Genomic DNA, 54,233 nt, shown 5'->3' on the forward strand with positions numbered 1-54,233 from the left:
CACAGCGCCCGGACTTCTTCGACGTGGTGGTGGCGAGCAACCTGTTCGGCGACATCCTGTCGGACCTGGGCCCTGCATGCACCGGCACCATCGGCATCGCGCCCAGCGCCAACCTGAACCCGGAGCGCACCACGCCGTCGCTGTTCGAACCAGTGCACGGCTCCGCGCCCGACATCGCCGGCAAGGGCATTGCCAATCCGATCGGGCAGATCTGGAGTGGCGCCATGATGCTGGAGTTCCTGGGACACAAGCAGGCCCACGACGCGATCCTGCAGGCGATCGAGGCGGTGCTGGAGCCGGGCTCCGGGGCGCCGCGGACCCGTGACATCGGGGGCCGCTCGAGCACGACCGAGGTGGGGCGTGCGATCGCCGACGCCATCGGCACATCCGCGCAAGTCGAAATGCCCGATTGAGCCGAGCGCAGCGGCACGCCACAACAAATGATGATGACGCCATCGAAACGTTTCGATTTTCGTGGCCAGGACCGACGCCTACAGTGCCTCCATGCAACCCTCCCCTGCCCTCTTCCTGGACGCCTCGCTGTCCACGGGCCATGCGCAGCTCGACGACGACCATGACGCGTTGATGGCGGCGTCGCTGGATCTGCGAGACGCTTCGAACGAGAACTTCGAGGCGGGCTTCGCGGCCCTGCACGCCAGTTTCTCCGAGCATTTCGCGGCCGAGGACGCGCTGATGGTGCCGCTCGATTTCGCGTCGCGGCAATGCCACCTGGACGAGCATGCGGCGGTTCTGCGCTCCTTTGAAGAGGCACGTCAGCTGCTGCGCGCCGGCCTGGTGGAGCCGGCACATCGACGTGCATCTGCCCAATGGCGCCGGAGCAGGTTCACCGCGAGTACTTCCAGGCCAGGGACGTGCCGGCGGCCGCCGGTGGCGTGGAAGTCGAGCTCTCCCGCTCGAAGAAGGTCCTCGTGGTGGCCGAGGGCAAGACAGTCCTGGATGCCGTGCTGGACGCAGGCATCGAAGTGCCCTATTCCGTGCTGGCAGGCGAGCCGGAGCACCGCGACAGCGTGCTCTCCGATCAGCAGAAGCGCTCGAACAAGACCATGATGCTCTGCTGTTCAGGTGCCCGGTCGGCGCGGCTCGTCCTCGACCTCTGACCAACCCTCCCCGATCCACATCAACCTTCATATCAAGGGAATTGGCATGCTGAGCAAGGAACAAAACGAAGTACTGACCCGCGTGGGCAAGGGCACCCCCATGGGTGACACCATGCGCCGCTACTGGCATCCGATCGCCACGTCCGACGAGCTCCCCCAGCCCGACTGCGACCCGCTTCGGGCCAGGCTGCTGGGCGAGACCTTCGTGCTGTTTCGCGACACCGAAGGCAAGGTCGGCATGATGGAAGAACTCTGCCTGCACCGCGGCGCGTCGATGGCGCTGGGACGCGTGGAGGAAGGCGGCATCCGCTGCCTGTATCACGGCTGGAAGTTCGATGTCACCGGCAAGCTGCTGGACACGCCCAACCATGCGGACCCGCGCGTCAAGGAGCGTCTGCGTGCCAAGGTCTATCCGGTGCGCGAGCAATCCGGGCTGATCTGGACCTATATCGGCCCGAAGGAGCATGAGCCGCCGTTCCGGCTCTTTGCCTACGACAAGGTCCCCGAGGCGAACCGCGTCCTGTTCAAGCTGGTGGTCAAGGCCAACTACCTCCAGATGTGGGAAGGCGGCACCGACAGCTCCCACGTCGGCATCCTGCACAGCAACGTGACGCGACCCGGATGGCTGGCCGATTCAGGCAGCAAGCCCGAGATCAGCGACATGGTCAACCCCGCCTGGGACGACACATCGCCGCAACTCGAGATCGAGGACACGGGCTTCGGTTTCCATTACGTGGGCATGCGCAAGGCCGCCGACCCCGACAAGCGCAATATCCGTCTGGTGCCGCTGTTCATGCCGACCGGACGGATCATCGAGTTCCCCGATTTCTACACGACGGTGTTCGACACGCCGCTGGACGACGAAACCACGGCCAGCTACCTGATCGACGCGAGCGACGTGCGTGCGCTCGACCTCAATGATCGGCTCAAGCGCTCTGGGCTGGTCGAGGAACGCTTCTACAAGGACAGCGCGTTCGTCGCGAACTGGGACACGCGTTTCAACCAGGACCGCGCGGCGATGCGCGAGAAGCGCAGCTGGAGCGGCTTCCACGGCATCACCCAGGAAGACGCCGTGATCTCCACGTCGATGGGGCCGATCTACGACCGCAGCACCGAGCACCTGGTTGCCGCCGACGCAGCCATCGTCCGTCTGCGCCAGCGGCTGCTGGACTCCGTGCACCTCGTGCAGGAGGGCAGATCCCCGATCGGCGTGGATCTGCACGACATGACCCACATGCGGGGCTTCGACCGCGACATCGGGATGCAAGACTCCTGGCGACCGCATGCCGCGCACCACGTCGAGCACTATCCCGCGAAGGACTGAGCTTGTGGCCGACCGTTCCTTCGGCAGCGTGACGGAGCATTTCGGCAACCGCTTCGATCCGCAGGTCCTGGCCGCCACGGTGCAACATTGGGCGGCGCGCGTCGATGCGCAGGCGAAGGCCGCGACGACCTGCATCTCGGACGTCGCCTACGGCGACCACGCACGTCAATGCCTCGACCTGTTTCCTGCAAAGGGACACGGCGCCCCCGTCGTTCTGTTCATCCATGGGGGCGGCTTCACAGGCGGCGACAAACAGGTCGCCCCGCCCTTCTACGCCAACGTCGGACGCTTCTTCGCGGCGCATGGCATGCTGGGCGCATGCATGAACTACCGGCGCGCGCCGGTCGGCGGCTGGCCGGCCGCAGCGCAGGATCTGGACGCTGCCGTCCAGTGGCTGCTGCAGCGCGCGGACCTGTACGGTGGCGATGCGCAGCGACTGATCGTCATCGGGCAGTCGGCCGGGGCCTGCCATGCGGCCACGTGGTTGTTCGACCCGGCGTTCGCAGGCGGGGCCCGCGATCGCGTGCGGGCGGCGGTTCTGATGAGCGGCTTCTACCAGGCCGCCGCGCCGCTCGCCGACGGCCAGCGTGCCTATTTCGGCGACGACCCGAGCCTGTATGCACAGCGCTCGCCGCTTACGCATGCGCGCATGCCGATGCATCCGTTGCTGGTTACCTTGGCCGAGCACGACCCTCCCGGGCTGCGTCGCCAGTCGCAGGATCTCGTCGAAGCCTTGACGCGCGCGCAAGCAGGGCCCGAGGTCGCTGATCTCGCCGGCCACAATCACGTGTCCCCGTTGATGAGCCTGGGCAGCGACGACCACGAGGTCGGCCTGCTGCTGCGCCGCTTCATCGCGCGCGCGATGGCCTCGCCGCTCGTCGATTGAGGTGGCGCGTGGCGCTCAGATCTGCTGTTCCAGATGACCGCGCAGCATCTGGAGGAAGGTCTCCGCCGGCGCCGAAAGGACGTGGCCCTGGCGCGTGTGAACCAGGAGGCTGCGCTCGATCACCGGATCGTGCAGCTTCTTGGCCACCAGCGAGGTCGTGTGCGGATTGCCCCTGACCAGGTAGCCTGGAATGACGACGAGGCCGAACCCCTGGGCGGCGAGCGCGAGCGCGGTGTGGATGAAGGAGATTTCATAGGCAGGCCGGTAGGCCCGGCCGGCGTTGGCCATCGCCTCCGTCACAAGCTGCTGGACCTGCAGCCCCTTGCTGAGGTTGATGATGGGGAGCTCCATCAGGTCATGCCAGGTCACGCGCTCCTTGGACGCCAGCGGAGAGTCCTTTTCACAGACGGCGCACAGGTGATCCATGACCAGGGGCTCGCGCGATACGGCTTCGGGCTCGTGCTCGAAGAAGCCGATGCTGAACTCGACGTCCTCCGTCAGGACGCGCTGGATCAGGCTGGCGTCTCCAGCGTCGTACATGACGATCTTGACGTCGGGGTTCTGCTGCTTGAACGCTGCCAGCACGGTCGGAATCACGGCGGAAGAAAGCGCCGGCGCGCAGCTGAAGCTGAGGACGCTCTCCACCTGTTCGGCGCGGTCGCGCATGTCCTCTCCGAGGGCGGTGATGCGCTCGAGAATGGCCTCGACCTGGCGGTAGGCGTCGTCCGCCGCGAGGTTCGGACGCAGCACGCGCGGCGTGCGCTCGAAGAGGCGCACGCCCAGTTCCTCCTCGAACTGGCGGATCAACGCGCTCATCGCCGACTGCGTCACATGCAAGGCATCCGCGGCGTGGGTCAGGTTGCGCAGGCGATAGGCTTCAACGAAAGCGCGCATCTGACGCAGCGTGATATTCAAGCGAGCGGGCATGCTCGATTGTCCCATCGCGCTCTGCGGCGCGACCTCAGGTCAACCCCTGTTCTCATTCCCGGCGCCCCGGGCCAGAGTGAGTCATTGCGCGAACACCGCGCGTGGCGACTTGCGGCTTCCAAGAACCAAGGAGACAAATCGTGCACAGACGTACCATCCTCGCTTCAGCCGCCTCGGCGGGGGCCCTCGCGCTCGTCGGCCTCGACGCGTGGGCCGAAGCCTATCCCTCCAAGCCGATCAAGCTGCTGAACTCGAGCCCGCCTGGAAGCTCCTTCGACACGATCGCGCGCGCCGCGTGCGCCGAGGCCGAGAAAAGACTCAGGCAGCCGGTCATCATGGACTACCGCTCGGGTGCGGGCGGCACGCCCACGTTCGTCGCCGCGAAGAGCGCGGCACCCCTGCCGGCATGAGTCCTCAGTTGGTTCGGCAACTCCAGGACGCATTCAGGTTCGCGACGGAGCAGACCTCGTTCCTGAATGTCCTGGAGCAAGGATCGCTTCGCCCCTGGTACATGTCGGCGCCACAGTTTCGCGAATTCGCCGAACGAGCCGAACGGGAACAGAAGGCGCTCATGTCCAAGTACGGATTTGCGAAGAAGGCTGCCTGAGCGTGGCCACGACCCGCGCGCTAGCATCTCGGCGGGGCATTCGATCCGGCGTCCCGTGCGCAAACCGATGCGACATTCATTTTGGAGCTGAAGATGAAGTTCATGATCCTGGTCAAGTCCACCCCTGATCTCGAGGCGCGCCTGGCGGCGATGAGCGACGCGCAGATGAAGGAACAGATGGCCGCGATGGGGGCCTTCAACGAGGAACTCAAGAAGGCCGGCGCGCTGAAGGATTGCGACGGCCTGCGCCCGAGCCGCGAGGGAAAGCGGGTGCGCTTTGACGGCGACTCGCGCACCGTCGTTGACGGCCCCTTCACGGGAGATCTCGTGGCCGGCTACTGGCTGTGGGAACTGCCGTCCGTCGAAGACGCGGTCGCGTGGGTCAAGCGCTGCCCGAACCCGATGCCCGCCGCGTCGGAGATCGAGATCAGGCCGATATGAAGGGCTGACCGCGTCGCACCGGCGCCCCGGTGTGGGCAGCCGCGAGGCGATGCCTGCCTTCGTTCAGGCGCCGGGCGCCGCGGCCACCACGAGCAATTGCGCGTCGGTCGGCTTGTTCCAGTTCGGCCCGTATGCGCCTGCGGCGTAGTAGCGGACCATCTCGTGGCGCACCATCGGGTGCGTCCAGCCTTTTCCGACCAGTCGCTGAATCACCGCCGGATGCGCATTTCGACGCAGCAGATCCTCTTGCAGTCCCTGCACCAGGTCTGCCTGACGCTGTGCAGGGAGCGCTGACAGCTCGGCCGCGAGCATCTCGATGCGTTCGGCCAGCCACTTCTTCTCCCATTGCGCCAATCGCTCGCTGGGCGGCACCTGCACCGCCTCGGGTTCCGCGGCCGGCGCGGCCTTCTCGATCGATTCCTCGTGGGCAGCGAGATGCCCGGGGAGCACGCTCTTGAGATAGCGCAATGGATCGCGCAAGGGTTCCGGGAACGCGTTGGCGGCACGTTTTGCCACGGCCTCGACCGCCGTGGCCACGGCCGCATCGCCAAACTCCTCGATCAGTCGCTCAATGCGGGTGTGATCGATGCCCAGGCGCTCGGCGCTGGCGAGGACGGCCACGTCCACCGGCTCGGCCGCCGATCGCTGCTGCAGCGCGAGGACCCGCTGCGGCTTCTTGCGAACCGTGAACTGGAGATCCGACACGAAGCGGCCCGACTTGAACTCCAGCATCTCGATCTCGATGTCCGCCAGGGCGTTGATCTCGGCCAGAGCCGGTCGAAGGGTGTCGCGCTTGAAGATCCGGTACTCCAGGCGTTGCAGCCGCTCGTCGTCCGGGCGGCCCAGAAGCACAGGGCGCCACCAGGTCCAGGCCTTTCGCGCGGTCTGCCCGACGCCCAGGTAGCGCGAGCAGATTTCGTAGAGCGCGACGGCAGGATGCGATCCCAGTTGCGAGATGACTTCGAGCGACAGCTTCGCAAAGATCTCCGGGTCGAGGAGTTCGTTGCGCATGTTCACCGCGTAGGACCATTCCACCCAGATCTGCCCGCGCTCCTTGACCAGGCGAGCGTGGGACAGCATCCCGCAGACATCCCAGGTTTGCCACTCCCCTGCCGTGGGCGACTGCCACTCGACCAGCGTCGTGATCATCGAGCGCAAATGCGTCTTGATGATCTTCATGTCGCCGCTGTTGTAGTCGAGGCCCTTGACGATGTCCGTCAGGGCCGCCCTGAAGGTTTCACGCTCCAGGCCCTGGTTCTGCGCAATATGCAGCAGCACGTTCCAGGTCCGGCGCCCCAGGGCCGTGATCTTGTTGTTCTGCGGAACCAGGGCCAGCGAGAACACGGGCTTGAGCAAGGGCGCCGTGCCGCGGGCGGGCGGGGACATGTCTCGGTTTGCGGCTGTGACCATGCCCCGGACTGTAGCGCAGGGCACGCTTCATGTGAAACGGCGACTCACCTGTCGCATGCGCGCATTCCACGGACCCTTCACTGAAAAAGCTCCATTCCGAGGGCCCGATCGGGAGCTTCCTGACCGCTGCAGCTCACTGAAAAAGCTCCGCTTAGGTGGTTCTGCAGTTGCGAATCTGCCTCAAAGGATGCCCAGATCGCAAGCTGGACGAGCCAATCGGCCCCCTACCGTATCCACTCCGCCCGTTACCTGTTGGGGCTCCGGCTGCCACCGTATCCACTCTGAGATCGACCGAGAGGTCTCCAGTTTCCACTGTAAAACCTCCAAAATATGGTCTAAGTTATTGATTTTATTGATAAAAATCCTTGCAAAGTATTAAAGGAGTTCAAGGAGTTGGACTCTGAAAAATACCCCAGGACGCTCTTGTGGAGCTTTTTCAGGAGAGAGCCTCCACATCTTGGACGAAACTGCGACCGTTTGCGCAAATCTCGTCCAACACGCACAATCCGGTCATCAGTCACTAACTCGTTCAATGATGGAAATCAGACCCCAGATCACCCTCGCCGGCGTTCACCAGCAGGCGGCGGATGCGGCCGCCATGTTGTCGAGCATCCGCTCGGCGATGCTCGCGCCGATGGTTCGCAAGGCCGCTCCCTCGTTCAGCGCCGACCAGGTGGCCACAATGTGCGAGGCCTCGTCGAGGGGATCGTTCGCGCACCGGGTCGCGAGCCGCAAGGATATGCCCTCCGGGACGCTGGTGTCCAATGGGCGCAAGCGAGTCTTCAGCCTGGGCGAGACGCGCCAGTGGGTACGGGACTACCGCAAGGACATGCTCAGGCCCGAGGGGGCCGAGGCCATCACGATCTCGATCGCGAACTTCAAGGGCGGCACGACGAAGACCACGACCGCGATGACCCTCGCACAGGGACTGACCTTGATGGGCCATCGGGTGCTGGTGATCGACACCGATCCCCAGGCCTCGCTGACCACCCTCTTCGGGATCCTGCCCGATGTCGAAATCAGTGCCCAGGACACCATCATGTCGCTCGCGGACGGTTCCTCGACGACGGTGCGGCCCATGATCCGGTCTACCTATTGGGACGGCCTGGACCTGGTGCCTGCGGCAAGTTCGCTGTTCGATGCGGAATTCATGCTGCCCTCGCGCCAGGGCAAGGAGGGTTTGTCGGGCTTCGAGTTCTACAAGGTCCTCGACCTGGGCATCGACGACGTGCGCGCCGATTACGACGTGATCATCATCGACAGTCCCCCGGCGCTCTCCTATCTGACGATCAACGCGTTGATGGCGGCCAACGGCATCATCATGCCGCTGCCGCCGGAGACGCTGGACTTTGCCTCCTCGACCCAGTTCTGGTCCCTGTTTTCGGACCTGACCGAAACGATGCTGGAAGGCCGCGGACAAACCAAGTCGTTCGATTTCATCAACATCCTGCTGTCACGCGTGCCGCCCAAGGCCGGACGCGGGGCGTCGACCACCGCCGATGCCGTGAGGGAATGGATCGGTGCCACCTACAAGGAGAAGGTGCTCCCGCTGGAGATTCCCCGGACCTCGATCGCGTCGCAGAAATCCTCGGGATTCGGCACCGTGTACGACAGCGAGGCGGGCGACGCCAAGGACAAGACGTACAAGCGTGCGCGGGATGCGTACGACCTTTTCGTGCAGCACATCGAGGTGTCGATTCGCAACGCCTGGGCGAGGCAACTGCCTCAACCTACGGGGGGGTTGTACGGTACCACCCCCCTTCGCGTCGAGGCCTGAGAGGTGCAGATCCGGCGAAACTTTTGGGTCGGACGGGAAGGGGTTGTACGGTACAACCCCCTGCCCTCGACTTCCTCTTCGCGCGATAAACAGCGCTCGGCTGCCAGCCGCCGCACAGCGACAACAGTGCAGCAGGCAGCGATTCTCAAAAGAACTAACTAGGAACAAGCAATGGCGAACAAGGACCTGGTGAAACGCGCGTTCAGCGTCACCTTGAATCTACCGAGCGCGCAGCGAAACGATGCCGCGGATGCCCCGCTGGCGGACTTGGCGGCACCCGCGGCGGCCACGCCCCCGCCGGCGCCTCAGCCGGTTGCCGCAGAGCCGGGGGCACCGTCGACCGTGCCCAAGACGGGGCCGGGCTCCATGCTCGCATTCATGACCGAGCAATCCGAGGTGCATCGGGAGGTGGTGCGCCTGCGCGAGCGGCTCACCGAATTCGACGGCGCCCAGGCGACACGCCAACTCGATCCGAAGCTCATCACGGCGTCCCGGTGGGCGAACCGCGACGCCTCGCATTTCCAGACCGAGGCGTTCTCGCGCCTGAAGGAGGAGATTGCGAGCGCCGGGGGCAATGTCCAGCCGATCAAGGTGCGCTCGATCGAGAGCGCCCGCCCCGGGTCGCCCGAGTACGAGGTGGTGTTCGGCCATCGCCGGCATCAGGCCTGCCTGGAACTGGGCATCCCCGTGCTGGCGCTCGTGGAACCGGGCATGAAGGACATCGATCTGTTCGTGGAGATGGAGCGCGAGAACCGCGAGCGCGAGGATCTTTCGGCCTGGGAGCAGGGCGTGATGTATCTGCGCGCACTGGAACAGGGGCTCTTTCCGTCAGCCAAGCAACTCGCGGGCGCCATTGATCGCGACCTCGGCAACATCGGCAAGGCCATGGCGCTGGCCAAGTTGCCGGGTGAGGTCGTGCGCGCGTTCGGGTCCCCATTGAATCTCCAGTTCAGATGGGCAACGGCGCTGAAGGACGCCCATCAGCGAGATCCGGAAGGACTGCTCGCCGCGGCGCGCGAGATTGCATTGAGGGAGCCGGCGGCCACGCCGGCCGAGGTCTTCGCCGCGCTCACGGGGCAGGGCAGGGCCAGCCGGCCGGGCGAGATCGCGTCGACAGAATGGAAGGACGAGGACGGCAAGCGCATCGCGCTGCTGACCTTCGATCGCAGGGGCAGGGCGACCGTGGCGTTCGACCAGCCCATGGACGAGGTGCAACGCAGGAAGCTCGCCAAAGCCATCGAGGCGTTCGTGGGGCGCAAGGCGTAGAGACCCAAAAGACGGGACCGCTGAACGACGCCAGAAATAAGTGAGTGATCGCACACTTTATATTTCGAGAGATGGCAACATTCCACCGGGGCGGCGTCCGGCGCATCGGCCCAATCTTCCTTGCCGTCAGAAAATTCCAATAAATTCAATCACTTATGAAAGTCTTCTCAAAAACTCCCTGTAGCGGCACTAAAAAAAGAGATTGATGATTATTGGAATGATGGTCCGGCGGGACCACCGGGAGGCCACCCGCTGGCTTGGCCGAGGACGAGGGGTGAGCTCCCATCCATCGTTTCGTATCCCGCTTCCTGCGTCGGCTCGTACGCCGATTCATGTGCACGCGCGTTCGAGGTAGAGCCGCCGCCAATCTGATCGAGCCTCCCTTGTCCATGACCACGCTGCCCACACCGTCCCAGATCGCCAGCCTCGACGACGAGCGCCTCGAACAGCTCGCCACCGGCTGGCGCGCACAGGCGCTGCGCGGCGACCGAGGCGCATTCGGCGTTGCGCACGCCTTCGAGGTCGAGCGGCGAAGGCGACTTCGCGAGAGTGAGCTGCAACAACTCGACGCCTTGGCGCCCGCCGCTCCGCTCAAGCCGTGGTGGAAGTTCTGGTGAGCCAGCCGGCCCGATCCGCGAAGGCCAGGGCGGGGCAGGGCAGGCCACCGGAATGGCCGCCCGCTCGCCGCGCCAGTTGCGCGCCGCCTTGCTGAAGTTGAGGGTCCGGTGACGAATGATGGCGACCTGACAGAACCTGGCTTCGCACCCGGACGCTCACTTCCTGCAGTCCCCGCCGACCGATATCGAACCGTCCTTGCATTCGGTCAGGATGTCGTCAACGCTGCGCCGGAGGGCGGAGGATGAGCCGGGCGAGGGGGAAGTGGCCTCCGCTTCGTAGACGATCTTCTTGCTGCCACGTTCGCAGGTGCCGACGACCTTACCGGTGCCCGCGGCATCGGCCGTCACGGAGGCGAGCGTGAAGCGCACCACGCCCGCACCGCGAATCTTTGCGTCGATCTCGGCCAAGATGTCGTCGCAATTGCTGGCGGCGCTGGCGGAGCCTGTGAAGGCCCATACGACGATAGAGAGCAGGGCTGGCTTCAGCATCGGATGCTTGCCTCGAAGGAGCGCGCTTGGCTAGGCATGCAGTGTAGCGGTCCCCCGTTCGCCACTGACACATGGGAGGCTGGCGCACCGGGCGGGAAAGGGCTACAAGCGCGCCCGGCGTGAAGTTCGACGTTGAGGGATCAGGTCGCGAGTTCCGGGCCGTGAAGACGACCCCGGCCGATCGCGCCGAAAAGCCGACCACTTGCAGGATGAGCCGCGCGGCCTGGCCCTGACCGCGCCTCAGCGCTCCAGCACGTATGTCCCCGGAGCCGCGCAGAGCGGGCGATGGGTGCGCGAGCCCGGCTTCTTGGGGGGCTCGACCTGGGCGCCTGATCGCTGCTGCATCCATGCGCGCCAATGCGGCCACCAGCTCCCCTCGTGCCGCACCGCGGCGCGCGCCCAGTCTTGAGGATCGGCCTCGCGGCTCGGAGCCGTCGAGAAGAAGGCCTTGGGCGCGCCGGGCGGGTTGATCAGGCTCTGCAGGTGACCGGCGTTCGCGAGCACGAAGGTCGAGTCCTCGCCGAACAGGCGTGCCGTGCCATAGCAACTCTTCCAGGGCGTGATGTGATCGGTGAGCCCGCCGATCACGTAGGCGCTGATGTCCACCTTCGACAGGTCGATCGGAACGCCCTTGATCCTCATGGCACCCGGATGGACATAGGGATTCTTTTCCATGATGTCCAGCAGATCGGAATGGAACTTCGCCGGCAGGCGCGTGGTGTCCGCATTCCAGGCGAGGATGTCGAAGGCCGGCGGCTTGTTGCCCAACAGGTAGTTGTTGACCCAGTAGTTCCAGATCAGGTCGTTGGGACGCAGCCAGGCGAACATGGCGGCCAGCTCGGAGCCCTCGATCACGCCCTTGCTGCGTGAGCGGGCCCGCGCGGCGCGCACCGCCGCGGGCGAGTTGAAGAGTCCCAGCGTGGTCTCGTTCATTGCGCCGGCGCCGTCGAGCACGCACACCGCCCACGACACGTTGGCCACCTTGGTGTCACCGACGCCGGCGAGGTATCCGAGGTAGCCCGCCAGCGTCATCCCGCCCGAGCAGGAGCCCCACATGTTCACGTCGGGGCTGCCGGTGATCTTGCGCGCCACATCGACCGCCTCGTCCACAGCCATCGCGTAGTGCTCGAGGCCCCAGTCGCGATGCTCCGCCGTGGGATTGCGCCAGCTCAGCATGAACATCTGGACGCCGCTGTCCACCGCCCATTTGACGAGGCTCTTCTCCGGGGCGAGGTCGACGGCGTAGAACTTGTTGACCTGGGGCGGCACCATGACCAGCGGGCGCTGGTACACCTTCGGCGTAGTCGGCGTGTACTGGATCAGCTCGAAGGTCTCGCAGCGATACACGACCTGGCCGGGCGAGATGGCCATGTTCTCGCCAATCTTGAACGGCGTGCTGTCCACCTGCATCGGCATCATGTGGTTGTGCCGCATGTCGTGCACGAGGTTCTTCAGGCCACTCACCACACTTGCGCCGCCGGTGTCGACGACCTTGCGCACCGCCGCGGGGTTGCCCACGAGCCAGTTGCTCGGTGCCAGGGCGTCGGTCACGAGGGCGGTGAGGAATTGCGCCTGGCCCTTTTCGCGCTCGCCCAGCTTGGACCCGGCGATCAGGTTATTGAACTCGTTGTGCGTCAGCAGGTAGTTCTGCATCAGCCGCTTGTAGGCGAAGTTGCCCTGCCAGGCGGGATCGGCAAAGCGCCGGTCCTTGGGGTCCGGCGCAAGTTCGGACTTGCCTTGCACGATCTGGCCCAGCGCCTTCGCGTACTTGGCAAGCGAGCCGACCGTGGCACCCGGGGACACCGTGGCCAGTTTGAGCAGCGACTGGGTGGCCTCCGCGAAATCGGCGGCGCGCAGCCCAAGGAGCGGGTTCGGCACCAGCGTGTTTTCGCTCGCACGTGCGACCAGGTCGCTGAGTTCGTTGACCACGGCCGTCGGATCGGACGACGCGCTTGCACGCCGCTTCGCAGTCTTCCCGGGCGGTGCGGTCTTCTTCTTCGCGGCTGCTTTCGCCGCGGTGGTGGAAGCTGTCGTCATTCGTGTCTCCTTCTGTTTTTTCGAGGGGTCAGCCCATCAGCATGGCCATGGAGAACGCCACCAGCGCGGGTTTGTCCTCGCCTTCGATCTCGATCGTGTTCTCGGTCGTGAGCAGATGGCGGCCGTTGCCCTTGTCCTCCATGGACACCACGCTGATGTGGTTGCGCACGCGCTTGCCGGCGCGCACGGGCGCGATGAACCGGATCTTGTCCAGTCCGTAGTTCACCGCCTGCTTGAGTTGCATGTGCGAGATCAGCACATCGAAGACCGTGGGCGCGAGCAGCGACAGGGTCAGGAAGCCATGCGCGATGGTGCCGCCGAAGGGGCTTTCCTTGGCGGCGCGTTCCACGTCGACGTGGATCCACTGCGTATCGTTGGTGCAGTGTGCGAACTCGTCGATGCGGGCCTGGTCGATGGTGATCCAGGACGACGACCCGATGCGCTGGCCGACGAGGCCGGCGAGGGATTCGAAGGTGAAGTCGGGAGTGCTCATGGCGATGGAGATGGGTGAGGTCGATGAAAGGCCAGGCATCCCGAAGACTTCAGGGCCTGTCCAGGAATTCCCGGATGGCCGCGACGGATTCATCGGCGCGGGTCATCAGGAACATGTGCCCGCAGTCGAAGACCTTGAGCTCCGACTTGTGGATCAGCCTGTGCATCAGCCGCGCATTGGCCAACGGCACCAGCGGGTCGTCGGCACCCGCCATCAGGAGCGTGGGCTGGCGAAGGCCCGGCAGCCAGTGGATGCTGGTCCAGCCCGAGGCGGCCAGCAATTGCAGGTAGTAGCCCAGCTTCGACTTGTACTTGACGTGTCGGAACAGTTCGGCCGCCAGCGCAGGGTTCTTGCGGAAGTCGCCGCCGTAGATGTCACCGCTGATGCTGCGCGAGTAATCGGCGTTCACATAGCGCTTGGGCGTCGCCATCTTCCACAGCACGCTCGGGCTGGCCGGCACCATCACCACGCCGGGGGCGGTCGCGCAGAGGATCAGTCGCCGGCAGCGTTTGCGGCAGGTGTAGGCAAACTCTTGTGCCGCGGCGCCACCCCACGAGACGCCCAGCACGTCGACTTCGCCGATGCCGAAGCGGTCGAGGATCCGGGCAGCCAGACGCGCAATGCCGCCGAGCCGGTAGGGCCAGCGCGGCAGCTCCGACTGGCCGACGCCCGGGATGTCGAAGATGACGATCTCGCGCTCGGGCATCTTCTCTGCCAGCGGCGCCAGCAACTCGATGTTGCCGCCGATGCCGTTGAACAGCAGCAGGGGCACGCCCTTGCCGTTGCCCGGCTTGCGGCCGACGCGCACGTGCATGGGGTTCGACGGCGTGCCGAGTTCCATCATTTCGATGGAAAACGGCCCTGGCGCCCGGGTGGTATTGATGCGGCGCGTTGCACCGCGCGCGGCCGCGAGACGTTGGAGTGTGACCATGGACATGACCCGGATTGTCGGAGCGTGCAGGCGATGTCGCGCAGCGCGCGACGCAGGATTTACCCTAGCGTGGAGTTGGTTCGCATCACGCTCAGCGGCCCGAGGCCGGTCAGGCAGTGGGTGTTGAACTCGAGCCGCGCGCGGTCGCCGATCGCCTGCTTGATTGCCGGCGCCCGCAGGCGCGCGACAAGCTGTTACATTGCCTTTCATTCCCGGACGTCCAACTGCTTTTTGAGCCCAGCCGTGACAGGAGATCCAGCCATGCAAGCCATCGAACAGCTTTTGGGCATTGTGGAGGCCATGGTCGCCGATGGCGATCTTCACGATCTGGAGATCGAGTTCCTCAAGGTCTGGCTGGCCGAGCACTCCGACGTGGCGCGCGTGTGGCCCGGCAATGCGGTCAGCGGCGCCATCGAGACGGTCCTGGCCGATGGCCATGTGAGCGAGGACGAGCGCGCCTACCTGCTCACTACGCTCAAGCAGTTGGCTTCGGGGGAATTCGTGCTCACCGACCCGGGCGGCGCGGCCGGATCGGCGATACCGTTGGACAACGCGACCGAGATCACGCTGCGCGACGCCCTGGTGTGTCTGGCCGGCGAATTCCTCCACGGAACCAAGGCAGCCTGCGAGCGACTCCTGGAGCGCGCCGGTGGGTGGCCGGCAGCCGTCGTCAGCCGGAATGTCCACTATCTCGTGATCGGGGCCAAGGTCTCTTCGAATTGGACGCAGACACCGCTTGGACAAACGATCAAGGAAGCGCTGGCACTGCAGCAGGAAGGCCACGCGATCGCAATCATCTCGGAGCGACGCTGGCTCGAAGGCCTCGCAGGAAGCGCGACGCCCTCATCCTGAGGCCTCTCACCCCGGTGCGATGCCTGATGCCACGATCTTGCGCATCGAAATGGCATGAAAGGGGCACTTCACGGCGCAGTCGCTACAGCCCGTGCACAGATCCGCATTGCCCAAGGTCGAGTACTTCTTCCAATCGACCACTTCGAGGCTGAGCAGGTGAAGGTCGCACGCGGCGACGCACCAGCCGCAGCCGGTGCAACGCGCGGCGTCGACATCAGGGCGCCAACCGGGTCGGGCCGGCCGGCCGGCCATCGCCGTCGCCGCCGTCGGGTTGCCGGCGTTCATGGCCTTCGATGACCACCAGCTCGCCCGACGCGGGCAATCCAATCGCCATTGGCCATGTCCTGCTCCTGGAGTGGGTTCGGGTGCGATCCTAACGGAGCCAGGCGCGTCGAGTTGTCCCCGCTCCCTGCGGCAGAATCCCCTACCCGCGGCAAAGCCGAGACTCAAGGAGCATCACACATGGGCGCGCAATGGAAAGCCAAGCACAAGGATCTGGCGGCCAACGCCAAGGGACGCCTGTTCGGCAAGCTCGCGAAGGAAATCATGATCGCCGCGCGCAGCGGAGCCGATCCGGCATCGAATGCGCGGCTGCGGCTGGTGGTCGAGCAGGCGCGCAAGGTCTCGATGCCCAAGGACACGCTGGAGCGGGCCATCAAGAAGGGCGCCGGCCTGACCGGCGAATCGGTGCATTTCGACCACGTGGTCTACGAGGGCTTCGCGCCGCACCGGGTGCCGGTGATGGTCGAATGCCTGACCGACAACGTGAACCGCACCGCACCGGAGATGCGGGTGCTGTTCCGCAAGGGGCAACTCGGTGCCTCAGGCTCGGTCGCCTGGGATTTCGACCACCTCGGCATGATCGAGGCCGAACCGCAGCAAGCGGGGGCCGACCCTGAACTGGCCGCGATCGAGGCCGGCGCGCAGGATTTCGAGCGCGGCGAGGAGGGCGTCACGGTCTTCCTGACGGACCCCGTCGATCTCGACCTGGTCAGCCGCGCGCTGCCGGCGCAGGGCTTTTCCGTGTTGACGGCGAAGCTCGGCTACAAGGCCAGGAACCCGATCGATCCTGGCAGCCTGAGCGCCGAGGCGTTGGAGGAGGTCGAGACCTTCCTGGCGGCCATCGATGCGAACGACGACGTGCAGAACGTGTTCGTGGGACTCGCGGGGTAGCTGCCGCAATCATTTTCGACCGCGAAAAGCCGGATCTGGCTGTGCAGATGCGAAGCGCTCGACGGGCATACTGCGAGGCCCGGCACAAGAACTCGTCGGTTCCCGGATCACTCACATCACCACTTCACAGGAGTCGTCATGGCGAAGGTACTGGTTCTCTATCACAGCATTTACGGTCATGTAGAGGCGATGGCGGAAGCCGTCGCAGCTGGGGCACGCGAGGTTGCCGGCGCCAAGGTCGAGCTGAAGCGCGTTCCCGAAACGATGTCCGACGAAGCGTTCAAGAAGGCGGGCGGCAAGACCAATCAAGCCGCCGCCATTGCCAAGCCGGAAGAGCTGGCCGACTACGACGCCATCATCTTCGGCACCGGCACCCGCTTTGGCAACATGACGGGCCAGATGCGCACGTTCCTGGACCAGACGGGGGCTCTGTGGATGAGCGGCGCCTTGGTCGGGAAAGTCGGGTCCGTATTCAGCAGCAGTGCCACTCAGCACGGCGGTCAGGAGAGCACGATTCTCACCTTCCACCCGACGCTGCTGCACCAGGGAATGATCATCGTCGGCATGCCCTATTCCGAATCGCGGCAAATGGGACTCGACGAAATCAAGGGCGGCAGCCCTTATGGCGCTTCGACCATCACCGGGGGTCAAGGCGAGCGAATGCCCAGCGCGCTGGAGCTCGGTATGGCGAACTTCCAGGGCAGGCACGTCACCACGATTGCCACGAAGCTCTTTGGGTGAGCGCGCTGGGCGGCTGAATCTCTCATTCGACCGTTGCGCCCGACCGCTTGACGACCTCAGCCCACTTGACGCGCTCTGACTGAATGTATTTTGTGAGTTCCTCCGGCGTCGAGCCGATAGGCTTGACGCCGTCGGACGCGAAACGCTCGCGCAATTCCTTCGACTGGAGCGCGGCCACCGAACCGTCATGCAGGCGCTTGACGATTTCCGGGGGCGTGCCGTGCGGCGCGAGCAGCGCATACCAGACACCGGATTCATAACCCGGCACACCTGCCTCGGCGATGGTCGGGACGTCCGGCAACGCCGGCGAGCGCTGGCTGGACGACACCGCGAGAACCCGGATCTTGCCCGCCTTGATCTGCGCGTTGCCGGTTCCATAGCTCACGAACATCGCCTGCACGTTGCCCGAGAGAAGGTCGGTCAGTGCTGCGCCGCCGCCCTTGTAGGGCACATGCACGAGGTCGATGCCGGCCATGGACTTGAGCAGTTCCATCGACAGGTGCAGCCCGCTGCCGTTCCCCGTCGATGCATAGGACATCGCTCCGGGCTTCGACTTTGCGAGCTGGATGAATTCGGCCAGGTTCTTCACCGGCAGCGACGCGTTGACCGCGAGGAAGTACGGCGCCGAGCCCAGCAGCGTGACCGGCACGAAATCGGCAAGCGCGTCATAGCGCAGCTTGGGGTACAGGGCCTGGTTGATGGCCAGTTGCGAGGTGAGGGCGAGCACCACCGAATAGCCATCGGCTGGCGACTGGGCCACGTACTCCATGCCGATATTGCCGCCCGCGCCGCCGCGGTTGTCGATGAAGAACGAGGCGCCCAGTTGCTTCCCCAGCTCTTGGGACAGCGGGCGGCCCACCACGTCGCCGCCGCCGCCCGGCGAGTAGGGCACGACGATGCGTACCGGCTTGTCCGGGTAGGGCGCGGCCATGGTCGAGAGGGAAACGGCCAGGACCGCCAGCAGCGAGAGAAGTCTTTTCATGAGGTTGTCTCCGGGTTCGAAGGAAGGGAAGGGGAGGAGGCTGTCGCGCCGTTCGCGATCGCCGCGACAGCGGCGTCCAGTCGCGCCGCAGCCGTCGACAAATGGGCCCGGCGGGATTGCGACCACGCGAGATCGTCGGCGACCGCTTCGCGTTGTCGCGCAAGCATTCGGTTCACCTCGGCGACCTGGGGTCCGCCAATGCCCTTGCGGCCGAAGACCATGTATTCGGGACTCGACACCTCGGCAAACGCTTTCGCGTCCAAAGGGAAGGCCTGCGATGCCATGGACTCGTAGATGCGAACGGCCTCGAAGTACGGAATCTCGCGCAGGCTGAGCCTGCGCGAGCGGCCGAAGTCCGTCAGCGCCGAGGCGAAGTGATGGCCGATGCGGAAGGGCACGTCCGCGCGCTGCAGCAGGGCATCGGCGATCTCGGTCGCCGTCGAATAGTCCGCATGGACTTCGGCCAGTGCGCGCGCCCTGTCGACCACAAGCCCGCCGAGGACCTTGCGCAGGAGCTCGAAGACGGCGACGGCGCGCGTGCTCGGCACCGGGTCATAGGCGCGGTAGTCGAACATGCCCGTGCGCACGTTGTGCGCAAGCAGGGACACGGCCTGCATTTCCCCGAGGAGCAAGCTGCTCTGCACGCGCAGCTGCTCCAGGGCGGCCGGATTGCGCTTCTGCGGCATGATGCTGCTGACCCCCACGAGTTCGCCCCGCTGCAAGGTCATCCACGGAGCCGGCGCCGCGTATTGCGCGTGAAGATCCTGGGCGAACTGCCCGATCTGCACCGCCGCGATGCCGAGGACCGCGGCGACCTCCAGGCTCGTGTCGACCGGTGCGAGATGGTTCGCGTCGTAGGCGTTCTCGACCAGGCCCTCGAAGCCCAGCAACGACGCCAGGCGGTGTCGGTCGAGTGCGAAACTCGATGTCGTCAGGGCGGCCGAACCAAGGGGTCCCTCGTTCACGTGCCGGTAGGCGGCCCGCAGGCGGGATCCACTGCGCGCGAGCGCGCCGTCCACGCCGAGAAGGTAGTGCGCCAGTGTCGTCGGCTGCGCCTGCACCCCGTGCGTGTAGGCCGGGATGATGGTTTCCTTGTGCGCTTCCGCCAGGCCGAGCAGCGCCTGGCGTGCCGCGACCAGTGCATCGCACGCGTCCAGAACCCCTGCGCGGAGGTTCATGCGCGCAATGGTCGCGGAGATGTCCTGCCGGCTGCGTCCGCAATGCAGCCGCGAGGCATCGGCGCCCACGGCGGCGAGCAGCTTCGGTTCGTAGTCGAGGTAGTCGGCGGACCACTGCCGGGGCCCGTCCCGCTCCAACTCGATCACCGCGAGGATGCCTGTTGCGATGCGTCTGGCCACATCCGTCGACACGATGCGCGCTTCGGCCAGTTCGATGATCGAGGCCTTGTTGATCTGGTCGAGGTATTCGAGCGCGCGTCCACCACCGCGGAAGCTCGCGTTGACGTCGTGGGAATCGGGTGCCGCTTGCATGTCGCTGTTGTCCGGATGGCTTGGAGGAGCCGATTCTTGACCTCACGGACCATTGTGTGAAATGAATATTCAGTCCGCTATCATTGCCAAAAAGGAATAGTGGAGAAAGCAGTGCCCATCACCTTCCAGCAACTCCAGTGCATGCGCCAGGTGGTCGAAAGTGCCTTCAGCGTTTCGCGCGCGGCCGAATCGCTGCATACAACCCAGCCCGGCGTGAGCAAGATGATCCGTGCGCTCGAAAACGAGATCGGCGTCGAACTGTTCGTGCGATCCGGCAACCGACTGACGGCACTGACCGCGCCCGGCAAGGAAGCGCTCTCGCTGTGCGCACGGGTTCTGCAGGACGCCCAGGCGCTCAAGCGCCTGAAGCAGGACCTGCCCGCCGACAGCGAAGGCACGCTGCGTGTCGGCACGACACACATCCACGCGCGCTATTCGCTGATCGAGGTGACCCGCCGGTTCCTTTCCATCTATCCGCAGGTCAAGCTCGAGTTCACCGTGGGCCCCCCATCCCAGATCCTCGCGGGCGTGACGGCGGGAACCATCGATATCGGCCTTTGCACTCTTCCGGATCCGATGCCCAAGGGCGTCGTTTCGGTGAAGGCCTATGACATCGACCGGTGCCTGATCGTGCCGCCGCGGCACCCGCTGTTGAAGATGGGGAAGTTGACGATGGAGCAGATCGCGCGGTGGCCGCTCATCACCTACGACAGCAGCTACACGTCCGGGTCCGTGGTCCAGGGCGAATTCCGAAGACATGGCATCACGCCCTGGATCGTGATGCGAGCGATGGACGCCAGCATCATCAAGGCCTACGTGGCCGCCGGCGTCGGCGTCGCCGTGCTCCAGAAGATGGCGTTCAACGCGGCGCAGGACAGGGACCTGCGCTCCCTGCCCGTCGACCACCTGTTCCCATCCTCCAGCGCGATGATCAGCCTGCGAAGGGACCATCTGTTGAAGAAGTTCGCCTTCGACTTCATCTCGATGGTCGCGCCCGCGTGGTCGCGCGAGGCGATCGAGGCGCAGTTGCAGTGACCTCGTCTCCGAGGCAACTTGCGCCACCGATGTCTTGGTCCGTTCGAATGGGATCTATGCCATCAGTTCGCGGCAGCCCAGGTCGTCGACAGCCATGCAGGCGCGCTCGAAGTTGTTCCACCATATGACCGGAGGAATGCCGTTCGCGTGCTGCCAGATCGGTGTCGCGATCAGCCAGAGTGCTGACAGCCTGTAGTCATCCCGCAATGCGCGCCGGTCGTAGCCCCGCACGCCCCGGGCCGCAAGTTCGTCGTGAAAGCAGTCGAGGAGGCGCGACTCGAAACGCCGACGGAGGTCGGGATACCACTGCTGGGCCATCATGCAGGCGAGGTCGTCCGAACCGGTGTTCACCTGCCAGGCATCCCAATCGAACAACCTTCCTCCGTCCTTCGCGCCATCTTTCGGCAAGAAGCAGTTCCAGACATGGGCGTCGCCCTGGATGATCGTCATGTTGCGCTGCGACAGGTATCGCTGCGCCAATCGCGGCGCGGAATCGAACAATCGTTCGCAAAGGGAACGCCGCTCGAGCGACAAGCGATCACCCATCTCATCTGCGAATCGCGAGAAGTGAGCGACCATCGCCTTCGTTGCCTCTTCATGCGCACGAGCGTCCTGCCACGAACCGATCGTCACGCCGAGACGAGGATCGTCCCACCATGCGGCTTGACAGCGGGCACGCGTTCGAACGATGGCCTCGCACTGCGCGAAGTCGGGCGGCAGTGGCCAGCGCGTCGCGACAAAGTGCGAATCGGTCAAGTCTTCCAACAGCAAGTGCCAAGTTCCGCTGTCGCCGTCCCAATGGGCGGCGAAGCAGCGCGGGACGATGCCCGGAGGCATCGAAGGCGCAACATCCTGGTAGAAGGCCACCTCGTGCTTGCCGCCGGCCCATGGGCCACCCGGTCGATCCGCCAGGCCGGCTTTCAGGATCAAGGTGGTGGGTGCGCCGGGCACGGTGCCGGTGTAGGCGAGGCGCAGCCTGAAGATGTGTGACAACACCGTCGCATACGACGCTTCGATCGACACCCCCGTGACGCTCTTTCCGTCAAGCACGCCCGCTCGGCCCAGCGCCTCTTCGAGGCTGGCTGGCTCGGCGAATTTGGGTAGAGAAGGATGCGTCATCCGGGGGCGATGTTCGATCCTAGGAGGTCGGCGTCACGGGGTGCAGCCGCACGCCCGGGGCATCCAATCGCGCACTCAGGATGCTCCCGTTGGACGAGTCGGTGACAAACAGGGTGGATCGATCTGCGCCGCCGAATGCGACGTTGGTGGTCGAGGCGCCTGTCGGCCCGCGCAGCACCATCACCGGCTCGGCTCGCGCGTTGAGCACCCACACATAGCCCAGGCCGGGGTTGGCGACGATCACACGCCCCTGCACGTCGACCGCGAGGCCGTCCGGTCCGCTCGGCCCATAGGACGTGAAGAACTGGCTGACCTTTGCCACGCTTCCGTCGGCCAGCAGTGGCACGCGCCACACGCAGTTGCCGCGCGTCACGGCCAGGTACAACACTTTTCCGTCCGGCGACAGCGCGACGCCGTTGGGGCTCGGGATGTTGGAGAGCAAGAGATCCAGTTGCCCGTCGGGGCGCAGTCGGTACAGGCGGCCCGTCGGATCGTGCAGGCCGGTCTGACCCTGGTCGGTAAAGTAGATGTTGCGCGTTGCATCGATGACAAGGTCGTTGACGCCCTTGAAGCGCTCGGTATTGCGCCGTTGAAGGTGCGGCGTGACGGCGCCGGACGCCACGTCGATCCGCATCAGCCCGTTCTTGTAGTCCGTGACCAATAAAGTCCGCGCGTCCAGGAACTTCATACCGTTGGGCTCGCCGTCGTATTCCGCTACCTTCGACCAGTGGCCCTCGACGTCGATGCGAAAGATGCGCCCGAACGGGATGTCGGCCACGAACAGGTTGCCGGCATCGTCGAACACCGGACCTTCGAGAAACGAGTCGGTGACTTGCCCGCCCCGGTTCGCATCGGCCCACACCGAAGACTCGGGCCTGCGGAACGCCTCGGGCATGCGTGCAAACACCTCGAGCTCGAGCACCTGTGGGGGCTGAAGAAGGAACAAGGCGGTCTCCGGATGTCTACTGCTTGTCGAATGACGCGTTGGCGGCGATCTTGCCCCACAACACGTTGCTGTCGGTGAGCATTTTCGTGAAGGCAGCGGCATCGGCCGTGCGCGGCTCGGCGCCGAGCCCTTCGGAGAACGCCTTCATGTCCGGCGTGGCCATGGCCTTCGCGATCTCCTGTTGAAGACGTGCGAGCACGGGTGCAGGCGTGCCCTTGGGTGCCCACAGGCCCGTCCAGTTCACGACACTGAAGCCCTTGACCCCCGCCTCCGCAAAGGTGGGCACGGCTGGCAGGGCGACCAGCCGCTTGTCGCCGCTCACGGCCAGCAGGCGCAGCTTGCCGCCCTTGACGTTGCCCATGACGCCGGGCGTCGACGAGAACTGCATGTCGATCGTGTTGGACAACACCGCCTGCGTGGCCTCGCCGGCGCCCTTGAAAGGCACATGCATCAGCTTCGTGCCGCTGGCCAGTCCAAACGCCTCTGCGGTGAAGTGCGGCGTGGTGCCGGCGCCACCCGTGCCGTAGGTCAGCTTGCCCGGCGCGGCCTTCGCAGCGGCGACGAACTCCGGCAATGTCTTGTACGGCGACTCGGCGTTGACCACCATGCTCATCGGCGCGAACACGTAGGCACTGACCGGCACGAGGTCCTTGTCATAGTCGAAAGGCAGCTTCTTGAAGATGAACGGCAACAGCGAATAGGTCGTGTCGTTCGCCATCAACGTGTAGCCGTCGGCCTCGGCGCGGGCGACGGCGCTGGCACCGATGGTGCCGGTGCCGCCGGGCTTGTTGTCGATGATGATGCTCTGCCCCATCTGCTCGCTGAGCTTCTGCGCCATCTTGCGCGTGACAACATCCACCGCGCCGCCCGGCGGATAAGGCACGACGATCTTGATGGGCTTGTTCGGGTAGGCGGACTGCGCGTGTGCGCCAAGGGGCGCGATGGCGGCGAGCGCTGCGAGCAATCCGCATGCGGTCATCCGGGCGCGGCACGAATCTGGGGTCTTGCGGGGCATTGGTGTCTCCTGTCGTTTCGTTTTGATGCGCGTCGTCAGGCGGCGGTGGCGGCGACCTGCCGATCCAGCACCTCGAGCGCGTTGCGGGCCGCGGCCATGCCCATGTTCACGTAGGCATCGCTGGTGACGCCGCCGATGTGCGGGCTCAGCACGAAGCCTTTCTCGCCCTGGAACGGATGCCCTTCGATCATCGGCTCGATCGCAAAGCTGTCGAGCCCTGCGGCCATGACGTGCCCCGACCGCACCGCGGCGAGCAGCGCCTCCTCGTCGATCAGGCCGCCGCGGGCCGTGTTCACGACAATCACGCCAGGCTTGCATTTCGACAGTGTCTTCGCATCGAGGAGGTTGCGGTTGTCATCGGTCAGCGGGCAGTGCAGCGACACGGCATCCGAGTCGCGCCAGATCGTCTCGAGGTCCACGGGCTGGATGAATGCCGGCAGCTTGCTGGCGAAGGGGTCGAAACCGATCACGCGCATGCCCAGGGCATCGGCCATGCGCGCAAAGCGCTGGCCGATCGCACCGAGGCCGACGACGCCGATGGTGCGGCCGTGCAGCTCGACGCTCTTGTGGGTCGCCTTGTCCCAATGGCCGGCATGCATCCGCGCATCGAGCGGCACGACGGACTTGGCGCAGGCCAGCAACAGGGCCAGCGCCTGTTCTGCCACCGCAGCGGCATTGGCGCCCGCGGCTGCCACCACCTCGACGCCCCGCGCACGCGCGGCCGTCTTGTCGATGGTGTCGGTCCCGCTGCCGTGCTTCGAGATGACCCGCAGGGCCGGCGCCGCATCCATGGCCGCGGCGCCCACCTTGCTGTAGCGCACGATGATGGCGTGCGGGTTGTGCCTTGCGCAGAGCGCGACGATGTCTTCTTCCTTCGGCGTCTTGCCGGCGAAGATCACTTCGTGGCCTTCGAGCAATGAGAGCGCCTGTGGCGCGAGGTCGGCGCCGGTGACGAGGAACGTGCTCACAGCGTTTCTCCTTCCTTCAGCACGCCGGCCGAGCGCAGCGCCGCATCCAGCCATTTGGCTGCCGTCTCGCCGCCCTTGATGGCTGCGATGCGCGCGGCCTCGTCCTTGACCTTCTTTGCAGCCAGAGGCAGCAGCGCCTCGATCTTGTCGCGCTCGACCACGACAACGCCGTCGCCGTCGCCGATCACGAAGTCGCCGGGATGCACCGTGACGCCCCCGATCGACACCGGGTGGCCGATGCGGCCGCCGATGCTCTTGGTCGGGCCGTTCGGGTTGGTGCCGACCGAGAACACCGGGTAGTCCATCTCGTCGATCTCCAGGCTGTCGCGGCAGGCGCCGTCCATCACCACACCGGCGATGCCGAGCTTCTGGCAGGCCGTCATCATGATCGTGCCCATGAGCGCGGAGGTCAGGTCGCCCTTGCCGTCGATGACCAGCACGTCGCCGGGCTTGGCCATCGCGATGGCCGCGTGGATCATGAGGTTGTCGCCAGGGCGCACTTCCACGGTAAAGGCGGTGCCGGCAAGCTTCATGCGCGGCCGCAGTGCCTTGATGCGGCCATCCACCGCTCCGCGGCGGCCTGCCACGTCGGCCAGGATGGCGGGTTGCAAGGTGGCCGCCTGCGCCACGATGTGAGCGGGCACGCGCTCGAAGTCGCGAACAATGTCGGGGAGGGATGCTGTCGTCATGGTGTTCTCTCGGTGATGGTGAGGGGAGCGTTCCAGTCAATCGACCTTGGCGCCGGACTCCTTGACGATCTGGCCCCACCGGCCGATGTCGTCGTGGATCAGCTTGGCGAATTGCTCGGGAGTTCCGCCCAGCGCGTCGGCCCCTTGGCCGGCAAGCTTCTTCCTGACGTCGGGGTCTTGCAGTGCCTTGTTGAAAGCGCCGTTCAGCTTGGCGACGACGTCTTTCGGCAAGCCCGCGGGCCCCGCGACACCGAACCACGTGACGGCCTCGAAGCCCTTGAAGCCCGACTCGGCGATGGTGGGCACCGAAGGCATGTCGGCGGTGCGCTTCAGCGATGTCACGGCGATGGCGCGCATCTTCCCGTTCTTGACGAAACCGATCAGGGTGGGCACGGACGACATGTACATCTGGATCTGGCCGCCGATCAGGTCGGTCGAGCCTTGCGCGGCGCCCTTGTAGGGAACGTGCGTGAACTTGACGGCGGCGGTCTTCTGGAACAACTCTGTCGCGAGGTGCGCCACGGTGCCACTTCCGGAACTCGCGTAGTTCAGCGACTCGGGCTTGGCCTTGGCTGCGGCCAGCACGTCGGCGAGCGTCTTGTACGGCGAGTCGGTCGCCACCACGAGGACGAGCGGCGCGCTCGCGACCGTGACGATCGGCGTCAAGTCCTTCTCGGGGTTGTAGGGGAGCTTGGCGTACAGCGTGGGGTTGATGGCCAGGTTGCTGGTCTGCCCCAGTACCAGCGTGTAGCCGTCGGCCGGCGACTTGGCCGCGGCATCCACGCCCAGGTTGCCGCCGGAGCCCGGCTTGTTGTCGATGATGATCGACCAGCCATTGGCGACCGCCACCTTGTTGGCGACTTCACGCGCAATCAGGTCGGTGCCGCCGCCGGCGGGAAATGGAACGATCAGCTTGATCGGCCGCGAGGGATAGGCCTGGGCCGACGCCGGCGCGTGGACCCCGAGCGTCGCACCGGCGACGAGCGTGGCGGCGGCGATGCCGATGAAGCGGCGCGAGGCTGCCGCAGTGAGGGCGCAATGTTGCATGACTTGTCTCCTGTTGGGCCCACCCTGCTCGATTGCGGGCGGTGCGTTCAGTGGAGGCAAGTATTCGGCGCGAAGCCCATTCAGTCCAATCGATAATTTTTGAAGATCGATAGATTTGACTTGGGGTATCAGTTCGGTGGCGCTTCGGCGTATTTCGCCAGCAGGTCGATGAGGCGTTGTGCCGCCGGGGAGATATAGCCGCTGTCCCGGTAGGTCACGACCATGCGGCGGCGCATCGTCGTGGCGGGCAGCTTGACTTCGCGCAGCGCGGCACCGGAGCGCCCCGCCTGCAGGTGCAGCCGCGAGATGAAGCTCAGCAGGCCCGTCTCGCCGATGAGCGTCGGCAGCATCAGCAGCATCGTGCTTTCGACCTGCACCACGGGCCGGGGAAGGCGATGACGATCGAAGGTCTGGTCGAGCCAGTCCCTCGTCGGCGCGCCGGGCGGTTGAAGCACCCATCGATAACCCGCCAGGTCCTTCAGGCTCGGCTTCGGCTTGTCGAAGATCGTGTGCGTCGCGGTGGCCGCCACCACGATCACGTCTTCCGCCAGATACTGCGAAGCGAACCCGGGTTCGGCGGGGCCCTCGGTGCCCACCATCAGGTCGATGTCGCCGGCACGCAGCAGCGGCTTGAGGACATCGACCAGTGCCACGGTGGTCCGCAAGGTGACGCCCGCTGCTTCGCGCATCAGGTCACGCGCGGCCGGCGGCAGAAGGAATTGCGCGGCCGTCGGCACGATGCCCACCTTGATGTTCCCGGTCAGGCCCCGGCCGATGTCGCCTATCTCGCGGCGCGCGCTCTCCACGTCGAAGCGCGTGCGCTGGGCCCACTTGAGCAGGGCCTTGCCGGCCGTGGTCAATCGAATGCCGCGGCCGGTCTTCTCGAAGAGTGCGGCGCCGCATGCCTCTTCCAGACGCCGTACGCAGCTCGTCAACGCGGGTTGCGTGCGATGCAGACGTTCGGCCGCGCGCCCCATGTGCTCGAGCTCGGCAATGACTTCGAAGTACTGGAGATCACGCAGATCCAGGATTTGTCTCCACGAGATGTTGAGGGGCGCCGCTGGAGACTTTAAGGCAAAGGGCGGTGCCGTTGGCCGCCGAAAGCTGCATCGGCAATGCAATCGGAAACGTGGCCCTACACTGCGCGCGTCGGCTTCACCTGCGCAAGTGGACGGAAATATGAAACGGCGCCAGTTTGCTTCACTTCTCGGCGGGACTGCACTTGCATCACTCCCTTGGTTGCCAGCGTTCGCGGACTCGCGCGAAGCTTGCGGTGCGCCGAGCGCGCGAGCAGACGGATGGGCGATCTCATCCAGCAATGACGAAAAGCTCATCGATGGTGGAGCGCTTTGCAGGATGGCTGATCAACTCGCGGCCTCATCCAACATGCATTCCGTCCTGGTCGCTTGCGGCGGCAAGCTGGTCTTCGAGCGGTACTTCCGTGGTCCTGATGAGGTCCCCGGCCTTTTTTTCGGCAGTCGGGTCAAGAACGTCGTCTTTGATGCCGACACGCTGCATGACCTCAAGTCGGTCTCAAAAAGCGTTGCGTCGCTTGCAGTCGGCATCGCGATCGATCGCGGATTGATCCGCAGCGTCAACGAACCGATCTTCAGCTTCTTTCCCGAGTATGCGGACCTGCGCTCGCCTGAGAAGGATCGGATCCAACTGGTGCACCTGCTCACCATGACGATGGGTTTGGCGTGGGTGGAGGCGACTCCGGCCACTGAGGAGGACAACGACGAAACGCGCATGCGCAGGGCGGCAGATCCATCTCGCTATGTCCTCGGTCTGGCGTCGACTTCGCCGCCGGGCCAGGAGTTCTTCTACAACACCGGAGCGCTTGCCCTCGTGTCTGCCATCGTCCACAAGGCGACCGGACGCCCGCTGGACGAATTTGCCCGGGAAGTCCTGTTCGACCCTCTGGGAATCACCGACGTAGCGTGGCGCCGGGTCAAGGGCTATACAGATGCCGGAGGTGGCTTGCGGTTGCGGCCGCGCGACATGGCGAAGATCGGACAGCTTGTGCTCGCGGGCGGGCGTTGGAACGACCGTCAAATCGTTTCCAGAGCCTGGATCGAGACCTCGACGGCATCAGTGATCAAGGCGACGGACGGAATGGACTATGGGTATCTCTGGTGGCGCGGCCATGTCCGGAGCCAGGCGGGCACGGTGGACTGGATTGGCGCATTGGGTCGAGGCGGCCAGTCGATTCGTATCGTCCCGGAGCGCAATCTCGTTGTCGTGGTGACCGCAGGTTACTACCAGGACTACAGCCCCCAAGCGTTCAAGTTGCAGTTTGGCGTTTTCAGGGATGTCCTGCAGGCGATCCCGCCCGCAGGGTAAACGCAGGCGGAATGCCTTCAGGTCAGCGGAGCACGACGACCCCGTCGGCGGCGCGAACGCCCTCGCCTTGAGGAAGCACAAAGATCGGATTGATCTCGGCCTCCACCAAGCGATCACCCAGTTGAGCGGCCATGCGCGAGAAGGCGACGATGGCGTCGACCAGCGCTTGCACGTCAGCCTTGGGTCGTCCACGGAAGCCATCGAGTAGCGGCCAGGTCTTGAGTTCACGTGCCATGGCCAAGGCGTCTTGCCCGCTGAGGCCGCCTTTCGCGGGCAGCAGGCGGATCGTCGTGTCCTTGAACAGTTCAGCGGTGACCCCTCCCATGCCAAGCAGGATGGCCGTGCCGAGTGGGTCGCGGTGCATGCCGAGGATCAGTTCGGTGCCGCCGCTCACCATCTCCTGCACCAGGAAGCGCCCGGGACGCACGCCCGTATTTCGCTCCACCTCGGCCGCCATCGTGCCGAGCCGCACGCCAACCTCTTCGGGTGAGACATTCACGGCTACGCCGCCGACATCGCTCTTGTGGGTGATCTCGCTGGAGAGGATCTTCAGCACGACGTGTCCCCCAAGTTCGTGCGCGGCGCGTTCCGCCTCCCGACTGTCCTGGACGATCACTTCGCGCGCGCAAGGCACGCCAAACCGCGCGAACAACTCCTTGGCCTGCGCCTCATCCAGCGAGCCTCCGGGAAGGTCGTGCATTTGCACGCAGACAGCGGTCGCAGGCTCCACGGCCGGCGGCTCCCATTGGCTCGCCTGAAACATGGCCGACAGGGCCGCGGCGCAACTTTCCGCGGAAACGAACGCGGGGACACCGCGTTGCGTGAGCAGCGTCGCGGCTTCTGGCGCATGCGGGCTGACATAGGCGAGCACCGGCTTGTCGGACAGCGTCAGGCAGTCCTCGATCGCGCCTGCCATCAACTCGGGCCTGCCAACGCCCGATGAACCGACGATGATGGCCAGGGCGTCATAGGTGGGACTGGCCAACAGTGCCTTGATCGCACCGCGCAACAGATCGGGTTGCAGACCGGCCAAGGTGACGTCGATCGGGTTGCGATCCAGCGCGGCATGGTCGCCGGTCTGCAGGGCCCGCAGGGCCGCCGCCGTTGGCTCATCCGGCACGGGGGTCTCGAATCCGGAAACACCCAGGCTGTCGGACACGAGCGTGCCGGCACCACCGGTGGACGTCAGGATCGCGACCCGCTTGCCGCGCAGGACGCGCCCTGTCGCGAGCGCGGCCGGGATGTCGAGCAGATCGCCGAAGGTCTGCGCGCGAATCACGCCGGTCTGGCGAAACAAGGCGTCGTACATGCGGTCGGCGCCGGCCAGTGCGCCCGTGTGCGACACCGCAGCCTTGGCTCCCGCCTCGGAGCGCCCGATCTTGAAGGCGACGATGGGTTTGCCCGCACTCGCCGCCCTGAGCGCGGCAGCGCGAAATTTCTCCGGGTATCGGATGGCTTCGATGTAGAGCGAGATGACCCGCGTTGCCGGATCGTCGACCAGCGCGTCGATGAAATCGGCCAGCTCGAGATCTACTTCGTTGCTGGTCGACACCAGCTTCGACAGCCCGATGCCTCGTGCGGCAGCCCGCGACAGCAGCGCTCCGAGGATGCCACCGCTCTGCGAAACAACGCCGATGGCACCTGCGTGGAAATGATCCATATCGAGCGCACCGCTGGCCGAGAGCACGATGTCATCGGTCAGGTTCACCAGGCCAATGGTATTGGGGCCCAGGATGCGCATGTCCCCTGCGGCTTCCAGCAGTTGCTGCTGGCGCCGTGCGCCTTCCTCGCCGGCCTCGGTGAAGCCGCTCGCCAGCACGATGGCCGCGGCCGCGCCGCGATCGGCAAGCTCGCGAACGGCGATGTGGGCCCGCTCTGCGCCCAGCAGGACGATGCCGACATCAGGGACCTCCGGCAGCGAGGCCGCATCGCGATAGCAGGGCAATTCGCCGATGCGATCGAGCTTCGGGTTCACGGGGTAGATCGTGCCTGCGAAGCCGTGCTTCAGCAGGTATGACACAGGCCTGCCGGCGGTCTTGGCCGGGTCGCCCGAGGCGCCGATCACGGCGACGCTTCGAGGCTGGAGCAGTCGGGAGAGCGATTCCATGTCCATCATCCCTTGGGGGCGCCATTGGCATAGGCATCGGCCTTGGCAAGGAAGGCCTGGACCGCTTCACGGTGTTCGGTGCTCGTGTAGCAGATGCCCTGCGCCTGGCTGCCCTGGGAGAAGACCTGCTGGGCCGGCAGTTCGAAGGTCTGGTTCAGGATCGCTTTGGAGAGCGCGAGCGCAGTCGCGGAGCCCTTGCTCAATTCGGAAGCCCACGCCTGGGCATCGGCCACGAGCCGGTCTGCCGTGGTCTTGCGGTCAACGATGCCCAAGGCGAGCGCTTCGTCGACGTCCACCTTGTGCCCGGTGAAGATCAGTTCCTTGGCTTTAGGCAACCCGACGCGACGCGGCAGGAAGTACATGCCGCCGCCGTCGGGGATGATGCCTCGGTGAATGTAGGACCAGGTGAAGCTGGCCCACTCGCTGGCGATGATGAAGTCGCACGCGAGCGCGGTGTCCGCGCCAAGGCCGGAGGCGGCGCCGTTGACGGCCGCAATCACCGGCTTGGGCATGGTATGCAGCAGCGCTTGCGTGTGGTGTACACGTTGTTGCCGGTGCCAGCCATTGAATGCGATCTCGCCGGCTGGCGCATTCATGCGGCGCTCCATGCCCGCGATGTCGCCGCCGGCGCAGAAGCCCTTGCCGGCACCAGTGAGCACCAAGGCCCGGATGGCCTTGTCCGCGGCGACGCGCTCCAATGCGTGGATGAACTCGGTGCGCAGTTCGTCGCTCATCGCGTTGCGCTTGCCGGGGCGGTCGAAGGTGATCGTGGCGATGCCGCGCTCGACCTGCAGCTGGATCAGGGAGTAGTCCATGGGATTCATCCTTCTTCGGCCTCAGTCGACCTTGACGTTGTTTTCCTTGACGATCCGCGACCAGCGTGTGGTCTCGGCGCTGACGAAGTCTGCAAGTTCGGCGGGGGAACCGGCGCTGACGGAAAGACCTTCCGGTTCGAGCATCTTGCGAAACTCGGCACCCTCGGTCGCCTTCTTCGCCGCCGCGTTCAGCTTGCCGATCACATCGGTCGGCGTGGCCGCCGGCACGAACAGGCCGTACCAACTCTCGACCGCATAGCCCGGAACAGTCTCCGCGATGGCAGGCACATCCTTCAGGGCCGGCGCGCGGCGCGGCGAGGTGACCCCGATGGCGCGCAGCTTGCCGCCGGCGACCTGGGAGGAAGCCGCTGCGGCGGTGGCGAACATCATGTCGACCTGGCCGCCAAGCAGATCGGTCAGGGCCGGGCCGGCGCCCTTGTAAGGCACGTGCGTCATCTGTACCTTGGCAAGGTTCGTGAACATTTCGCCCGCAAGATGCGCCGAGGTGCCGTTGCCCTGTGAGGCATAGGTGAGTTTCCCAGGGGCGGCACGCGCGGCCGCCACCACATCCGTCACCGACTTGTAGGGGCTGTCTGCACGCACAACGAGGATGTTCGGACCACGCGCAAGCATGACGACCGGTGCAAACGCCTTCTGCGTGTCGTACGGGAGCCTGGTCATCAGACTGGGGTTGACCGCATGCGCAAAGGTCGACACCAGCACCGAGTAACCGTCAGGCGCACTCTTGGCCACGGCATCGCTGCCGATGATGGTGCCCGCGCCGGGCCTGTTGTCGACGATGACAGACTGGCCCAGCACCCGCGACATGCCAATGCCCAGTGCACGTGCGATGGCATCCGTTCCGCCGCCTGGGGCGAAGGGAACAACCAGCTTGACGGGCTTGTCGGGAAACGCAGCGAAGGCGGCGGAGGCTGCCAGCACGGTGGCGGCCAGGCAGCCGGCCAATCGGCACATGAAGGAACGGAAAAGCAAGGTCATGGGTTGTCTCCTGCCACGCGGGCCAAGGTCTCGTGTCTTCGGGGCTTCCGGATGAAGCTGCCATGAGTCGAAGCTTAGGAAGCCTTGGTTCGTTTGACATCCCATCGATTCCAACCAGTGGAATTCACTACACTTGCCGGATGGCGTCGTGCGGCCTTGTACGAGGGCCTTCGAAATCTCATGAGCACGTCAAAACTCGCACAGTCTCTTAGCGCCGAGAAGCCCGGTGTCTCGCCCGCGAACAGGTCCCTGGAGCGGGGCGTCGAGATCCTGAGGTCGTTCCGCCCTGGCTCGGAACTGCTGGGCAACGCCGAGATCGCGGAGCGAACAGGCCTCTCCCGTTCGACGGTGAGTCGCCTGACGCAGACGCTGGTGGGGTCGGGGTACCTGCAGGTGGAACCACGTACCAGGGCGTATCGCCTGGCGCCAGCGGTCCTCAGCCTGGCGCACGCCATGCGCACGGGTTCCACCGCGCTCGCCATTGCAGCGCCGCATATGCGCGAGGTCGCCCAGGCGGAGAGGGTCAACGTGGGCCTGGCCGCTCCCGATCGCGACGAAATGGTTTACCTCGAATCCATTCGGTACAACCGTCGATCTTCTCTGCGAAGGGTCGTTTCGGGTCAACGTGTGCCCATGGAGCTGACCTCTCTCGGTCGCGCATACCTCGCAACGGCGCCGGAAGGCCAGCGCAAGGCCCTGCTCGCGCACTTTCGCCGGAGCCGGCGTGCGCAATGGGCCGAACTCGAGCCGGCGCTCGCGGCCGCGATCCGCGACGTTCAGGAGAAGGGTTTCTGCGCGGCCGCCTGGCAGCCTGAAGTCGTGGCGGTGGCGACCGCACTCCTGTTCAGGGGCTCGCCGTATGCCTTGAATGTGAGCCTGTCGACGGCTGAGCCACTGGCGGCGGTGGTGCGCGATCTTGCGCCAACGCTGCTCGCTTTGAGGGGGCGCATCCAGCGCGAGTTGGACGCCGCGACGGACGCATGGTAGGGACAGACAGTGGGGGATCCGATCGACGGGTGGCCGATTGCATCACGTTCGAAGGTCTGACCAGCGCCGCACCCCTTGCTTGTATCGGTAGAGCCGCCGAAGCAAATCGCTCAATACAGCCGAACTCGCAGATAGCGGTGGACCTTCGAGCTCGTCCTTTCCCGGGACGGGCTGATGCATTCTGTGCATCCAGTAGCCCCCGGCCTTGGGCACGATGCGTGACCCGATCGTGCGGCAGTCCTGTTCCGAGAAGTAGTGAAACACGATGCTGTTGCGCGTCTTCCCTGGCGAATCGATCGGACTGCCGCCGTGAAGCAGATGGGCGCTCCAGATGAAGACATCGCCTCGCTTCGCTGCGAATGTCTGCGCGCTCAGTCCGAGCCGAGAGACCTCGTCTTCCATGTAACGGCTCCATAGGGGCATCTCTTCGGGCACGAAGTGATTGCTGCCGGTCGAGAACACGTATTGCGATATCTTGTGGCTGCCTGGGTAGTAGCGCAGAGGCCCTGCATCCAGGTGGCAGTCCTCGAGCGCAATCCAGATGGCAATCAGGTGCCCCTGCGAGCGCGGCGTCATGTAGAGCGCATCGACATGATCGCCTTGGGCGCTGCCGTGCAGGAAATTCAGCGAATTGCACAGCACCGGGGTGGCCGCGAGAAGCGCCTTGAGGATCGGAGTGATCCTGGCATTCAATGCCAACCGCCTGATGCTTTCATATTCGAGGTAGAGGTCATTGACCTTGAAGCGATGACTGTGCCGGGCCTCTTCGCCGACGTCGCCGATCTTCATGCGCTGGTTCGTGTGGAGGTCGTCGACAACCACGCGCGAAGGCCGGTTCGTCCACGCGTGCGCAACTGCGGCTCTTGCGGCGTCGGTTTCCGCTTCGGAATAGAACCGGGGGAGGACCGCATAGCCCTCGTCCTGCCACTTCCGAACCAACGTTGCGTCGTATGTCAACTGAGCCTCACGTTTGCCTGCACAGCCGCTCAACCATCTGCCTTCTCGAGCAAGGCATGCACGTAAAGCAACAGGTCCGCGATGAGCCGGTCGTCGTGCGTGGAAAAGTCGAGGCCCGTGAGTTCCGACGCCTTGGCAATCCGTGCGCTGACCGTCTTGCGATGCACCTTCAGGCGGTGCGCAGCGGCCTCCAGCGAGCAATTGGCGTCGAAGAACACCCGCAGCGTGTTCAGCAACTGGTCGCGCAAGGTCGCATCCTCCCGCAGCAATGCGCCGAAATTGAGTTCCAGGAAATGCCGCATGCCGGACTCATGCCGCAGGCTCAGCAACAGGCCGACGACACCCGCGCGGTCGTACACGATGGCGGCGGAGCGCTTCAATTGCCGCGCCACTTCCAGCGCGATCAGCGCCTCGCGGTACGCTGTTTGCAGGCCACGCGCATGCGCACAACGGCTGCTGCCGCCGATCAGCACCCGGCGACCGCCGAGTTCTTCGTCGAGCCGGTGCGCCACGCGATCCGCGATGCGTTCGGCCTCGTCGAGCGGCTCGTCCGAACACAGGATCGCGAGCGACAAGCCGTGCGTCGCCACTGCGCGCACGCCGCTGGGCTTGAGCGCATGGATGACGCGCGTGACCTGCGCGCGCACGGTGGACACGGCGCGGTCGGGGCTGCCGCTCGCCGGCCCCATTTCGCAGATGTAGAGGCGCAGCGGACCGCCCAGGTCCAGCTTGACATCGACGGCACGGTCGAGCGCGGCGGCCAGCGCCGCCTCGTCGGCGCGCAGCAAATCCCAGACGATGGCGTCGATGGTTTCGGAGCGCGCGCGGCTGGCGGCGCGCTGCTCGAGGCGGTGAACGGCGGCGATCATCGCGACCTGTGCCAGCGTCAGCTCGGTCATCTCGCCGTGGCCTTCGACCATGCGGCCGGCGACCCAGCCGGCGATCTCGCTCTCCACGAGCAAGGGCTGTGCAAGCCAGCGCTCGTCCAGGTGCTCGATGACGACGCGGTCGGTCGCGGGCCGCGGCCGGACGGCGCGTGCCGGAGCGAGCGCGCGCGACAGGGCCGGCAGGATCGCGGCCGCGCTGCAGTTGGCGCTGCAGGCCAGCAGCACGCACTCCATGTCCACGATCACCACCTCGGCTTGCAGGAAGCTGCCCGCGCTGTTGGCCATGGCCGTCAGGCCGCCGCCCTGCAGCAGGGTCTTCATGAGGTTCTGGGTCAGCTCCGACAGGCTGCCGACCGTGTTGTAGCGCTTGCTCAGCGCGTCGTTGGCGTGGCCCAGTTCCTCGACCATGCGTCGCTGCGTGTCGTAGAGCTGGGCGTTTTCGATGGCGATCGACGCGAGATTGGCCAGCGCCACCAGCCGGATGTTGTCAAGCGGCGTGAAGGTGGACGGCCGGCGCCGCCAGACCTCCAGCACGCCGATGACCGTATCGCGCCCGAGCAGCGGCGCGGCGAGCGCGGAGCGCACCATCTCCGCTTCGGCCAGCGGAAAGAAGTCGCGGCTGATGGCCTCGCTGGTCAGGTAGTCCTCGACCGACGACGGCTCGCGCCGTTCCAGCACGCGGCCGGCCAGCCCCTGGCCCGGTCCCATGCGCAGGCTCGATGTCTGCGGCGAGTGGTTGCCGACGCAGCGCTGCATGACGATCTGGTCGCCCTCGCGCAGCAGCACGCCGCAGATGTCGGCGGCGAGCAGTCGCTTCGCTTCCTGCGTGATGTGCAGCAGGATCTCGCTGAGATCGTGGCTCTTGAGCATGCGCGTGGCCACACGCTGCAGCGCCTGCACTTCGTCGAGGTTCTGCGAGGCGACGCGCTGGCGCTCGCAGGTCTGCAGGGCGAGGGAGAGGCATTGGCGCAGCACGTCGATGTCGGGGGAGTGCTCGATGCGCTTGTTGCTGCCCTCGACCATGAGCGCCAGTGCGCCCACCACGACGGGCACGTAGACGACGTCGCCGCTGCGCTGCGATGCATCCCATTCATGCAGGCCGGGCGGCGTGGGCGCGCATGGCAGATCGGAGCCTTGGTCCAGCGCCGACCATTCGCGCCAGCGGCCGCCGGAGTGCAGCAGCACGTGCGCGCGCGCACCGGCAAACAGCCGATGGACCGCCGCTTCCGCTTCCGAGAGCAACAGCTCGTACTGGCCGCGCAAGGCGGCCGAGACGACGGGTTCGAGGACGACCGACAGCGCCGCGCTGCTCTGCGCGGTGCGACCGGCCGTGGCAATGGCGCTCATCCGGTGAGTGTGTCGTTTTGGCGCCGAAGATGCTAGAGGGCGATCACCGCCTTCAGGATCGTCTGGGCGGCCAGTTGGCGATATAACGCGGGCGCATCGGCGAGCGAGCCGCGCGCATCGATCACCACCGTCGGGTCCAGCGTGCCGCCCGTCACCATCCGCAGCAGGCGGCGGCGCAGCCGGATGCCGTCGCCGATCGCGAAGCCGAGGCTGAGTTCGTCGCTGAACCCGCGCGCCAGGGGGAACGACCACGTCTCCGCGACATGCGCGCCGACCGACACGATGCGCGCACGCGGACGCGCCAGCGCCATCGCCAGATCCAGCGGACCGGTGCCGCCGACGGCTTCCAGCACCACGTCCGCGCCGATGCCGTCGGACACGCGCCGGACCAGCGCCACCGCCTCGTCCGGATGCACCGCGAGCGAGCCATGCGCCTGCGCAAACGCCCGTCGCTTTTCATTCGGCTCGACCACCACCACGATGCCGGCGGCGGCCACCTGCGCCGACAGCGCGGTGAGTTGCCCGACCGCGCCGCCGCCGACGACCACCACGCAATCGCCGGGGCCGGTGGCTGAGCGCTCGACGGCGACCCAGCCGGTCGCCAGGTTGTCGCCCATCAGCAGCGCCGCCTCGGGCGGGCACGATGCCGGCATGAGGCCCAGCGTGGTGTCGGCATGCGGCACCCGCACGTACTGCGCCTGCGCGCCCGCCAGCGCCGCGCCGAAGGCCGTGCCGGTACCGAAGAAGGCGCGCTGCGCGCAATGCCAGTGGTCGCCGCCGTCGCACCAGTGGCAATGACCGCAGGCCGTGAAGTCCGATGACATGACCGCATCGCCCAGGTGGATGCGCCGCAGGTCGGCGCCGGCCTCGACCACCTCGCCGACGAATTCGTGACCCACGACCGCGCCCGGCACCAGCCCCGGGAAGTCGCCGCGCACCACGTGGAGGTCGGTGCCGCAGATGCCGGCCAGCTTCACCTTGACGATGGCATCGGTCGCGTCGACCAGCACCGGCTTCGGCACCTCCGCGACCTCGACCACACCGGGGCTCTTCCAGATCAGCGCGCGCATGGCGGACTCGCAGTCGGCATCGATGACGTCACACCGGCGCGGGCAGCTCGCTGATGCGCTGCGCGATGCGCGCGGCCGCCTCGCCCAGCGCCTGCAACTCCTGCGGCCGCAGCGCCAGCTTCACGACCTCCTTGACGCCGTGCGGCCCGAGCCGCACCGGCAGCCCGACGCGCGTGTCGGCGATGCCATAGGCGCCCTGGGAGCGCACGCAGGCCGCGAGGGTCTCGTCACTGTTGCGGACCATCGCGCGGACCATCGTCGCGGCCGACTCGGCCGGCGAGAAATAGGCGCTGCCCTTCTGCAGCAGCTTGACGATCTCGCCGCCCGATTCGCGCGTGCGCTCGACGATCGCGTCGAGCGTGGCCGGATCGAGCAGCGCTTCCACGGGTTGTTGGCCCGCGAAGGCCTGGCTCAGTGGAATGACCATCTCCGGGCCGTGGCTGCCGAGTGCGAGGGCGCGCACATCCTGTGGCCGGGCGCGGCCGGTCAGCCCCACCAGCGAGCAGAAGCGCGCCGAGTCGAGCACACCGGCCATGCCCACCACGCGTTCCTGCGCAAAGCCGGTGTAGGTCGCGGCCAGGTGCGTCATCTCTTCGAGCGGGTTGCTGACGACGACCACGGTGGCGGCGGGTGCGTGCGCTTTCACGCCCTCGCAGACGGACTTCATGATGTCGGCGTTCACCGCCGTCAGGTCGGTGCGCGTCATGCCCGGCTGGCGCGGCTTGCCGGCGGTGATGACCACGTAGTCGGCGCCCGCGAGTGCCGCGAGATCCTCGCTGCCCGTGAGCGGCGTCGAGAAGCCGTAGAGGCCTGCGCCATGCCACATGTCCAGCGCGAGGCCCGCGGCCAGACCCGGCACGACATCGACCAGCACGACCTTGGCGAAGAGATCGCTTTGGGCGAGGCGCAAGGCCGTCATCGCGCCGACGTGTCCCGCACCGACGACCGCGGCGATCGGGCGAGCGCCGGGCCTCTGCGCGGCGGACCTGTCGGGGCCGAGTGCGTTGCGCCGGTAGAGGGCGCCAGACGGCGACGGAACAAAGGGAATACGGGACGCGGCGATCGCTTGCGGCGCTGCGGTCGCTGGCGGGGTCCTCGCGGCCGGCGTCACGGCCGGCGCAATGGCCGGGGCAGGCGATGCCGGCTTCGGCGCCGGAGCAGGCGTTGCGCCGGGTGCACCCGCCACATCCCCCACCACGATCTCCACTCCCAGCTCCTTCGCCCGATCCCGCGCCAGCGGCGTCATGCGATCGCCCTTGCCCAGCACGAGGCGCCCTGCGGCCGCCTCCACATCCGCCGCGGTCAGCATCTTCATGCCTTGCCCTCCAGATCCTCGATGACGCCGATGGCGGCGCGGGCCGCAGCCTGCACGTCGCTTTCGGTGCCCGAGATGAACAGCCGCCCGAAGCGCCCCAGCGCGCGCACTTCGATGATGCTGATGTCCGCCGCCTTCTCCGCCTCGTTGGCCGCGAGCGTGACATACGCCGCCGGCGACAACTCCAGCACCCACAGGCTCTTGCCCGGGATCAGCAGGTTGCCCTTTCGCCACTTGTTGATGAGCTGCGCCTGGTAGGCATTGACGTTGGTGACGAACATCGACGAGGCGATCTGCGGCTTCAACCGGTCGCTGGCCTTGAGCTCAAGGTAGTCGAGCACCGCCTCTCCGGCTGCGAGCACCTCGGCCTGCGTGTTCGAATGGATTTCGAGCAAGCCGAACTCGCGCTCCACCACCTGCAGCGCCGGACGCACGTCGGCCGCCTTCAGGGCAATGTCGGCGCAACGAAAGATCTCGTTGCCGGGCGCTACCTCGATGTAGAGCTCCGACATGCCGGCGACCGGCACGTCGCCCTGGCAGGTCGATGCCACATGGGCCGCCGCCTGCGGCTGCATGCGGTCGACGAAGGCGTAGGTTCTGAGTTGGAAGCTCATCAGGACATCGCAATTCCGAAAGGGGTGATCAATTCGGCGTGCGCCCAGCCGCGCACCTTCCAGCCGAGGTATTCCGCGATGACCTCCGCCGCACCGGGCAGCTGCAAGGCACCGCCGGCCAGGTGCACGACGACGGGCGCTTCGCCATCGCACTGTTTCCCGATCGACGCGGCGATGCGCTCGATGCCGGGCCGCAGGATCTGCATCGCGTCGGCGCCGTGCTCGCGCTTGCGCACTTCCGCGTCCTCGATGGGAATGTGGAGCGCGCCGGCAAGGATCAGATCGAGCTGATGGCCGCCGCCCGCGCGGTCGGTCAGCGAGACCATCGCGCCCTTGCGGAACACCCCGACGCCGGTGGAGCCGCCGCCGACATCGACCACGGCGCCATCGCGCACCTGCAGCAGCGCATTGGCCGCACTCACTTCATCGACGAGGCTGCGGCATTCGATGCCCGCCTGTTGCAGCACATACGAGCAGGCGCGGCAATCGCTCAACGGCACGGCCGGCGGATGGGCGGTCGCCGCTTCCGCCACCGGCGTGCCGAGCGCCGCTTCCGCGCGGTGCCTGAGTTCCCGCACCGCCCGCACCGCGCCCTGGAAATCGACCACCACGCCGTCGCGCACGACCTGGGTCCGCACGAAGTCCCAGTACACCGGTTGCATCGCCTCGTCGATCGCGGTGAGCACGATCGTGGCCGTGCCGAGGTCCACGCCGAAGCGCAGCGCACCGTGGGACGAAGGCGGCTTGCGCAACCGCTCGGCCGCCGCCGCCAGGAAGCGCTCGACGCGCGCATGCGCGGACGCTTCCGGCTTCGTCGGCGGGTCGGACTTGGGCTTGACTCGCATCAGCATCAGAGCCCCATGGTGGGTGAATAGATGTCCCGCCACGGGCGGTTCTGGTGGGCGATGCGCTTGATGTTGATCAGGTGCATGGCCGTGACGTTGTCCGAGACGATCGAGCCGCTCCACGTCCCCGTGCCGAGCATGAAGGAAGGATCGGTGCCGGCGCTGAAGCCCATGCCGCCGAGCAGGCTGGGCGAGTTCACGATGATGCGCGAGGCCGGCAGATCCGACATGCGCGCGATCATGGCCTGGTCGATGCCGTGCAGACCCAGCGTGTGCCCCTCGCCGCCGAAGGCGAGCACCTGCCTGCACCGCTGGAAACCCTGTTCGACATCGCGCGCGCGGTAGAACGAAAGCACCGGGCCGAGGATCTCCGCCGACAGCGGCGTCTGCGGCCCCACGTCGTCGAGCATCGCGCCGAGCACCTTGGTGCCGGGCGGCACGCTCAAGTCGATGCGCCGTGCCAGTTCCGCAGCGGACTGGCCCACCGCATCCGGGTTCAGCGCCCCGCGCCCCATGAACAACAGCGCACCCAGCTTCTGCTGCTGCTCGGGCGACAGGAACAGCGTGCCCCCGGCCTCGAAGGCCTTGATCGCCGCGTCGGCGATCGGCTCGTCGAGCACCACGCTCTGCTCGGCCACGCACGCCGTGCCGTTGTCGAAGGACTTCGAGGCCACGATCATCGTCGCGGCCTCGGCGATGTCCGGCACCGAGCGGTGGATGTAGACCGGCACATTGCCCGCGCCCACCGCCAGCGTCGGCTTGCCGGACGAATAGGCCGCGCGCACCATCGCCGCGCCGCCGGTGGCCATCACCAGCGCGATGTCGCGGTGCGCCATGAGTTCGCGCGTGGCGGGCAACTGGCCGCTCGACAGGCAATCGAGCAGGCCCTTGGGCGCGCCGGCCTTCTCCGCTGCGGCGGCCATGATCTCCACCGTGCGCACACAGCACCTGGCCGCACGCGGATGCGGCGCGCACACGATCGCGTTGCCCGACTTCACCGCCGCCAGGCACTTGAAGATGGTGGTCGACGTCGGATTGGTGACCGGGATGATCCCGGCGATCACGCCCATCGGCACGCCGACGGCCGTCACGCGGTTGACCTCGTCCACCCACAGCACGCCCAGCGTGCGCATCTGCGCCATCGCCTGCGCGCAGAATTTCGCGTTGAACAGGTTCTTCAGGATCTTGTCTTCATAGACGCCATAGCCGGTCTCGTCGACCGCGAGGCGTGCGAGTTCCTTCGAGGACGCCTCGGCTGCGGCGGCCATCGCCTTCACGATGCGGTCGGCCTTCTCCTGCGTCACGCCCTCGAAGGCCTCGAAGGCGCGCCGCGCCGACTGCGCCTTGAAGCGCGCCTCGCCGATCGCGGCGAGTTCGGCGTCGACATAGGGTGGGCTCGTCATGGCGGCGACCGGAGGGCATCGCGCTCAGCGAAAGTTGGCAGCGGCACCTCAGCGCGCCTTCGGCAGGATCGCTTCCACGTCCTCGTGCGGGCGCGGGATCACGTGCACGGACACGATCTCGCCGATCTTTCCGGCGGCCGCCGCGCCGGCATCGGTCGCGGCCTTGACCGCGCCGACATCGCCCCGGACCATGACCGTGACCAGCCCGCCGCCGATCTGCTCGCGGCCCACGAGCCGCACGTTGGCGGCCTTGACCATCGCATCGGCTGCTTCGATGGCGCCGACCAGGCCTTTGGTTTCGATGAGTCCGAGGGCGCCGCGCGGGCCGTCGACGACGGTCGGGCTGGGGTTGGGGCTGGTTGCCATGTCGGTGTCTCCAGGTGCTGTTGTGGAAGGGGAGGGTGGGGCGGTGGGCGTGAGCATTCAGTGCTTGTCGAAAGTGGAGCGGCCATCGAGCTGCACGGCATCGACGATGGCGGTCACGGCGGCATCGGTGGGGGTGGCTTGGCCGTCGGTGGCAAAGCGCGCGGCGCTGCCCAGCGTCACCAGCACGACCTCGCCGACGCCGGCGCCGACCAGGTCGATCGCCACATAGACATCGCGGGCGCGGCCGTCGGCGTCGTGGGCGATGGCCAGCGGATCGGCAGCCGCCACCGGTTCGAGCAGCAGCAGCTTGTGGGAAGCCAGGCCGGAAGCCTTGATCGACGCGACGACGTTGCCGCGCACGCGGGCCAGTTGCATGTATGTCTCCGTTGTCTCGTTGTCTCGTTGTCTCTTCGGGTTCAGCAGACGCCGCAAAGGTAAGCGGCGCCGCCGGCGAAGTCATTGGCCACACTGGCCAAAAACCACCCTCCGGATTGGCCATCGTGGCCATGGCACCCCTTGGCGCGTACTCTTAGAGTCCGCCACAGGCCAGCAGGTGCATGCTGACAACGAATGACAGGAGACACGCGGTGATCCAAGACGACGACGCGCAATTCCACAGCGCGGACCCCGACCCGACCTGGGCCGAGACCAACTTCTTCGGCTTCTACAACGCTGACGAGCACCTGAACGTCGGCGTGTATGCGCTCTTTCGGCCCAACCTGGGCGTGGTTGGCTCCACCATCTGCATGAACTCGGGCCGCGCGGTGACGCCGTGGGAAGCCGACTTCTGCGACATGCGCTCGCACATGCCGATGCCCAGGCCGCACGACCTGCTCGACTACGAACTGCTCAACAGCCTGCACGTGCGCTGCCTTTCGGCCAACAGCGTCTGGCACATCGCCTACGACGACAAGCAAGGCACGCGCATCGACGTCACCTATGAAGCGCTGATGCCCGCCTTCGACATCCACGACCCGGCGATGGACCCGATGTGCGGCTCGCAATCGACCGCCGGCAAGTTCGCCTGGGGCACGGCCTACAACGGCCACTTCGACCAGACCGGCACCTTCAAGGGCAGCGTGTCGGTGCGCGGGCGCGAGGTGCCGATCGACTGTGTCTCCACCATGGATCACAGCTGGGGCCCGCGGCCCGAGCGCGGCAAGCCCAACATGAGCTGGCTGCATGCGCACTTTTCCAGGGACCTGGCGTTCCACGGCATCTTCGGCTTCGACCAGACCCGCAACGGCGACGCGCTGTGGCTGGCGCATGGCTACGTACTCGAGGACGGCAAGGTCCACGGCCTGAAGGCCGGCACCGGCAGCGTGCAGCGGCCGCAGGAGCGCTACCCGGAACAGATCACGCTCGAACTCACCGACAGCAGCGACCGTGTCTGGAAAGCCGGCGGCCATGCGCTCACGACCTTTCCGTGGCAGTGCTGGCCCAACATGGTGTCGTTCAACTCGCTGTTCGCGTGGGACATGAACGGACAGCGCGGCCACGGCGAGGTGCAGGACTTCTTCGAACTGCCGCAACTCAACGCGCTCAACAGCGCCACGGCGACGACGCGCGCCTCGCGCCCCCTCTGACCGACCTGCCCTGTCAGCCCCCAATGCCCCGCGCCATTCTGTTCGACCTCGACGGCACGCTGGTGGACACGCGCGCCGAGTCGTGGGAACTGTTCTCGGAGACCAACCGCGCCTTCGGCCTGGGCATCGATTCGCGCGAGGCCTTCTTCCGCGCCTTCGAGGGCAACTTCTTCGAATCGCTGGCCAGGCTGATTCCCGATGCGGCCAAGGCACTGGCCGCCAAGACGCACTTCATGGAGCTGCTGCGCACACGCTACCACCCGGCCCTGATCCCTGGCATGGTCGACGTGGTGCGCGCGCTGGCGCCGCGCTGCACGCTGGCCGTGGTCTCGACCAACGGCATCGAGGCGATCCGCCGCATCCTTGTCGACGCGGGCATCGCGACCTGCTTCTCGCACGTCTTCTCCGGCGACGTGGAACCGCGCAAGGTCGCGTCGATGCGACGCTTCCTGGGCGACCAACGCTACGCCGCACAACGCCTGTGCTCGCCGGCCTACCACGAGGGCGACGCTGGCGGCGCGCTCGAATCGGCCGAGGTGGTGCTGGTGACCGACACGGTCGGCGACATCGCGGAGGCGAAGGAAGCCGGCGTGCGCGCCATCGGCGTCGCGTGGGGCATGCACACGGAAAAGCAGCTGCTCGAAGCGGGGGCCGAGAAGGTTGCGCTGTGGCCGCAGGAGCTGGTGGCGTGGCTGCGCAACGGCGACGCGAGCGCAGCCTGCAGCACAGACTGCGCGTGCAGCACATCGCCGGGCGCATTCTGCGGACCGCATCCGTCCGAACCCGCCGCATCGCTTCGTCGCACCCGGCAGCTCGAGTCCCGCACGGCGCGCGCCGACGTGCTGCTCGCCAGTGCCGCGCCTGCCCAGGCATCGCACCCTGCCTCGCTCCCCGACGCCAGCCGCGCCGAACTGATGCAGGCGCTCGCCATGACCGTAGGAAGGCCCTGACCCACGAACCCATTCATTTCCGCGACACCCAGGCGCTGCAGCGCCCCGGCGTCATCCGCTTCCAACCGAGCCAACGAAGAAGGAGACCTGATTCATGAAAGCCATTGCAGAAGGATTCAACAGTTTCGAGACGGACAAGAAGCCGATCGGGACCATCAAGTTCCTGCCCGACCCCAAGTCGGTGATCGCGTTGATCCAGAGCGGAAAGCTCAAGGAGCACATCGTGCTGGCGCAGGGCGGTACCACGACCTTCCTCGCGCCAGCGCTGAGCATGGGCGCGATGGGCGTGGTCACGCTGTCGGGCGCCCCGGAGTCGCACCTCGGCATCCTCTCGCGCGAATTCCAGATTCCCTGCGTGATGACGGCCTACCTCGTCGACAACGAGTCGCGCTACGTCACAGGCGGCGAGAACAAGGCGCACTTCGACGCGATGGTCAAGGCGCTCGACGGCAAGAAGGTGCAACTGGATTGCGAAGGCGCCGAGCTGGGCAGGATTCTTTTGGTCGACTGAACATCAAGAACGGAGACACGCCACATGGACTACCTCAAGCGCTACGAGCCCAATGACGACGGGCTCAGGTTCCAGGACCTCACCTATATCGGCAACTTCAAGGGCATGCCGCCCGTGCCCGACGGCATCCTCGGCGACCGCATGATGAAGCAGCGCGCCAAGAGCAAGGTGCTCGAGAAGGTGAGCAAGGAAGATGTGCTGCGCGACCAGTTCACCATCGACGAACTGAACGACCTCAACAACTACCTCGCATGGAACATCTGGGACGTGCTGGTGATGCGCGCGACCGAAGGCGCCTCCGGAATGATTCCGCGGCAGGAGTACGAGATCCTCGCCTTCATGCACGAGTTCTACCGCTGGCCCGAGATCCTGCGCATGACCACCGACGAAGTCGGCGCGCAGGGCGTGGTCGACATCGGCGTGTCGGCGCGCAGCGAGATCGGCACCAAGATCAACGCGGTGCACGACTGGTGCATCGGCGCGGTCGGCTTCGGCATGGGCCGTTGCGGCCTGCTGGCGCTGGAGGTGATCCAGGCCGACGACTACATCGAGGAGAGCAACGAGATCCTGAAGTTCATGCAGCGCGTGCTCTGGGGCAAGCGCCAGGATGGCTGGATCCTCAACTCGCAGGACAGCTACCGCTGCCTGATCCACGAGAAGCCGGTGATCGAGCGGTTGACCTCGCAACTCGACCGCATGGCACCCGGCAGTGCCGAGCACGAGCAGGTGATCAAGTTCAATGCAGCGGCCGAACTGCTGTCCTTCCTCGACCACTACGACTGCCGGCTGGGCCTGGGCGACACCGGACCGTACCCGCTGCCCAACGGCAACCTGCTCGTCATTCGCGACCTGTTCTGCAATGAAGAGGCCTTCGAGTGGAGCGACGTGTGCGACCACGAGAACGTGCCGCACTGCTACACCGTGGTGCTGGAGATCGACCCGAAGGTGATGAAGCTCGACGAGATCCGCGTCAACGACATCTCGACCACCTTCACGCGGCCGAAGAACTACATCCCGGCGATCCAGGCCGCGGCCGTGTTCGTGCGCGAGAAGTGGGACACACCGATGGGCGAGATCTACAAGGTGCCGGTGAAGGATCTCGCGCCACGGCTGGAGCGCGTGCAGCAGGCCACCTTCAAGCTCTACAGCAAGCTCTCGCGGCAGTCGCGCCGCACGCTGATCACCAACGGCATGTACGTGTACTACATCGACATGATCCTGCCGCACCTGCGCAAGGCCGGCACCTACGACAAGGCCTGCACCGACTACAAGTTCTGGGAAATCGACCAACGTGTGGCCAACTACTACTACGACATCACCAAGCGCGGCTTTGCGCAGGCCACGGTGCCGCAGAAGATCTTCTCGGGCGAGGGCTACCTGCCGTTCAGCGAGAAGGCGGACCGGCGCCGGTCGAAGTATCTCTGGTCCTGACCACGCGCTGCATCGCATGCTGTCCGACACCGACTTCATCACGCTCAACGCCGTCTACCTGAAGAAGATGGCGACCGGGGCCACCATCGCGGAGGTCACCGGCCTGGTGGCCGACGTGGTGGGCCAGCACCTGGCCACCGCCGACGACCATGGCTGGATCATGAGTCTGCCCGAGGGCGCGATGCTGCTGCCGGACGGCATCGACCAGGTCGTTGCCTACTACCACGCGACCTACGCCGAGGTGCGCGCGCAGCCGGCACTGGCCACCTGGTACGAGGCCTTCGAGACGTTGAACAAGCGCTTCATCGCCTCGGTCAGCGAATGGCAGCAGACCGAAGGCGACGAACGCGTGGAGCGGCGCCTGCTGCAGGCGGCGGAGCGCCTGGTCAAGGACATCCGTCAGTTGCTGGCGATCGTGCCGCGCTACGAGGCCTACGTGCGGCGCTTCGAGCAGGCCATGGACCGTGTCGATCAGGGGCAGCGCGACTACGTGTGCAAGCCCACCATCGACTCGGTGCACAACATCTGGTTCGAGTTCCACGAGGACATCCTTGCGGTGCTGGGGCGTCCGCGGGACACCACATGAATCGCTCCCTCATGGAACCCGATTTCGCGCAGCCCGTCGAGCGCATCGACCCGCAGGACACGGCCCGCTTTGGCGGCAAGGCCACCGGGCTCGCGCGCATGGCGGCTGCGGGCATTCCGGTGCCGCCGGCATTCGTGATCGGCACCGACGGCTACCGGGCGTTTCGCGCGGCCGGCGCCTTGCCCCCTGAAATCATCGCGCAGGCCGAGGCGCAGATGCTGCGGCTCGAAGAAGCCACCGGCCGCCGCTTCGGCGCCGCCGACGCGATGCCGCTGCTGGTGTCGGTGCGGTCCGGCGCGCAGATCAGCATGCCCGGCATGATGGACACGGTGCTCAACCTCGGCATCACCGCGCGCGGTGCATGGGCGATGGCGGTGGCGACGGGCAACGCCGCCTTTGCGCTCGACACATGGATCCGCTTCTGGCGCATGTTCTGCGACATCGTGCTGGACCTCGATGGCGACGCGCTGGCGCGAGAGCTGGACGGCGCGTTGCAACAGGCAAGGCAGGCCCCCGGTGGAGAGGCCTTCGATGCGCTGGAGGCTGCGGTGCTCGCCGCCCTTGCCGCGCAGGGCGCCGGCGAAGTCCGTGCCGATCCGCACTGGCAATTGCAGCGTGCCATCGGCGCCGTCTTCGAGTCGTGGGACAGCCGGCGCGCGCGTGCCTACCGGGCGCACCACAAGATCGCCGATGACCTCGGCACGGCCGTGACGGTGCAGGCGATGGTGTTCGGCAACTTCGATGCGCACTCCGGCTCCGGCGTCGCTTTTACGCGCGATCCGAACACCGGCGAGTCGAAGCTGTACGGCGAATTCCTCGCCTGCTGCCAGGGCGAAGACCTGGTTTCGGGTGAAGCCACGCCAGTCTCGCTGGCCGAGCCCGGCGCGTTGAGCGAGCGCCACCGCGGCGAGCTGCTCGGACATGGCCGGCAGCTGGAACGCATGTACCACGACGCGGTCGACATCGAATTCACCGTTGAGGGCGCGCAGCTCTATTTCCTGCAGGTGCGACCCGCCAAGCGCACCGCGCAGGCGGCGGTGCGCATCGCCGCGGAGCTGGTCGACGACGGCATCATCTCGCCGCCCGCGGCCTTGCAGAAGGTGTCGATCGAGCAGCTCAAGCGCTTGCTGCGGCCTTCGTTCGAGCCCAACGCGCTGGCCGCGGCGACCGTGCTGACGCAGGGCACCGGCGCGTCACCCGGACACTCGTACGGCATCGCAGTGCTCGACTCGGACCGCGCGGCCACGCTCGCGGCCTCCGGCCAGCGCGTGGTGCTGTTGCGTCCCACCACCAGCCCGCAGGACATCCGCGGCATGCTGGCATCGCAAGCCATCGTGACGGCGCGCGGCGGCGCGCTGAGCCATGCAGCCGTCGTCTCGCGCGCGCTCGACCTGCCCTGCGTCGTCGGCTGCGAAGCGATGGAGATCGAGCCCGACCAGCGCCGCTTCACGGTCGGCCATCAGGTGCTGGAGGAGGGCGCCCCGCTGTCGGTCGACGGTGCCACCGGCCGGGTCTACAGCGGCGTGCTGCCGCTCGAATCGACTGCGCATGCGGTGGGCCACATCGACCGCATCCTCGGCTGGTCCGATGCGGCCGCGCAGATCGGTTTCTGGACCGCCGGTGTCAACGGCGGCGATGCACGCGCGGCATTGGGCCAGGGGCCGCAAGGGCTCGGCGTCATCGCATTGACCGACCTCTTCATCGCAGCCGGCACGCTCAACGAACTGATCGACGCCATCAACGACCTCAGCCGTCAGCCTGTCGACAAGGACGTGCAGGACCGCCTCGCCCGCATGACCTACGACGCCTGCCGCCACCTGATGCTCGAATCCACCGGCGCGCCGATCGACATCCGGCTGCCCAACCTCGGCTCGCCGCGCGCGCAGCGGCTGATCAGCACCTGGGCCTCGCTGGCGCCGCGTCTGTTCCTGCCCCTGGGCCTGAAGGGTCTGTACGGCTCGCTGCTGCGCGGCATCGCCGACGCCGCGCGGGAGACGGCCCATGCGCGCGTGACGCCGTTGACCGCCGCGGTGACCTGTGTCGAAGAGTTCAGTGCGTTCCGCAAGGCCGCCGAGGCCGTCGGGTTCGGCAAGGTCGGCGTGGTGCTGCAAAGCCCGGCGGGGCTGTCGTGCGCGGCGGAACTGGCGCGCGCGGAGGCCGTGCTGTGGATCGACATCCGCGAACTGATACGGACATATTACGGTTATCCCAGTGCGCTATCGTTTGGCGACGAAGTCTTCGAGGACTACCTTGCCGACGGCTATCTCACCTACAACCCGCGCAGCACGCTCGGCCCGCAACTGGGCGATGCGCTGCGCACGCTGTCGGCCAACATCGCGCCGATGGTGCATGCGCGGCTCGGCATCGAATGCGGCGACGGTACCTCGCTGTCGCTCCTGGAAGACCTGTACCGGGCCGGCCTGCGCACTTTCTCCGCACCCGCACCGGCCACCGCCGGATTGCGGCTGGGCTTGGGCCAACTGGCCGCAAGGAGCAAATCGTCATGACTGATTCGAACGACATGAGGGGCACCGCGCTCGGCTTTGTCGAGACCGTGGGCAAGACGGCGGCGACACTGGCCGCCGATGCGATGGTCAAGGCGGCCAACGTGAGGCTGGTGACGATGCAACAGCCGGGCGGCGGCATCATCACGGTCGTCGTGCGTGGCGACGTGGGCGCGGTCAAGGCCGCGGTCGATGCGGGTGCCGCGGCGGCGGAGACGGTCGGCAAGGTGCGCTCGGCGCATGTGATTCCACGGCCGCATGAGGACGTGGAAGACATTCTCGAGCGGCCCGCTGTGCGCTGACCCGCGGATACGCAAGGCCTTCATGCTCACAGGCGTTTTCAACTTTCGGGATCTCGGCGGCCTGCCCACGGCCGACGGCCGCGTGACCCGTTCCGGACGGCTGTTCCGCAGCGACACCTTGCAGGCGCTGACACCGGAGGATGTTCACTACCTGGCGACGACGCTCGGCCTCAAGGCCATCATCGACCTTCGCCTGGCGCGCGAGGTGGCCGAGGAAGGACGCGGCCCGCTGGCTGCGCACGAGGGCATCGCGTACTTCAACGCGCCGCTCGAGATGGCGTCGGTCGAGAACGTCGATCCGGCACTGGTGCTGCACGACCTGTATGCCGGGTGCCTGCAGCGCGGCGAGGTGCTGGCCCATGCGATCGACCGGCTCGCGGAGTTTGCCGGGCAGCCTGCGCTCATCCATTGCGCCGCGGGCAAGGACCGCACCGGCGTGCTGGCGGCGCTGGTGCTCAAGTTCACCGGCGTCAGCGACGACGTGATCGTGGCGGACTACATGGCGTCCGCGCCCAACATGCCACGCATGCTGGAACGCTTTGCGAGTTGGCCGACCTATCGCGATCACCTGGCTGCGATGCCGCCGCAGGTCTACGCTGTCGAGGAAGCGCCCCTGCGGCACTTTCTGGATGTGCTGGATCGGCGCCACGGTGGCGCGCAAGCGTGGGCCAGGTCCAACGGGGTCAGCGAGGAGACCTTGCGGACGATCCGGGAAGGTCTGCTACAGCCGACCTGACGGCAACCGTTGGCGGCCGCGCTGAGGTTGCGAAGGGAGGTCAGCTATTCAGCGGCCCTTGAAATCGGGCGGGCGCTTCTCGAAGAAGGCCGTCACGCCCTCGGCTGCATCTTCGGTCTCGAAGCAGATGTTGAAGGCGGCAGCCTCGCGACCGAGCGCGTCGCGCAGGTCGCCGCGTTCACCGCGATAGAGCGACTGCTTCGCCAGCCGGATCGCGATCGGCGGGCCTGCGGCGATCCGCTCGGCCAGTTCGAGGACGGCCGGCATCAATTGATCGGAGGGCACGACGCGCGAGACGATACCGAGACGCAGTGCCTCGTCGGCATCGATCGTGTCACCCGTGAATGCAAGCTCGCAGGCCTTCGCCATGCCGACGATGCGAGGCAAGAGGTAGCTGGCGCCCGTGTCCGGAGGCAGGCCGCGCTTCACGAAGGCTTGCGCGAAACGTGCCGTGGTCGAGGCGATGCGGATGTCGGCGGCCAGGGCCATGTTCATGCCGGCGCCGGCCGCCGCGCCGTTGATGGCGGCGATGACAGGCTTGCCCGCTTCATGAATCGCAAGCAGCATCGCGTCGCGGGCGGGACGGATCTTTTCCTGCAGGCTGCGACCCGCCCCGCTGGTGCGAGACTCGGCCATTTCCTTGACGTCGCCGCCGGCGCAGAAGGCCGCGCCGGCACCCGTCAGCACGATGACCCTGACGTCGTCATCGAGTTCCGCATGGGCCATGGCGGCCGCGATGTCCTGCTTCAACGTGCCGCCGATCGCGTTCATGCGCTCCGGCCGGTTGAAGGTGAGGATGGCCACGCCGCCACGGCGCTCGTAGAGAAGACTGGCGAATTCGGGGGAAGTCATCGGTTGGTGCCTTCGAAGATCTGGTTGAGCTTGGCGTCCCGCATCATCCGTTCGACCGGATAGTCCTTGACGTAGCCGTAGCCGCCGAGGACCTGCACGGCGTCGGTGGTCACCTTCATCGCCATGTCGCTCGCGAAGCACTTGGCCATGCTCGCGAGCATCGGCAGTCGATCCCACTCGCCGCGATCACCCGCGCGCGTGCACTCATACAGCAGGCAGCGCGCCGCTTCGATCTGCATCGCCATGTCGGCCAGCATGAACTGGATGCCCTGGAACTCGGAAATCGCGCGCTTGAACTGCCTGCGCTCCTGCGCATACGCGACCGCGGCTTCCAGCGCGCCCTGCGCGAGGCCCACCGACGCCGCAGCGATGGCGGGTCGGTTGAGGTCCAGCGCCCGCATCGCTGCGCGAAAGCCCTTGCCTTCCTCGCCGAGCATGTTTTCGGCCGGCACCCGGACCTTGTCGAGGTAGACCGGCACGTTCACGGCGCCGCGCATGCCCATCTTGCGTTCCTTCTTGCCGAAGCTCACGCCCTGGCTGGCCTTGACGTCGACGATGAACGGGCTGATGTTGTCGACCCCGCCCGCGTCACTGGTCTTGGCGAACACCATGATGTAGTCGGCCACGCTGCCGAAGGAACACCATTGCTTCTGGCCCGTGATGACGTAGTCGTTGCCGTCGCGCACGGCACGGGTCCGTATGGCACTCACATCCGATCCCGCGCCAGGCTCCGACAGCGCGATGGCGGTCAGCGTGCGGCCTCCCGCGACGATGGGCAGGAAGCGCTTCTTCTGCGCCTCGGTGCCGAAATGCATCAGCGGCAGCACGAACATCGTGGTTTCACCCGCCAGGAGCCCGCAGGCTTCCGAGTGGCGCGAGATCTCCTCGCGCGCCATGCAGACCATCGTGAGGTTGGCGCCCGGCCCCCCGTATTCCTCGGGCACCCACAGTTGCAGCAGGCCCATGTCGCCGTAGACCGGGATCAGTTCGGTCGGGAATCGATCGTTCTCGTCGATCTCGGCGGCGATCGGCGCCACATGCTTTTCGGCCATCCGGCGAACGCTGTCGCGAAAGGCCAGTTCTTCGGCAGTGAAGTCCACGATCAGCTTTCTGTTCGGTTGGAGAGAGGGGCCGGGTCGGGCACGTTCATTCAGGTTGGATGTTCTGTTCGCGGATGATCGTGCTCCAGCGCGACACGTCCTGCTTTACGTAGTCCATCACCTTGGCCGGCGTGCTGCTCTCGGCGTCGACGCCCAGCGAATCGAAGCGCTTGCGCACGTCGTCCGATGCGACGGCCGCCGCGATGGCCTTGTGCAGCTGCTCGATGATCTCCGGCGGCGTTCCGGCCTTGACCAGGATGGCGAACCACGAATAGAGCGTGAAGCCGGGAACGGACTTGGCGATCACATCGGCGTTCGGGTCGTGAGGGGAAGGGGTCTCGGAGGTCACGCCCACGAGCTTGATCTTGCCGGTGGCGATCTGGCCGCGCATGGCTTCGGTCGGCGTCGTCAGCAAGACCTGAACCTCGCCACCGATCAGGGCATTGAGCGTCGGCGCCTGGCCCTTGTAGGGCACGTGGGTCATCTTCAGCCCCGCCTGCTTGAGCAGCAATTCGGTGCCGAGGTGACCGAGCGAACCGATGCCCGCGCTCGCATAGTTGGCGCTGCCCCCGCTGCTCTTCGCCCAGTCGAGGAAGGACTTCATGTTGTTTGCGGGCACGCCGGCGCCGACGGCCAGCACCATCGTCGACTTCGCGACCATCGAGATGGGCGCGAAGTCCTTGACCGGATCAAAGCCTGCGTTCTTCTGCAGCAGCGGCGTCACCGCGCTGGGCCCGTTATTGCCGAGAAAGAGCGTATAGCCGTCGGCCGGTGCGCGCAGCACCTGTTGCGCGCCGAGTGCACCGCCGACTCCGGGGACGTTGTCGACGATGATCGTGGCGCCGCCGAGGGCGTTCTGCAAAGGCGCCTGCAGGATGCGCGCCATCGCGTCGGTGGGACCACCCGCGGCATAGGGCACGACCAGCCGGATGGGCTTGTCGGGGTAGGCGGCCTGGGCGGCGAAGGGGAGGGCGGCTGCGATGAGCACGCCAAGGATGCGTTCGATCGGTTTCATCATGTCTCCGTTGTAGGTTTGCCTGCATCGGCGTGCAGGTGGTTGGGTCAACCGAGTTCGCGTGCAAACTCCGGCACGGCCGTGAACAGGTCCGCCACGAGGCCGTAGTCGGCCACGCTGAAGATCGGCGCTTCTTCGTCCTTGTTGATCGCGACGATCACCTTGGAGTCCTTCATGCCGGCCAGATGCTGGATCGCGCCCGAGATGCCAGCTGCGATGTACAAC

The 54,233-nt window shown here is 66.3% G+C and carries 54 protein-coding genes and 2 pseudogenes; 24 read left to right on the top strand and 32 right to left on the bottom strand.

The features are described 5' to 3' along the window. The 4 genes from AC1D3B_RS31475 to AC1D3B_RS31490 all read left to right on the top strand — a co-directional run. Nucleotides 1-413: isocitrate/isopropylmalate family dehydrogenase (locus AC1D3B_RS31475; protein ID WP_478194600.1), on the top strand; the 413-nt coding region annotated here is incomplete at its 5' end. 414 nt (nucleotides 414-827) lie between these two features. Beyond that, the gene (locus tag AC1D3B_RS31480; RefSeq protein ID WP_478194601.1) at nucleotides 828-1,118 is read left to right on the top strand and encodes a 2Fe-2S iron-sulfur cluster-binding protein; all 291 of its coding nucleotides are present in this window, start codon (nucleotides 828-830) and stop codon (nucleotides 1,116-1,118) included. Nucleotides 1,119-1,164: 46 nt separating this feature from the next. Beyond that, nucleotides 1,165-2,442, top strand: coding sequence for a Rieske 2Fe-2S domain-containing protein (locus AC1D3B_RS31485; RefSeq protein ID WP_478194602.1), 1,278 nt, complete (start codon nucleotides 1,165-1,167; stop codon nucleotides 2,440-2,442). 4 nt (nucleotides 2,443-2,446) lie between these two features. Then, the gene (locus AC1D3B_RS31490) at nucleotides 2,447-3,328 is read left to right on the top strand and encodes an alpha/beta hydrolase (RefSeq protein WP_478194603.1); all 882 of its coding nucleotides are present in this window, start codon (nucleotides 2,447-2,449) and stop codon (nucleotides 3,326-3,328) included. Between the two features lie 15 nt (nucleotides 3,329-3,343). Here AC1D3B_RS31490 and AC1D3B_RS31495 read toward each other — a convergent pair whose 3' ends face one another. Then, complete coding sequence (locus AC1D3B_RS31495; RefSeq protein ID WP_478194604.1) at nucleotides 3,344-4,255, bottom strand: LysR family transcriptional regulator; 912 nt, start codon at nucleotides 4,253-4,255, stop codon at nucleotides 3,344-3,346. 140 nt (nucleotides 4,256-4,395) lie between these two features. Here AC1D3B_RS31495 and AC1D3B_RS31500 point away from each other — a divergent pair, with 140 nt between their 5' ends. The 3 genes and pseudogenes from AC1D3B_RS31500 to AC1D3B_RS31510 form a co-directional block, all read left to right on the top strand. Beyond that, nucleotides 4,396-4,665, top strand: a complete 270-nt coding sequence (locus tag AC1D3B_RS31500; protein ID WP_478194605.1) for a hypothetical protein — start codon at nucleotides 4,396-4,398, stop codon at nucleotides 4,663-4,665. Between the two features lie 8 nt (nucleotides 4,666-4,673). Beyond that, entirely contained in the window at nucleotides 4,674-4,862 is a 189-nt protein-coding gene (locus AC1D3B_RS31505) for a hypothetical protein (RefSeq protein ID WP_478194606.1), read from the top strand. 93 nt (nucleotides 4,863-4,955) lie between these two features. Further along, nucleotides 4,956-5,300: pseudogene (locus AC1D3B_RS31510) on the top strand (YciI family protein); the annotation flags it as partial. A gap of 66 nt (nucleotides 5,301-5,366) precedes the next feature. On the opposite strand, the gene AC1D3B_RS31515 reads toward AC1D3B_RS31510, so the two are convergent. After that, a complete protein-coding gene (locus AC1D3B_RS31515; protein WP_478194607.1) occupies nucleotides 5,367-6,689 on the bottom strand; it encodes a RepB family plasmid replication initiator protein in 1,323 nt (440 codons plus the stop codon). Between the two features lie 559 nt (nucleotides 6,690-7,248). Between AC1D3B_RS31515 and AC1D3B_RS31520 the strand changes: the two genes are divergently transcribed. The 3 genes from AC1D3B_RS31520 to AC1D3B_RS31530 all read left to right on the top strand — a co-directional run bounded on the left by AC1D3B_RS31520 (nucleotide 7,249) and on the right by AC1D3B_RS31530 (nucleotide 10,373). Beyond that, nucleotides 7,249-8,490 carry an AAA family ATPase gene (locus AC1D3B_RS31520; protein WP_478194608.1) on the top strand — a complete coding sequence of 414 codons (1,242 nt, stop codon included), beginning with the start codon at nucleotides 7,249-7,251 and terminating at the stop codon, nucleotides 8,488-8,490. A gap of 171 nt (nucleotides 8,491-8,661) precedes the next feature. Continuing rightward, on the top strand, nucleotides 8,662-9,756 hold the full coding sequence (locus AC1D3B_RS31525) for a ParB/RepB/Spo0J family partition protein (protein WP_478194609.1): 1,095 nt from the start codon (nucleotides 8,662-8,664) through the stop codon (nucleotides 9,754-9,756). A 389-nt stretch (nucleotides 9,757-10,145) separates the two neighbouring features. Then, nucleotides 10,146-10,373, top strand: a complete 228-nt coding sequence (locus AC1D3B_RS31530) for a hypothetical protein (protein ID WP_478194610.1) — start codon at nucleotides 10,146-10,148, stop codon at nucleotides 10,371-10,373. Between the two features lie 156 nt (nucleotides 10,374-10,529). Here the strand turns inward: AC1D3B_RS31530 and AC1D3B_RS31535 are convergent, their stop codons facing one another. From AC1D3B_RS31535 to phaZ, 4 genes are all read right to left on the bottom strand, one after another. After that, the gene (locus AC1D3B_RS31535; RefSeq protein WP_478194611.1) at nucleotides 10,530-10,862 is read right to left on the bottom strand and encodes a DUF1161 domain-containing protein; all 333 of its coding nucleotides are present in this window, start codon (nucleotides 10,860-10,862) and stop codon (nucleotides 10,530-10,532) included. Between the two features lie 240 nt (nucleotides 10,863-11,102). Next, entirely contained in the window at nucleotides 11,103-12,899 is a 1,797-nt protein-coding gene (locus AC1D3B_RS31540) for an alpha/beta fold hydrolase (RefSeq protein ID WP_478194612.1), read from the bottom strand. Nucleotides 12,900-12,927: 28 nt separating this feature from the next. Then, complete coding sequence (locus tag AC1D3B_RS31545; protein WP_478194613.1) at nucleotides 12,928-13,392, bottom strand: MaoC family dehydratase; 465 nt, start codon at nucleotides 13,390-13,392, stop codon at nucleotides 12,928-12,930. A 49-nt stretch (nucleotides 13,393-13,441) separates the two neighbouring features. Further along, nucleotides 13,442-14,329, bottom strand: coding sequence for a poly(3-hydroxyalkanoate) depolymerase (gene phaZ, locus AC1D3B_RS31550; RefSeq protein WP_478194614.1), 888 nt, complete (start codon nucleotides 14,327-14,329; stop codon nucleotides 13,442-13,444). Between the two features lie 255 nt (nucleotides 14,330-14,584). Here phaZ and AC1D3B_RS31555 point away from each other — a divergent pair, with 255 nt between their 5' ends. Then, a complete protein-coding gene (locus AC1D3B_RS31555; protein WP_478194615.1) occupies nucleotides 14,585-15,175 on the top strand; it encodes a BRCT domain-containing protein in 591 nt (196 codons plus the stop codon). 6 nt (nucleotides 15,176-15,181) lie between these two features. On the opposite strand, the gene AC1D3B_RS31560 is transcribed toward AC1D3B_RS31555, so the two are convergent. Then, nucleotides 15,182-15,460: an ATP-binding protein gene (locus AC1D3B_RS31560; protein WP_478194616.1), complete on the bottom strand. Its 279-nt coding sequence runs from the start codon at nucleotides 15,458-15,460 to the stop codon at nucleotides 15,182-15,184. 177 nt (nucleotides 15,461-15,637) lie between these two features. Between AC1D3B_RS31560 and AC1D3B_RS31565 the strand changes: the two genes are divergently transcribed. Further along, the gene (locus tag AC1D3B_RS31565; protein ID WP_478194617.1) at nucleotides 15,638-16,348 is read left to right on the top strand and encodes a YebC/PmpR family DNA-binding transcriptional regulator; all 711 of its coding nucleotides are present in this window, start codon (nucleotides 15,638-15,640) and stop codon (nucleotides 16,346-16,348) included. Between the two features lie 138 nt (nucleotides 16,349-16,486). Further along, nucleotides 16,487-17,089 (top strand): NAD(P)H:quinone oxidoreductase, encoded by a 603-nt coding sequence (gene wrbA, locus AC1D3B_RS31570; RefSeq protein ID WP_478194618.1) that lies wholly within the window; start codon nucleotides 16,487-16,489, stop codon nucleotides 17,087-17,089. A 22-nt stretch (nucleotides 17,090-17,111) separates the two neighbouring features. Here wrbA and AC1D3B_RS31575 read toward each other — a convergent pair whose 3' ends face one another. Both AC1D3B_RS31575 and AC1D3B_RS31580 read right to left on the bottom strand, forming a co-directional pair. Continuing rightward, complete coding sequence (locus AC1D3B_RS31575; RefSeq protein WP_478194619.1) at nucleotides 17,112-18,071, bottom strand: Bug family tripartite tricarboxylate transporter substrate binding protein; 960 nt, start codon at nucleotides 18,069-18,071, stop codon at nucleotides 17,112-17,114. Continuing rightward, a complete protein-coding gene (locus AC1D3B_RS31580; protein WP_478194620.1) occupies nucleotides 18,068-19,561 on the bottom strand; it encodes a lyase family protein in 1,494 nt (497 codons plus the stop codon). The genes AC1D3B_RS31575 and AC1D3B_RS31580 overlap by 4 nt, the downstream gene beginning before the upstream one ends. Nucleotides 19,562-19,672: 111 nt before the next feature. Here AC1D3B_RS31580 and AC1D3B_RS31585 point away from each other — a divergent pair, with 111 nt between their 5' ends. Beyond that, nucleotides 19,673-20,596, top strand: coding sequence for a LysR substrate-binding domain-containing protein (locus AC1D3B_RS31585; protein ID WP_478194621.1), 924 nt, complete (start codon nucleotides 19,673-19,675; stop codon nucleotides 20,594-20,596). Nucleotides 20,597-20,650: 54 nt separating this feature from the next. On the opposite strand, the gene AC1D3B_RS31590 is transcribed toward AC1D3B_RS31585, so the two are convergent. The 7 genes from AC1D3B_RS31590 to AC1D3B_RS31620 form a co-directional block, all read right to left on the bottom strand. Further along, the gene (locus AC1D3B_RS31590; RefSeq protein ID WP_478194622.1) at nucleotides 20,651-21,715 is read right to left on the bottom strand and encodes a protein kinase family protein; all 1,065 of its coding nucleotides are present in this window, start codon (nucleotides 21,713-21,715) and stop codon (nucleotides 20,651-20,653) included. A 19-nt stretch (nucleotides 21,716-21,734) separates the two neighbouring features. Further along, complete coding sequence (locus AC1D3B_RS31595; RefSeq protein ID WP_478194623.1) at nucleotides 21,735-22,661, bottom strand: SMP-30/gluconolactonase/LRE family protein; 927 nt, start codon at nucleotides 22,659-22,661, stop codon at nucleotides 21,735-21,737. A 16-nt stretch (nucleotides 22,662-22,677) separates the two neighbouring features. After that, a complete protein-coding gene (locus AC1D3B_RS31600) occupies nucleotides 22,678-23,676 on the bottom strand; it encodes a Bug family tripartite tricarboxylate transporter substrate binding protein (protein ID WP_478194624.1) in 999 nt (332 codons plus the stop codon). Between the two features lie 35 nt (nucleotides 23,677-23,711). Then, complete coding sequence (locus AC1D3B_RS31605; protein WP_478194625.1) at nucleotides 23,712-24,644, bottom strand: NAD(P)-dependent oxidoreductase; 933 nt, start codon at nucleotides 24,642-24,644, stop codon at nucleotides 23,712-23,714. Continuing rightward, nucleotides 24,641-25,333 (bottom strand): RraA family protein, encoded by a 693-nt coding sequence (locus AC1D3B_RS31610; RefSeq protein ID WP_478194626.1) that lies wholly within the window; start codon nucleotides 25,331-25,333, stop codon nucleotides 24,641-24,643. Before AC1D3B_RS31610 ends, AC1D3B_RS31605 begins: the two co-directional genes overlap by 4 nt. A gap of 36 nt (nucleotides 25,334-25,369) precedes the next feature. Next, nucleotides 25,370-26,380, bottom strand: coding sequence for a Bug family tripartite tricarboxylate transporter substrate binding protein (locus AC1D3B_RS31615; RefSeq protein WP_478194627.1), 1,011 nt, complete (start codon nucleotides 26,378-26,380; stop codon nucleotides 25,370-25,372). Between the two features lie 128 nt (nucleotides 26,381-26,508). Then, nucleotides 26,509-27,426, bottom strand: coding sequence for a LysR family transcriptional regulator (locus AC1D3B_RS31620; RefSeq protein WP_478194653.1), 918 nt, complete (start codon nucleotides 27,424-27,426; stop codon nucleotides 26,509-26,511). A gap of 310 nt (nucleotides 27,427-27,736) precedes the next feature. Between AC1D3B_RS31620 and AC1D3B_RS31625 the strand changes: the two genes are divergently transcribed. Then, entirely contained in the window at nucleotides 27,737-28,723 is a 987-nt protein-coding gene (locus tag AC1D3B_RS31625; protein WP_478194628.1) for a serine hydrolase domain-containing protein, read from the top strand. Nucleotides 28,724-28,745: 22 nt separating this feature from the next. On the opposite strand, the gene AC1D3B_RS31630 is transcribed toward AC1D3B_RS31625, so the two are convergent. The 3 genes from AC1D3B_RS31630 to AC1D3B_RS31640 are packed head-to-tail and all read right to left on the bottom strand — an operon-like array spanning nucleotide 28,746 to nucleotide 32,644. Then, nucleotides 28,746-30,830, bottom strand: a complete 2,085-nt coding sequence (locus AC1D3B_RS31630) for an acetate--CoA ligase family protein (protein ID WP_478194629.1) — start codon at nucleotides 30,828-30,830, stop codon at nucleotides 28,746-28,748. Nucleotides 30,831-30,835: 5 nt separating this feature from the next. Beyond that, a complete protein-coding gene (locus tag AC1D3B_RS31635; RefSeq protein WP_478194630.1) occupies nucleotides 30,836-31,645 on the bottom strand; it encodes an enoyl-CoA hydratase/isomerase family protein in 810 nt (269 codons plus the stop codon). Between the two features lie 21 nt (nucleotides 31,646-31,666). Then, nucleotides 31,667-32,644, bottom strand: a complete 978-nt coding sequence (locus AC1D3B_RS31640; protein WP_478194631.1) for a tripartite tricarboxylate transporter substrate binding protein — start codon at nucleotides 32,642-32,644, stop codon at nucleotides 31,667-31,669. A 180-nt stretch (nucleotides 32,645-32,824) separates the two neighbouring features. Between AC1D3B_RS31640 and AC1D3B_RS31645 the strand changes: the two genes are divergently transcribed. Further along, entirely contained in the window at nucleotides 32,825-33,631 is an 807-nt protein-coding gene (locus tag AC1D3B_RS31645) for an IclR family transcriptional regulator (RefSeq protein ID WP_478194632.1), read from the top strand. Nucleotides 33,632-33,673: 42 nt separating this feature from the next. Here AC1D3B_RS31645 and AC1D3B_RS31650 read toward each other — a convergent pair whose 3' ends face one another. From AC1D3B_RS31650 to AC1D3B_RS31690, 9 genes are read right to left on the bottom strand one after another with little or no spacing between them, the layout of a single operon-like run. After that, nucleotides 33,674-34,588 carry a phytanoyl-CoA dioxygenase family protein gene (locus AC1D3B_RS31650; protein ID WP_478194633.1) on the bottom strand — a complete coding sequence of 305 codons (915 nt, stop codon included), beginning with the start codon at nucleotides 34,586-34,588 and terminating at the stop codon, nucleotides 33,674-33,676. 29 nt (nucleotides 34,589-34,617) lie between these two features. Further along, entirely contained in the window at nucleotides 34,618-36,822 is a 2,205-nt protein-coding gene (locus AC1D3B_RS31655; RefSeq protein WP_478194634.1) for a helix-turn-helix domain-containing protein, read from the bottom strand. Nucleotides 36,823-36,854: 32 nt separating this feature from the next. After that, nucleotides 36,855-37,892 carry an alcohol dehydrogenase catalytic domain-containing protein gene (locus AC1D3B_RS31660; protein ID WP_478194635.1) on the bottom strand — a complete coding sequence of 346 codons (1,038 nt, stop codon included), beginning with the start codon at nucleotides 37,890-37,892 and terminating at the stop codon, nucleotides 36,855-36,857. Nucleotides 37,893-37,920: 28 nt separating this feature from the next. Continuing rightward, a complete protein-coding gene (locus AC1D3B_RS31665) occupies nucleotides 37,921-39,207 on the bottom strand; it encodes a malate dehydrogenase (RefSeq protein ID WP_478194636.1) in 1,287 nt (428 codons plus the stop codon). Then, nucleotides 39,204-39,821 carry a BMC domain-containing protein gene (locus tag AC1D3B_RS31670; protein ID WP_478194637.1) on the bottom strand — a complete coding sequence of 206 codons (618 nt, stop codon included), beginning with the start codon at nucleotides 39,819-39,821 and terminating at the stop codon, nucleotides 39,204-39,206. Before AC1D3B_RS31670 ends, AC1D3B_RS31665 begins: the two co-directional genes overlap by 4 nt. Next, nucleotides 39,821-40,672, bottom strand: a complete 852-nt coding sequence (gene eutJ, locus AC1D3B_RS31675; RefSeq protein ID WP_478194638.1) for an ethanolamine utilization protein EutJ — start codon at nucleotides 40,670-40,672, stop codon at nucleotides 39,821-39,823. Before eutJ ends, AC1D3B_RS31670 begins: the two co-directional genes overlap by 1 nt. Then, nucleotides 40,672-42,069 (bottom strand): aldehyde dehydrogenase family protein, encoded by a 1,398-nt coding sequence (locus tag AC1D3B_RS31680; protein ID WP_478194639.1) that lies wholly within the window; start codon nucleotides 42,067-42,069, stop codon nucleotides 40,672-40,674. Before AC1D3B_RS31680 ends, eutJ begins: the two co-directional genes overlap by 1 nt. Before the next feature lie 48 nt (nucleotides 42,070-42,117). Further along, the gene (locus AC1D3B_RS31685) at nucleotides 42,118-42,435 is read right to left on the bottom strand and encodes a BMC domain-containing protein (RefSeq protein ID WP_478194640.1); all 318 of its coding nucleotides are present in this window, start codon (nucleotides 42,433-42,435) and stop codon (nucleotides 42,118-42,120) included. Nucleotides 42,436-42,492: 57 nt separating this feature from the next. After that, nucleotides 42,493-42,810 (bottom strand): EutN/CcmL family microcompartment protein, encoded by a 318-nt coding sequence (locus tag AC1D3B_RS31690; RefSeq protein ID WP_478194641.1) that lies wholly within the window; start codon nucleotides 42,808-42,810, stop codon nucleotides 42,493-42,495. Nucleotides 42,811-43,022: 212 nt separating this feature from the next. Between AC1D3B_RS31690 and AC1D3B_RS31695 the strand changes: the two genes are divergently transcribed. From AC1D3B_RS31695 to AC1D3B_RS31730, 8 genes are all read left to right on the top strand, one after another. Then, the gene (locus AC1D3B_RS31695) at nucleotides 43,023-44,021 is read left to right on the top strand and encodes a DUF7064 domain-containing protein (RefSeq protein WP_478194642.1); all 999 of its coding nucleotides are present in this window, start codon (nucleotides 43,023-43,025) and stop codon (nucleotides 44,019-44,021) included. A gap of 23 nt (nucleotides 44,022-44,044) precedes the next feature. Beyond that, complete coding sequence (locus AC1D3B_RS31700) at nucleotides 44,045-44,971, top strand: HAD family hydrolase (protein WP_478194643.1); 927 nt, start codon at nucleotides 44,045-44,047, stop codon at nucleotides 44,969-44,971. A 94-nt stretch (nucleotides 44,972-45,065) separates the two neighbouring features. Next, nucleotides 45,066-45,482, top strand: coding sequence for a PEP-utilizing enzyme (locus tag AC1D3B_RS31705; protein WP_478194644.1), 417 nt, complete (start codon nucleotides 45,066-45,068; stop codon nucleotides 45,480-45,482). Nucleotides 45,483-45,506: 24 nt separating this feature from the next. Beyond that, nucleotides 45,507-46,913, top strand: a complete 1,407-nt coding sequence (locus AC1D3B_RS31710) for a hypothetical protein (RefSeq protein ID WP_478194645.1) — start codon at nucleotides 45,507-45,509, stop codon at nucleotides 46,911-46,913. A gap of 16 nt (nucleotides 46,914-46,929) precedes the next feature. Then, complete coding sequence (locus AC1D3B_RS31715; protein ID WP_478194646.1) at nucleotides 46,930-47,499, top strand: hypothetical protein; 570 nt, start codon at nucleotides 46,930-46,932, stop codon at nucleotides 47,497-47,499. Then, complete coding sequence (locus tag AC1D3B_RS31720) at nucleotides 47,496-50,006, top strand: pyruvate, phosphate dikinase (RefSeq protein ID WP_478194647.1); 2,511 nt, start codon at nucleotides 47,496-47,498, stop codon at nucleotides 50,004-50,006. The genes AC1D3B_RS31715 and AC1D3B_RS31720 overlap by 4 nt, the downstream gene beginning before the upstream one ends. After that, nucleotides 50,003-50,305, top strand: a complete 303-nt coding sequence (locus AC1D3B_RS31725) for a BMC domain-containing protein (RefSeq protein WP_478194648.1) — start codon at nucleotides 50,003-50,005, stop codon at nucleotides 50,303-50,305. The genes AC1D3B_RS31720 and AC1D3B_RS31725 overlap by 4 nt, the downstream gene beginning before the upstream one ends. Nucleotides 50,306-50,327: 22 nt before the next feature. Further along, nucleotides 50,328-51,041, top strand: a complete 714-nt coding sequence (locus tag AC1D3B_RS31730) for a tyrosine-protein phosphatase (RefSeq protein ID WP_478194649.1) — start codon at nucleotides 50,328-50,330, stop codon at nucleotides 51,039-51,041. Between the two features lie 48 nt (nucleotides 51,042-51,089). Here AC1D3B_RS31730 and AC1D3B_RS31735 read toward each other — a convergent pair whose 3' ends face one another. The 4 genes and pseudogenes from AC1D3B_RS31735 to AC1D3B_RS31750 form a co-directional block, all read right to left on the bottom strand. Then, nucleotides 51,090-51,893, bottom strand: a complete 804-nt coding sequence (locus AC1D3B_RS31735; RefSeq protein WP_478194650.1) for an enoyl-CoA hydratase/isomerase family protein — start codon at nucleotides 51,891-51,893, stop codon at nucleotides 51,090-51,092. Then, a complete protein-coding gene (locus tag AC1D3B_RS31740; RefSeq protein WP_478194651.1) occupies nucleotides 51,890-52,993 on the bottom strand; it encodes an acyl-CoA dehydrogenase family protein in 1,104 nt (367 codons plus the stop codon). Before AC1D3B_RS31740 ends, AC1D3B_RS31735 begins: the two co-directional genes overlap by 4 nt. A gap of 46 nt (nucleotides 52,994-53,039) precedes the next feature. Further along, entirely contained in the window at nucleotides 53,040-54,008 is a 969-nt protein-coding gene (locus AC1D3B_RS31745; RefSeq protein WP_478194652.1) for a Bug family tripartite tricarboxylate transporter substrate binding protein, read from the bottom strand. Nucleotides 54,009-54,055: 47 nt separating this feature from the next. Continuing rightward, nucleotides 54,056-54,233, bottom strand: a pseudogene (locus AC1D3B_RS31750) (electron transfer flavoprotein subunit alpha/FixB family protein); the annotation flags it as partial.

It is taken from the genome of Variovorax sp. P5_A3 (assembly GCF_056400665.1).

Coding starts and splice junctions, on each gene's coding strand:
- AC1D3B_RS31480 (WP_478194601.1), top strand. CDS start 828: ATGGCGCCGGAGCAGGTTCACCGCGAGTACTTCCAGGCCAGGGACGTG.
- AC1D3B_RS31485 (WP_478194602.1), top strand. CDS start 1,165: ATGCTGAGCAAGGAACAAAACGAAGTACTGACCCGCGTGGGCAAGGGC.
- AC1D3B_RS31495 (WP_478194604.1), bottom strand. CDS start 4,255: ATGCCCGCTCGCTTGAATATCACGCTGCGTCAGATGCGCGCTTTCGTT.
- AC1D3B_RS31515 (WP_478194607.1), bottom strand. CDS start 6,689: ATGTCCCCGCCCGCCCGCGGCACGGCGCCCTTGCTCAAGCCCGTGTTC.
- AC1D3B_RS31520 (WP_478194608.1), top strand. CDS start 7,249: ATGGAAATCAGACCCCAGATCACCCTCGCCGGCGTTCACCAGCAGGCG.
- AC1D3B_RS31525 (WP_478194609.1), top strand. CDS start 8,662: ATGGCGAACAAGGACCTGGTGAAACGCGCGTTCAGCGTCACCTTGAAT.
- AC1D3B_RS31530 (WP_478194610.1), top strand. CDS start 10,146: ATGACCACGCTGCCCACACCGTCCCAGATCGCCAGCCTCGACGACGAG.
- AC1D3B_RS31535 (WP_478194611.1), bottom strand. CDS start 10,862: ATGCTGAAGCCAGCCCTGCTCTCTATCGTCGTATGGGCCTTCACAGGC.
- AC1D3B_RS31540 (WP_478194612.1), bottom strand. CDS start 12,899: ATGACGACAGCTTCCACCACCGCGGCGAAAGCAGCCGCGAAGAAGAAG.
- AC1D3B_RS31545 (WP_478194613.1), bottom strand. CDS start 13,392: ATGAGCACTCCCGACTTCACCTTCGAATCCCTCGCCGGCCTCGTCGGC.
- phaZ (WP_478194614.1), bottom strand. CDS start 14,329: ATGTCCATGGTCACACTCCAACGTCTCGCGGCCGCGCGCGGTGCAACG.
- AC1D3B_RS31555 (WP_478194615.1), top strand. CDS start 14,585: ATGCAAGCCATCGAACAGCTTTTGGGCATTGTGGAGGCCATGGTCGCC.
- AC1D3B_RS31560 (WP_478194616.1), bottom strand. CDS start 15,460: ATGAACGCCGGCAACCCGACGGCGGCGACGGCGATGGCCGGCCGGCCG.
- AC1D3B_RS31565 (WP_478194617.1), top strand. CDS start 15,638: ATGGGCGCGCAATGGAAAGCCAAGCACAAGGATCTGGCGGCCAACGCC.
- wrbA (WP_478194618.1), top strand. CDS start 16,487: ATGGCGAAGGTACTGGTTCTCTATCACAGCATTTACGGTCATGTAGAG.
- AC1D3B_RS31575 (WP_478194619.1), bottom strand. CDS start 18,071: ATGAAAAGACTTCTCTCGCTGCTGGCGGTCCTGGCCGTTTCCCTCTCG.
- AC1D3B_RS31580 (WP_478194620.1), bottom strand. CDS start 19,561: ATGCAAGCGGCACCCGATTCCCACGACGTCAACGCGAGCTTCCGCGGT.
- AC1D3B_RS31590 (WP_478194622.1), bottom strand. CDS start 21,715: ATGACGCATCCTTCTCTACCCAAATTCGCCGAGCCAGCCAGCCTCGAA.
- AC1D3B_RS31600 (WP_478194624.1), bottom strand. CDS start 23,676: ATGCCCCGCAAGACCCCAGATTCGTGCCGCGCCCGGATGACCGCATGC.
- AC1D3B_RS31610 (WP_478194626.1), bottom strand. CDS start 25,333: ATGACGACAGCATCCCTCCCCGACATTGTTCGCGACTTCGAGCGCGTG.
- AC1D3B_RS31615 (WP_478194627.1), bottom strand. CDS start 26,380: ATGCAACATTGCGCCCTCACTGCGGCAGCCTCGCGCCGCTTCATCGGC.
- AC1D3B_RS31625 (WP_478194628.1), top strand. CDS start 27,737: ATGGCTGATCAACTCGCGGCCTCATCCAACATGCATTCCGTCCTGGTC.
- AC1D3B_RS31630 (WP_478194629.1), bottom strand. CDS start 30,830: ATGGAATCGCTCTCCCGACTGCTCCAGCCTCGAAGCGTCGCCGTGATC.
- AC1D3B_RS31635 (WP_478194630.1), bottom strand. CDS start 31,645: ATGGACTACTCCCTGATCCAGCTGCAGGTCGAGCGCGGCATCGCCACG.
- AC1D3B_RS31640 (WP_478194631.1), bottom strand. CDS start 32,644: ATGACCTTGCTTTTCCGTTCCTTCATGTGCCGATTGGCCGGCTGCCTG.
- AC1D3B_RS31645 (WP_478194632.1), top strand. CDS start 32,825: ATGAGCACGTCAAAACTCGCACAGTCTCTTAGCGCCGAGAAGCCCGGT.
- AC1D3B_RS31655 (WP_478194634.1), bottom strand. CDS start 36,822: ATGAGCGCCATTGCCACGGCCGGTCGCACCGCGCAGAGCAGCGCGGCG.
- AC1D3B_RS31660 (WP_478194635.1), bottom strand. CDS start 37,892: ATGCGCGCGCTGATCTGGAAGAGCCCCGGTGTGGTCGAGGTCGCGGAG.
- AC1D3B_RS31665 (WP_478194636.1), bottom strand. CDS start 39,207: ATGAAGATGCTGACCGCGGCGGATGTGGAGGCGGCCGCAGGGCGCCTC.
- AC1D3B_RS31670 (WP_478194637.1), bottom strand. CDS start 39,821: ATGAGCTTCCAACTCAGAACCTACGCCTTCGTCGACCGCATGCAGCCG.
- eutJ (WP_478194638.1), bottom strand. CDS start 40,672: ATGCTGATGCGAGTCAAGCCCAAGTCCGACCCGCCGACGAAGCCGGAA.
- AC1D3B_RS31680 (WP_478194639.1), bottom strand. CDS start 42,069: ATGACGAGCCCACCCTATGTCGACGCCGAACTCGCCGCGATCGGCGAG.
- AC1D3B_RS31685 (WP_478194640.1), bottom strand. CDS start 42,435: ATGGCAACCAGCCCCAACCCCAGCCCGACCGTCGTCGACGGCCCGCGC.
- AC1D3B_RS31690 (WP_478194641.1), bottom strand. CDS start 42,810: ATGCAACTGGCCCGCGTGCGCGGCAACGTCGTCGCGTCGATCAAGGCT.
- AC1D3B_RS31700 (WP_478194643.1), top strand. CDS start 44,045: ATGCCCCGCGCCATTCTGTTCGACCTCGACGGCACGCTGGTGGACACG.
- AC1D3B_RS31705 (WP_478194644.1), top strand. CDS start 45,066: ATGAAAGCCATTGCAGAAGGATTCAACAGTTTCGAGACGGACAAGAAG.
- AC1D3B_RS31710 (WP_478194645.1), top strand. CDS start 45,507: ATGGACTACCTCAAGCGCTACGAGCCCAATGACGACGGGCTCAGGTTC.
- AC1D3B_RS31715 (WP_478194646.1), top strand. CDS start 46,930: ATGCTGTCCGACACCGACTTCATCACGCTCAACGCCGTCTACCTGAAG.
- AC1D3B_RS31720 (WP_478194647.1), top strand. CDS start 47,496: ATGAATCGCTCCCTCATGGAACCCGATTTCGCGCAGCCCGTCGAGCGC.
- AC1D3B_RS31725 (WP_478194648.1), top strand. CDS start 50,003: ATGACTGATTCGAACGACATGAGGGGCACCGCGCTCGGCTTTGTCGAG.
- AC1D3B_RS31730 (WP_478194649.1), top strand. CDS start 50,328: ATGCTCACAGGCGTTTTCAACTTTCGGGATCTCGGCGGCCTGCCCACG.
- AC1D3B_RS31735 (WP_478194650.1), bottom strand. CDS start 51,893: ATGACTTCCCCCGAATTCGCCAGTCTTCTCTACGAGCGCCGTGGCGGC.
- AC1D3B_RS31745 (WP_478194652.1), bottom strand. CDS start 54,008: ATGAAACCGATCGAACGCATCCTTGGCGTGCTCATCGCAGCCGCCCTC.